A 52,577-nucleotide genomic window follows, 5' to 3' on the forward strand; every position below is an offset into this window, starting at 1 on the left:
ACTTCCACCTGCCAGCCACAGCCACCCACAACGAAGGCGCCATCGAAGTACACGTCTCCGGCCCCAGCCTCGTCGCCGCCCTCACCAGCCTGAACCGCGTAAGCCGCACCAACCCCGACCCCGGCACCCGCGCCATCGCCGGACACCTCCACCACCGGCTCACCGAAACCGTCGAAGACATCGTCACCCGACCGCACCGCGGCGACGGAGCCGAACCAGTCCGCATCGTCATCGACGACCGGGCAGCAGCCAGCGAGGAGCAGCAGGAGTAGCGCCAAAGCGCCCCCAGCCGACCTGCTGGGGGCGCTTCGTCATGCCGTGCTCAGCCGCGCGACACGGCGAACGGCTCCGGCAGCGGCGGAGCGTCCAGGCCCAAGCCCTCCGCGAGGAGCATGCGGGCCGCGGTGTCCCGCTCGAAGGGGGACCGGCCGGTCGGCATCGACAGGATCAGCGAGCCGTCACGACGCTCGACGAGGGCGCCGAAGAACGTGCGGTCGGTGATGCTGCTGTCGACCAGCTCCACGCGGTGCGCGGCCAGCAGCTGAGGGAGCGGGGCGTCGAGGAGATCGACGGGCGGCGACTGCTGGGGAATGGCGCAGCCCTGCGCTAAAGTCACGAGAGACTCCAATCATTCGTGGGTTGGGTTACTGATCAGCGAGGTGCGAACTCGCTGTTCGAACAGGCCGGACGGGTGCGAACCGTCCGGCCGTTCGCGTTCATGGGGCGATTCTTCCGGACTCAACTCGCGGTCATTGACCACTCCTCGGCTTGCCGTGGTTAAGGTCACAGGCTGAAGCAACGGGTGGCCGCCGAGGAACAGTTCGCGGCGTGAGCGAGGTCACACTTTCTGGCCGTTGTGTTGCAGGTTGTGGCGAGGCCGCTCGGTGCGGATGGCCTTGGACTCGGCTGTCAGGGCGAGGCCGCGAGTGGGAAGCCACTCAATGGAGCGCGCGGCCACTTGAGGCCACCACGGCTTGTCCTTCTCGTGGTCCTTCCAGCGACGTTCGGGGTTGTCGGTTATCCCGACGTAGAGCAGCCCGCCTGCCTTGTCGCGAAGCCGATAGAGGGCTGTCGGGACCGGCGTCTCAGGTGCGCCCCACTTGACGGCGCGCACGAGTGTGACGTCCTCGAAGTCCCACATGCCGTAGAAGAGTTCGGGCCCTCCCTCTGGGCAGCTGTTCGCCGTGCCCATGTAGTACAGGGACGGGAGGAATTCTGGGTACAGCTCGTCGAGGAAGGGGTGGAGGCCGCGGGCCTCTTCGGTGCTGTAGAGGTCAATGAGCGCGGTGCGCTCTGGGGAATCGGGCATGCCGCTCCTAACTGAGCGTGTGGCGTCGGCCACTCTCACGGCATCGACCGTAAGGCTTAATCTCTCTCGTATCAAGCTGTGCGTCAGTGCAAACGAAAGCCCCCGGCTAGTCCCGGGGGCTCAGCGTCGAAGTGTCAGGGGCAGTCAACGCTGTACGCCATCTTGAAGCGATGAGCTGGCTTGGTCAGCAGTGAGACCTCGATGGGGCGCTGATCGTCGCTGTAGACGATGCGGAAGATCTCGATCACAGGGACATCGCGCGGAATCTCCAGGTGTACGTACTCGTCCGTTGTCGCCGGACGTGCCCCAAGCACGTCATCCTGCGAGCGGGTTGGGTAGCCCATGTCTTCAAGCAGACGCGGGGAGCCACCCGGGATCAGGCGCCGGTCTGCAAGGCGGGTGCCGTGTGCCAACTCGATCGGATAGTAGGAGTGGACCAACTCCGCCGGCTTGCCGTCGAGGTATCCGATCCGTGAGCGCAGCATCGCCGTTCCACCCTCGTCGAGACCAAGAGCCAGACGCACCTGCGTGGGTGGCTCCACTTCGGCGACATCCAGCATCCGGTACTTGCTCTGCTGGTTGTTCTTCGTGGCCTCCAGGAGCCAGCGATAAGGCTGTCCCGGCCCGGAGGGAGGCAGGCTGTGGGCTGGATTGATGGCCTGCGCGCCCTCGTCGCGCACGAAGACGCCGATTCCGGTTCGACCTACGAGCAGGCCTTCATCCTTGAGGATCTTGGTTGCTCGTTGGACCGTGACGTTCGTCGTCGCGTACTTCTCGCACAGTTGCTCTGTTGTGGGCATGCGGGCGCCGGGCTCGAGGTCGCCGTTCATGATCAGCTTTCTGATCTCTGCGGCGATGCGCTCCCCGAAGGGGCGCTCATCCTTGTGCGGTTCAGGCATGTCAGTCGACCTCGATCTCGTAGTGGAGGCGGCGAGGCGCCTTCATGACCATCAGCTGCACTTCGTAGGGGCTCCCGTCTTCGGTGGATGTGGTGCGCAGGAGAGTAAGCACAGCGGCCCCCTCGGGGAGGGCTAGGGCTGTGCGCTCGGACTCGCTGGCTGAACGAAACTCCAGATCCTCAGCGACTCGCCGGGGTTGGTAGCCCAGCTCCGCCAAGAGGGTTGGGGCTCCGCCCTTGATCTTTCGTTTCTCGGTGAGCGCTGTGCCGCGAGCGATCTGTAGCGGGTAGTACGAGTCGGCCAGTTCTATGACGTCACCGTCGAGCAGGATGACGCGCCGCCGTACAGCTGCCTTCTCGTTGAGGGAGAGGTGCAGAGCGGTGGCCACCTCCTGCGGGGGGATGACCTCAGCGACCTCGGCGAGGCGCTGGCCTCCCCGCTGCCGTGCCTCTTCGCTCCAGGCGTCGGTTTCCCCTGCGCCGCGCGGCTTGATGTAGGCGAGCGAGTCGGGTGGTCGCTGCATATCGGCCATCTGTTGAGCCTCCTCTCCGGCTGGCGATCCCTCTTCTGACCTCACCAACCTTAATCCCTTGATGCTTACGCCCACGGGTGACTCCTTGGCCAAATCTGCGCCGTCAAGCTTGCCACCTTATGCATCAAGCCTTTAACGTTGTCGACAGATGCGAAGCACTCGATCGGAGGCGTAATGCTGCGAGTTCGAGACGTCGCGCGGCACTTTCGAGTGCACCCCGCGACCGTCTACCGCTGGATCCACCAGGGCTTTGTCCCGGCCTACAGGAACGGCCAGCCGTTCAAGCCCGGGGATGGAGCGACCGGGAGCCTGCGGATTCCTGAGTCCGTCCTGAATTCGACTGAGGCTCCCGAGTCTCCTGAGTCCGCCCGAGAGGTGGCTTGAGATGACCACCGCAACCCCCACTCCCACCCCCACCCCCACCCCCACTGCTCCGCTGCCGCAGCCGGCCGCTGAAGCTCTGGCCCGTCTGGGGCTGGCGTTCGCGCCGCTGGACGTGGTTCGCGCCGTGACCCGTTACGAGATCGCCTGCGAGCGGCGTGCCGAGCTGCTGGCGAAGCGCCCCCGTGACTGGTCGGGCGCCGAGTTTGACTCGTTCACCGGTGCTGAGCGGACCATCGAGGAGTCGAAGGCGCTGCTGGCCGCCAAGGAGCTGCTGCACCTGATCGGTGGTGAGCTGCGATGACCACCACCATGTCCCCGGCGGACATTGCCGCTCACGTTGTCGCGCAGGGGCCGGTCCGCACGAAGCAGCCCTCGAAGCTGGCCCGCACGGTCCTGGAGCGTTTCGACGCCGGCGCCCCGCGTGGCAGCTGGCCGGCGGAGGAGTTCGCCGCTGACCGCCGCCGCGAGGGTGTTCCGGCCCGGGTCGTCATGGACCTCGCCACGGACAGCTTCCTCGTGATCGTCGAGGCCGCGTCGTGAGCGCCGAACTGGAACGGCTGACTGCCGCGCAGACGGCGGCCGACCGGATCGTCCGCCGGGTTGCTGACCACGACGGCGGGCCGGCCCGCAGGCTGATGGTTGCGGTCATCGACCCGGAGACGAACACGCGCCTCGCTACCGGGTTCGCCACCTACGAGGCGCCCACCGTCCGGCACTTGCGGCCGGTCTCCTAGACCGCCGCGGCGCGGTCCGACAATCCCCCCGTCCCGCGCCGCGGTGTCCAACTTCGCACCACTCACCTGTTCCTGCTGACCCGGAAGGGCCTACCTGCCATGTCTCCGTTCATCTTCGACGCCGACCTCGCCTCCACCGATCTGGGCCGCCGGGTGCGTTCCACGACCACGATCGCCGACCTGTTCGGTGACGCCCTGGACCGGGCGCTGTACCGCGAGACCACCTACGCGGTGCCGCTGGCCCAGCGCGAGACCTGCCCGATCCACCTGGACTGGGTGACCGGCTGCATCGACCTCCACCTGAAGGACGTGGCCTGATGGCGATCGAGAAGACCTTCGAGGGCGGCCCGTTCCCGGGTGTGCCGCGGCCGGTGTACCGGGTTGTCGGCGACCCGAAGTGGCTGCGGACCTTCCCCACCCGGGAGGCCGCGGAGGCTCGGGAAGCCGAACTCGCCGAGCAGGCCGCCGAATCCGACGACTGACCCCTGATCCGCCGGGCGCGGTACCCCCTGCCGCGCCCGGCACCCCTCCTGGCCCTGCCGGAGGCCGCATCACTGGTGCGGCGCCCAGCACGACCAGCACCACCACCCATCCACAGATCACGAGGAGCCCGCCAGATGGCCAAGCGCCAGAAGAAGACCAACCCGAACGACGTCGACGAACTGCAGCTCACCGTCGACCCGTTCACCGGTCTGCCCGCCCTGACCGTCGTGCCCCGCACCACCCCCATCCCTGAGAAGAAGTCGCGTCGTGGACGGAGGAGCCGCTGATGGGCTGGAAGAAGGACCGCGCCGAGATCAAGCAGTTTATGGCCGCCCGCCCTGACCCGGACGGCAAGAAGAACTGCGACTCGCAGGAAGCCAAGGCCATCAACGACCAGCTGAACCGCAAGTTGCAGGAGCAGCCCGCCTGGCGGCGCGGCCGATTCCTGTACGAGAGCTGACCGGCTGCCCGATCCGCCCGTCTCGCACGGGCGGTGAGGGGAACCGCGCCAGCGCTTCCACCCCAACCGAGAGGAGCCCGACATGGGCCTGTTCAAGAAGTCCGACGAGGAGAAGGCCGCGGTTGCCGACATGAAGGCGGCCGACCGCCGGCTGAACCAGAACTCCGACCGCGAGCGCAAGTCCGGGATCCGCCACGAGACGCCGGAGTACCAGCGCCTCAACGGCGAGGCCAACGAGGCCGCCGCGAAGGTGTCGTTCTGGCACGGCGGCACCCGCCGAGGCCGCTGACCGGTAGCCCTCGGTCCGCGTCTCGCACGCGGGCCTTGGAGATCTGGCCAGCACCATCCCTCCATCCGTTCCGACCCTCGAAGAGGTCGTCATGTTCCGTGTCATCGCCTGGGCCGGCCTGGCCCTGTACCTGCTGATCGTCGGTGTCTGGCCGGAGGCCGCGGCCCCCGTGTCGCTCGCGTTCACCGGCCTCGGCTTCGTCATCGCCGCGATCCCCGCCTGGGTGCTGCTGCTCGCCGCGGTTGCGGTGTGGCTGAAGCAGCGGCCCGCCCCCGCCAAGACCGCCACCGCCTGAGCCCGAAAGGACACCGATCATCGTGAGCAGCTGGCGAGAAGAGCGCCGCCGCGACAATGCAGCGGAGGCCGAGGAGCGCCGCAAGACCCAGGCGTTCCAGGCCCAGCTGCGCCGCGACGAGCGCCGAGAGCTCGGCAAGGAGAAGCGCGACGAGAAGGCGCAGCGCCGCCGGGAACGGGCACAGCGCCGTCAGGCCCGCGCGGCACGTCGGGAGAAGAACCTCACGCCCGGCAACGTGTACCGCAAGGGGACGCTCGGCCTGGTCACCCTGTCTGCACTGGCTTCCCTGCCTGCGCAGGTCCTGCACTTCGTCGCGATCCACTGGATGCTGTTCCCGATCGGCCCGGCGGTTGAGGGTGCGGCATGGGTGATGGCCGCCGGTGTCGCCTACGCCGACGAGCGGAAGCTGCCCGCCTGGGTGCGGTGGCTGCTGCGGGGGCTGTCCCTGTCGGCAGCCGGGTTCGCCGCCAACATCAACTACCAGTACGGACTCAGCCTCACCGACCACGGCGTGAGCGCCGGCAACGCACAGGTGGCCGGCCTCGGCCTGGCTGCGGTCACGCTCGGCGGCCCCCTGTTCTTCGAAGTGCGGCAGTGGGTGCTCACCCTGACCGCATCGACGACCGACCCGAAGAAGCGGGCCGAGGAAAAGGCCCGCGCCAAGCACGAGAAGCAGCGGCGCAACACGTTCAAGGCGGTCGCCGATCGGCAGAAGCAGCTGCTGCTCGCCGCGCCCTTCGGCACCCTCACGCCTGAAGATGCTTGGACGCGCGCCTGGTGGGACATCGAGGGTGCACCCCTCGGCGTCACCGCCGACGTCATCGCCGACCGGCTCGACGCTGAGTCCGACGTTTCCGCCGTCCTCGCCCATGCGGAGCAGACCCCCGAACGGATAGCGGTAGAGCTTCTCCTCGCCGACCTGTTCGGGCCCAACGGTGGCGGCGATGGCGGCGGATCCGGAACCGCTGCCGGTAAGCCCAGCGGCGGGCCGCGTGGCGGCACCCCCAAGAGCCGTACAGCCCTTGGGGGTAAAGGGAAAGGCCCGGATCGGAGTACGACCGACACGGAGCCGCAGAAGCCCCTCGCCGAGGCCGATCTGAAAGCCGTCAGGAAGCTCGCCGAAGCGCTCGGCGGTACGGACCGTCTGTCCGCCCGCAACGTCCGTGAAGCCGTCGGCTGCCGCAACGAATACGCCCTCCGACTGCGCGACGCCGTCCGCACCGAGAAGAAGGACTGAGACCCCGCCATGGCTACCCCGCTGAGTGACGAGCGTCCGCCGCTGACGCTTGTCGAGGACAACCCCAAGACGGCCACCGTCTACGAGTTCGAGAAGCGGCCCCGTCCGGCGTGGATGATGTCCGGGGAGCAGCTGCGGCAGTGGGTCGTGTACGCCCGCGACAACACCGCCGATGCGATCCGCTTCCATGTCGCGCACACCCCCTACTACCTGGGCTGGTCGGTGCGGGGCTACCGGCGGCTGTGCCTGCGTTGGTGGGAGGCGCGGCAGGACGACTACCGGCAGCAGATCGCCACTGCCAAGCAGATGCTGCGCGCCTCCAAGGGCAAGCCGGCCGACGAGGCGAAGTACAAGGCGCTCGTCGATGTGCGCCGCGCCGAGTACAGGTCGCACAAGAAGAAGCACTGGATCAAGACCGGCATCAGCGGTCTCGTCATCGTCGCCGGGACAACCGCAGCCTTCGCGCTCGGCAGTTGGTGGGTGCAGCTCCTGCTGGCCCTCGCCTTCATCGTGGTCGGCGCCTGGTTCGGCCGGCCCGCTGAGCCTGCCCTGCAGCCCATCCAGGCCCCCACCCGCACCAGCCACCTCGGCGAGGAGACCATGCGGCGCGTCCTCGTCGAGGCCGGCGCCGTGCCGGAGAAGCGCGGCAACGAGATCCGCGGCGTCGGCATCCCGCACACCGAGGGACCTGGCATCGCCTACGCCGTTCACACCCCTTCCGGCATCCCCGCGTCGGTCGCCGTGGGCAAGAAGCAGCAGGTCGCTGCTGCGCTCGGTGTCCACTCCGACTGGATCGACCTGAGTGTCGGCAGTGTCGAGACGCTGCTGCTGATCTGGGTGGCCAGTGAGGACCCGTTCGGCGTGGTCCGACGGTCCCCGCTCGTCGGCCACAAGGGCGCTCTGGATCTGTGGAACGACGGCGCCCCCATTCTTTTCGGTAAGCGCGGCAACGTCATCCGGATGCGCCTGCGCGACCTGATGATGCTGATCGGAGGCCGGACACGCAGCGGCAAGGGCATGCTCCTCGCCAACCTGAACCTCGCCATGGCCAAGGAAGTGCGCATCAACCTCCGCCTGTTCGACGGCAAGGCCTCCGGCGAGCACAACGCGCTCGCGCCGCTGCTGGCCACGTTCGTGAAGAAGAACCCGGAGCGGCTGGTGATGTTCACGAGGGCCGTGCTGGAGGACTTGGACCGGCGGGCGGACTTCCTCGACGAGCGCGGCAAGTCCAAGCTCACCGAGGATCTGATCGAGGAGATCGGCGGCATCGAGGTCATCGAGATCGACGAGCTCGCGACCTACACGGCGAAGGGCACCAGCCCCTTCGTCGAGGAGATCGTCGAGAACCTCTGCCAGATCGCGGCCGTCGGTGCCGGGCTGGGCGTCCTTCTGGAACTTGCCACGCAGGTTCCGGAGGTGGATGTCGTGCGCGGCCGGCTGCGGCAGAACCTTGTCGCCCGGGCCGCGATGAACACCGAGTCCCCGCAGGCGTCCAACACCATCATGGGCGACGGCATGGCCGGGCAAGGCTTCGACGCCTCCATGATCCCGCTCGACCAGCGAGGCCGCTGCTGGTTCAGCACCCCCGACACCGGCACCATCCCGGCTCGCTCCGGCCTCGTCGAGGACGACGACCGGCCGCCGGTCATCGCCGAGGGCTACGAGCTGCGGAAGTCCGCCAAGCGTCTCCCCGGGCAGTGGCGCGACCCGATCGAGGAGAAGCTGATCGCCTGGACCGGCGTCTCGTCGGCAGCCGGCGGGGAGCGAGGTAACGGGCGCATCGTCCGCGTCACCCTCCTGGAACGGCTGGAGAAGATCGCCCGCTCCACCAACCGCGGGGGAGCGACGAACGCCGAGGTGTTCGCCGCGCTCGCCGCAACGAACACCGCCAAGTACGGACGCCAGGACGGCGAGACGGACCGCGGCTGGACCACCCGCGTCGGAAAGATCCTGAAGGACGAGATCGAGGGGCTCGGCGTCGACCTGGACGTCAAGCGGGTCACCGGACCCGACGGGGAGCGCACCCCCGGCTACCTCCTCACCGACATCATTGCCGCCCGGAATGTCCGCACTTGAGGTCTGCCACAGGTCTGCCTCCGCATGGGTAACCGCAGGTCGCAGGTCTGACACAGGTCTGCCAGGGCCAGCCAGCCGGCCAGCCCAAAGGCAAGACCTGTCAGACCTGCGGCAGACCTCCCACCTGCTGCTTTGCCACCCGCGACAGACCTCAGACAGACCGAAAGGAGGCCCACATGCTCACCCTGAAGATCCAGCAGATGACGATCAACGGTCACCCCTACCTGTGCCCCGAGTGCGCCTCCGAGGCCTTCACCCTCGACGGCAACGGCTTCATCGACGCCCTCCCCGTCCGCGGCAACTGCTGGCAGTCGCACAGCTGGGAAGAGCCCCTCATCACCATCGGTGGACTTCGCCGCATCCAGGAAAACTCGACCGGCCGCCAACGCGCCGAAGACGAAGACACCTTCGAGATCGAGATCGGTGGCGCGGTCCTCACCGGGATCCTCCACCCCGACGTCATCCTCGACGACCTGAAGCGGGCCACCCGCGACGTGTATTGGAAGCGGATCATCAAGCCCGCCATCCGGCGCCGCAAGAACAAGGCCGTCCGCGCCGTGAAGCGGCCCATCAAGAGGGCCGCGGGCGCAGTCACCGAACGCGTCGACGACACCGTCGCAGCCGCCAAAGCCGCCGCCATCGGAGCCGCCTGGGACTGGCAGGCCGGCGGCACACAGCCCGACCCCGACTACACACCCGAACCCGTCATCCCCTGCGGAGCCTGCAACGGCAAGGGCAGCTTCAACATCAAGTCCCGCATGCACGACACCACCAGCGTCCGCTGCTCCGTGTGCTCCGGCACCGGCGAAATCGACTAGGAGAACCCGTGCCCGAGCCCATCGCCCCGCTGAGTGAGGAGGCCGCCGAGAAGGAAGCCCACCGACTCATCCACGACGCCTACCGCCCCACCGCCTACCGCGACCTCGCCCCCGTCCCGCAGTACGGCACCGCCCCGCCCGTAGCCCAGCCCGGCCGGCCCCCGATGTCGCAGCGCGCCACCGACATCAGCGGCGTCATGCTCGCCGCGAGCGTCGCCTCTGTGCCTCTTGGCGGAATGACGTGCCTCGTCCTGTACACCCTCGACCAGGTCAACCCCATCAGCCTTACGATCGGCGCCAGCGCCCCCGTCGCCCTCGTCCTCGCGATTGCAGCACTGCTCCGACGCGCCAAGGGCGTACTGCCCGAGGAGCACCACCACAACTACTCCGGCCCCGTCTATCAGGACCAGCGCAACGTCCAGAACAAGAACGTCGGCGCCTGGGTCAAGAACACCAACCAGTAGCTCCGACCACCCCTGGCCCCGGCTCTCTGCCGGGGCCTTCGTGATGCTCTGTCACAACTCAGACACATCGCCTTCACGGGACCCCCGCAGCAGCGCATGATGCGCACCCGTACACCATGCAAGGGGGGGACGATGCTCTTCAATCGAGACCCGGAGAAGGCCGCTCAGAAGGCTGCGGTCAAAGCCGAGAAGAAGCAGCAGCGGCAAGAAGCGGCAGCCCAACGGCAAGCCGACAAAGAAGCACTCAAGGAATGGCGGAACGCCCATCCCGCCGAGAAGACCATGAACACCGCCGCCATGCTCAAGATGTGGCCGTCGTCCACAAGAGGCATGACCAACCTCGGGCCCGTCAAGGGTGGATCTGCAGAGTTCATCAACGCAGGAGCCCACAAAGCCTGGACCGCCACACGGCTCGTTGCCGGGGCCGCGACTCTCGGAGTGTCCGCGGCAGCCACTGGGCGCAAGAACAAGGGCGCCGCTGTCATCAACGTGACGTTCGGGAACGGGGCCGCGCAGACGTACACGGTGAAGCCGGAGCCGGCCTACCTGAAGGACGCCAACCAGTACGTGAACGCCTTCAACGCCCTCGCTGCGCAACTCGCCTCTGAGGAGGACGCCGCCTCCTGACGTCGTCACCCCCCCCACACCGGCCCGGTTCGCGCCCGTGCGCGGCCGGGCCTTTGTCGTGCCCCCGGTTGTCAACCCCATGCGGCAACATTGACTCAGCGTCACCAGCAGCCCCGCCGCACCGAGGAGCCGCCGTGCACGACCAGACCACCACCCTCGACGGATACTCGTGGCCGACCTGCGGCTGCGGCCGGCAACTCCGGCAGGACGAACTCGGGCGGGTGTCGTGCCGTCTCTGTCAGGAGCGCGCCGACACGGCCCTGCGGCAACTCCCTGGCCCCGACGGGCTCTACGCCCAGCTGGCCACCCGCCTAATGCCCGGCCGGGGTGGGGACGGGCCCGTCGTGTCCGTGTCCCGCACCGCACCGCTCCCGCTCCGGTTGGAGCCGTTGTCGCTCATGGCGCGCGGGGGAGTCGTCACCGTCCTGCAGACGTGGCAGGTCGACTGGCACGAGCATTTCGGCTGGGGCCACCCGCGCTGGAACGGCGACCTTCAGCAGCAACTCGACGAAGTCGTCCGTGCGTTGCGGGGCAACCTCGAAGGCGCCGCCAGCACCCACCCAGCCTTCTGGGACTTTAGCGTCGAGGTATCGGGCCTGGTCCGACAGTGCGAGCGGCAGATCACCGGCGAACGGCAGGAGCGGCCCATAGCCGTCGCCTGCCCCTGCGGCACCGTCCTCCGCGTCACCGTATCCACGCCTGGCGCCCGCTGTCGCGGCTGCGACACGCAGTACGACCGCAGCGCCGTACTCGACCTGCCGCTCGCGACTCAAAGCGCCAGTCAGACGGGAGCAGCAGCGTGACCACGGTCCTGCTCTGCATCATCAGCATCCCGGTCGGCTACGCGGCGGGCGTTGGGCTCGCTGAGCTTCTGTGGAGGATCACCCACTGACGGGTACGGGGCTCAGCGACCGCCCCAAAACCCTCAACCACAACTTGACAGTTCACCTGCACCGAAGCGATGATCTGCTCAACTAGCCTTCGTGCGCTTGAGGCCCACCCCAACCGGTGGGCCTCCGTCATACCCAGGGGGTGTACATGCCCCTCTCTCTCATCTCCGCCGCCGACGCCGCCTGGTACACCGGCCGGCCCGTCGGAACCATCTGGCGATGGGCATCCGAAGGCCGCATCACCAGCCACAACGGCCGCTACGACGTCCGCGAACTGCCTGGGAAGACCGTCGATGAGTTCGGCGACGTCCACCTCGGCGACCCGCCGCCGTTGCCCGAGCGCGCACACCGCGCCGCCTAGTTCGTCCCGCCGTCCGAACAATCCCCCCGTCACGGACGGCGGGGCTTCCAATATGGGGTGAGTCCCATCGCCGACAACATGACGAATACGGCCGAGAACCGGGCCATGGACTGGATCATGGGCCTCGCGGCGACAGCGCCCACCACTCCGCTGAAAGTCGCGCTCGTCACCGCGAACGGCAGCGACACATCCGCAGGCACCGAGGTCACCGGCGGCTCCTACGCCCGGAAGAACCTCACCGTCGCAGCCGCCACCAACGGCGCCACCTCCAACTCCGCCGACCTCGTATGGACCGGAATGCCCGCCGCAACCGTCGTCGGAGTCGAAGTGTGGGACAACGCGGGCACCCCCGTGAGGCTCTGGTACGGGGCGCTCGCCGCATCCCGCACCGTCGCAGCCGGCGATGAACTCCGTATCCCGGCAGCCTCCCTGACATTCGCGCTGTCGTAGGGAGGCGTCATGCCGTCCCTCTCAACTCTCGTTGACAATTTCAACGACAACGTGATCGGCCCGAACTGGGGCAACTCCTACGGCGGCGTCACCGAGACCGGCGGCAAAGCCCGCGTGCCCTGCACCACAGGCTTCGCCGGCTACCAGACCGCCTACTCCTGGACTCTGGCCGGCGCGAGTCTCTTCGTGAAGGTCACCACGGTGCCCACCGCGGGCGCGGCGACCGAGTGCTACTGCGGCATGCTCGTCAACAGCGGCACGGACGGCACTCGCATCGGCTTCACAATCAAGGCTGTCGGCAGCCTGCTGCGCATGCAGTCCGACACCGGCTACTTCGACGGTGCCGCAGTCGAGATCGCCTACAACCCGACGACGCACGCCTACCTGAGGCTGCGTGAAGACGGCACCAACGTGTACTGGGACACCAGCCCCGACGGGACGACGTGGACCAACCGCAGGACGCTCGCCACCCCGGCCTGGGTGACCGCGGGGATCGACACGTGCGCCCTCGACATGAGCTCCCACCGCGACGCCGGCGCCGACGACTTCGCCGAGTACGACAACTTCAACACCCTTGCTGACGGCGCCGTCTACACAGCCTCCGCCGCACTCACCGCCGACGGGGCACTCACGGCGGCCGCCACCCCCGCCTACTTCGCCGCCGCCGACCTCAGCGCAGACACCGACCTCAACGCCGCCGCGACCCTGTCCGCTCACGCGGCAGCCAGCCTGACGGCGAACAGCGAACTCGGCGCAGAGACCACCGGGCCGGACGACAGTGACGTCAACCTGAGCGTGCGGGCGCCGACGAGTCGCTGGGTGGTGAGCAAGCCGTGGAAATAGCAGCCACCAGCACCGAGTACCTGCACGTCAACGTTGTCGCCTCCATCGGAGGAGCACCCGTCACGCTGGCCGCCCCGCCCGAGCTCGCGTTCCTGCCGATCGGATCTGGATCCAACCCGGTGACCGAAGACTGGCTGACCGGCGAATGGTCCGGATCCTGGGCACGCCTGCTCCTCGGCCCCAACGGCGGCACGGTCACCCTTGACCCCGGCAAATACAGCGTGTGGATCACCTTTGCCGCAGGCCTCGAAACGCCCGTCTACCGAGCTGGAGAGCTCACCGTCTACTAGGAGACGACCATGCCCCGCACGAACATCGCCGCGACGCAGGCGTCCCGCTCCGGCACGGTCCTCCCGGCCGCCACCGCAGGCGACGTCACCAACGGCAACTCGACCGCCAACGACGGCCGCGTCGTCCTCATCGTCAAGAACACCGGGGCCTCATCGAGGACCATCACCTTCACGACCATCGTCTCCGTCGATGGCCTCACCGCGCCCGTGCGCTCCGAGTCCATCCCCGCAGGAGAGACGCAGGTCTTCGGGCCCTTCAGCCCCAACGACTACGGCAGCACGCTCGGCTACAACGTCGACAACGCCGAACTCACCATCAACGTCATCAGGGTCTAGTCCTGGAACGAGCCGTCCCTGCGCCTCTGGTGGCGGCCCATCATGTGCTTGCACTGAGGGCAGTTCTTCAAGAACACGGGCTTCACCAGCCAAGCCAGGCAGATGAAGTACAGCGTGTGACGCCCCATACGAGCGATCCACGACATCGTGCACGTCTGGCAATCACGGCAACCACTGGCCATGTCATCCCCCCCCATCCATCACGCGCGCGTGATGCGCGCGCGAGGAACGATCACACCACCAGGTATTGATCAACAGGGTGATGTGACATACCTGTGACCATGCGGGAGGTGCATCGTGCCAGTCGCACCACCCACCCGATGCTCACTCCCTGAGTGCTATGAGCTCGCTACCCATCGAGGCAGATGTGATGAGCATCAGCCTGAGCCATGGCGAGGTAGACCATCGCCTCAAGAGCGCTACGGCATGAGCAGCGGGACCATGCGCGCACTCAAGCGTCAAGTCATGGCCAGAGATCATGGCTGCTGCTACGTCTGCGGAGGCGAAGGGGCCGACGAGCTCGAACACAAGATCCCGATCAGTCAGGGCGGGGCAGCACGCGACCTCAGCAACCTCGGGGTGATCCACTCGGAGCCTTGCCATCGCGAGAAGACCGCGCGCGAGGCCGCACAAGGATCAAGAAAAGCGCGCGAAAAGAAGCTCGGAAATTCTTGATCACGCGCGCGCACGCGTAGGGGAGTAAAAATCACGGCGGAAAAAATTTTGGGGACCGCCGCGGCCAGAAAGCGAGACGCGCGCTCAATTCGCCGACAGGGGGTCTGACATGGGAAGAACTGCCGCCCCGGCCGGCCTCAAGCTGATCGCGGGCCGTTCACCGGGCCGGGACTCGGGCGGGCGCAAGGTCGAACCCGGCCCGGCGTTCAAGCGGGTGCCCCCGGCGGCTCCGGACTGGCTGTCGGACGAGGCTGCCGCCGAGTGGGATCGGGTGATCCCCGAGCTGTCGCGCCTGGACTTGGTCAAGGAGCAGGATCGGGCGGCGCTGGCGGCGTACTGCGAGGCGTGGGCGGTGTTCGTCGAGGCGACGCGCGTCGTGCAGGAGGAGGGTCTCGTCATCGAGGCGAGGCAGGGGAAGCTGGCGCATCCGTGTGTGGCGATCGCCCGGAACGCCGGCCGGGAGATGAGGAGCTGGGCCGCCCACTTCGGGCTGACTCCGTCCACGGAGCAGGCCCTGGCTCGGGGCGGGGGCGACGATGGGGACGAGGCGAACCCGTTCGCAGGTTCTGGCTGACCTCGGGATCAGCCCGGAGGTCGGCTGGTACCTGAAGGATCGCGGTATTCCGCTGCCGGACTGCCCTCCGAAGGTGCAGACGCCGTCGCCGCGGGAGGCGCCGGGGGCGGTGTTCGATCCGGACCGTGTGGACAGGGTGCTGCGGGCGTTTCATCTGCTCAGGCACACGCAGGGCAAGTGGGCGGGCAAGCCGCTGGATCCGGACCCGTGGCAGGTGGCGTACATCATCGCCCCGGTGTTCGGTTACGTCCGCTGGGACGACGAGGCTGAGGGCTACGTGCGGATCGTCCGCAAGCTGTACGTGGACGTGCCGCGCCGTAACGGCAAGACGACGCTGTCGGGCGGTATCGCCGTGTACCTGATGGCCGCGGACGACGAGCCGGGCGCTCAGGTGTATGCGGCGGCGACGTCGGAGAAGCAGGCCCGCTACACGTTCGACCCGATCAAGACGATCGCGGAGCGGGCGCCGGCGTTGAAGGGCAACGTGAAGGCGTTCACCAAGAAGATCACGCATCCGGCGTCGGGAAGCTACTTCACGGTCGTCTCTTCGGTCGCCGAGGCGCTGCACGGCGCGAACGTGCACGGCGGGATCATCGACGAGCTGCACGTCCACAAGTCGCCGGACCTTGTGGAGACGATCGAGACGGGTACGGGCTCTCGCAGGCAGCCGCTGGTCGTCATCATCACCACGGCGGATGAGGGCAAGCAGGAGTCGATCTACGACCGGCGCCGTCAGTACGTCGAGCAGCTGGCCCGCGGTGCTCTGCACGACCCGGACACCTTCGGAGTGGTGTGGGGCGCCGAGGAGGGCGACGATCCGTTCTCGGTAGAGACGCAGCGGAAGGCGAACCCCGGCTACGGGGTGAGTCCGAGCGCGGCATATCTGAAGGGTGCGGCTGCTGAGGCGCAGCAAAGCCCCGCCGACCTGGCGAAGTACCTGCGACTCCATCTGGGGATCCGCACAAAGCAGTCGACTCGCTTCCTGCGCCTGGAGGACTGGGATGTCAACGCCGGTCTGGTCGACGAGGAGGCCCTGTCGGGCCGGGAGACGTGGGGCGGCCTCGACCTTGCCAGTACGAGCGACTTGTGTGCGCTGTGCTGGCTGTTCCCGGACGACGAGACGGGCACACTGGACGCTCTGTGGCGGTTCTGGACCCCCGAGGCGAACCTGAAGGCGCTGGACAAGCGGACGGCGGGTGCGGCGTCTCGGTGGGTGCGTGAGGGCTGGCTGACGGCGACCCCGGGCAACGTCGCGGACTATGACTGGATCCGTGAGCAGATCCGCCGGGACCGGGACAAGTTCAAGGTGCGCAGCATCGGCTACGACCCGTGGAACGCGAGCCAGTTGACGAACGATCTGGTGTCGGAGCGGGCTCCGATGGTGAAGGTCCGTCAGGGCTTCGCGACGATGTCGCCGGTGCTGAAGGAGATTCAGCGGCTGGTGCTGCAGGGCACCCCGCAGCAGCCAGCGTTGCGGCATGGCGGGCATCCGGTGGTCCGCTGGTGTGTCGACAACCTGGCTGTGGCGATGGACCCGGCGGGCAACGTGAAGCCGGACAAGGCGAACTCTGGCGACAAGATCGACGGGGTGTCGGCGTTGGCTACGGCCATGTCGGAGATCGTGGCCAGGCCGCCGCGCCGGAAGTCCCGGTACGCGGAAGAGGACGAGATCATGGTCGTGTAGCGGCCGGGGGAGGTCGCTGATGTTCGCGTGGCGTCGTACAGCAGTACGCAAGCGAGTCGTCGTCAACCTGGCCGACAAGGCGTTCAGCGGGATCCTGTGGGCGAAGCGGGGCCCGCTGCTGGTGCTCCGGGATGTCGAACTCCTTGAGGCCGGCCGGGCCCCGCAGACGGTTGACGGCGAGGTCGTCATCGAGCGGGCCAAGGTGGAGTTCACCCAGGTGCTGTCTGGCGGGGGTGGCTGATGGCGTTCGTGGTCAGCTCCGGGCAGCTCGCGACCACGGGGGCCGGCGTCACCCCGATGTTCTCGGCGATGCCGATCCCGGCGGCCCCGTGGGAGTACGAGGCGATCTGGCGGACGCAGCCTCAGGTGCGCACGGTCATCGCGTTCCTGGCGAGGAACATCGCCCAGGTCGGCATCCATACGTTCCGGCGGGTCAGTGACACGGACCGGGAGCGCCTCACCCGGCATCCGCTCGCAGAGCTTCTTGCCGAGCCGCTGCCTGGGATGACGCAGTACCGGTTCATCGAGCGGATGGTGTCGGACTACGCCCTGTACGACGACTTCTATGCGATCAAGCTGCGGATGAGGGGCAGGCGGGCGCTGCTGCCGGTCCCGCCGACGCTGATCCGGCCGGCCGAGGGTAACTGGATCGCCCCGAAGTACTACGAGACCGCGGGAGGCCGGGAGTTCGGACCGGACGAGGTCGTGCACGTCCACGGCTACACGCCGGAGACCCTCACGCATGGAACCTCTCCGATCGAGTCGCTGCGGGATGTGCTCCTGGAGTCGACGGAGGCGGCGAAGCAGCGGGCGGCGATGTGGAAGGGCGGAGCCCGTCACACGGGTGTTCTGGTGCGCCCTCCGGATGCTCCCGAGTGGGGGCCGGGGGAGAAGGCGCGTTTCCGTGAGATGTGGCGCAGCTTCACCCAGGGCGGTGGCGGGGAGGGCGGAACGCCGATCCTCGAGGACGGCATGGACTACAAGCCGGTCGGCTTCAACCCGCAGCAGGCCCAGTACATCGAGGCCCGCAAGCTGACCCGCGAGGAAGTGTCGGCGGCGTACTTCATTCCGCCGCCGCTGATCGGGATCCTTGATCACGCCACCTACTCCAACATCAAGGAGCAGCACCGGCACCTGTACCAGGACACGCTGGGCCCGTACCTGGCGATGTTCGCGCAGGAGATCCAGGCGCAGATCCTGTCTGACCTTCCGGACAGCGAGGACGTGTACTGCGAGTTCAACATCGACGCGAAGATGCGCGGCAGCTTCGAGGAGCAGGCCGTTGCTGCGTCGACGGCGACAGGCCGGCCGTGGATGACCGTCAATGAGACGCGGGCCAGGAACAACCTGCCTGCGATCGACGGCGGCGACCAGCTGATCGTGCCGCTGAACGTGACGGAGGGCGGCCTGGCGTCGCCGCGAGATACGGCGCCGGAGCCTGACGCAGTCCCAAAAGCACGAGCCCGGCTGGTGTCCACCAAGGCCGGGCCGGAGACGGACCAGCAGCGCTCGCCGGATGAGTTGCGTGCGGACTTCGCGGACGCTCTGCGGGGGCTGACGGAGCAGGAGTTCGCCGCCCTGACGGAATCCGAGCCTTCGACTGTTGGCGCGGTGCGGTCGCGGTGGTCGTCTGGCCGGGCTGCCCGGCTGGCGAGGCTGTCCAAGCTGATCGCGGACTACATCCTCCGGTTCGGTCTCGCGGGTGCGCGCAGGGTCCTGGACGAGTTCAACCCGTCCGAGGACGGCTGGTCGGCAGAGGTCATGGAGCCTTGGCTGCTGGCCGCCGCCCTGCATCACGCCGAGCTGCACGATGCGGCCGGCGAGCAGGCCGCGGTTGAGGCGGTAGAGCAGCCGCCCGAGGAGGGCGGTGTGGCCGGGGCCCTCCTCGTCGCTGGCGGCCTGTGGGCTGTAGCAGCCCTGACGCGCAGCGAGACGGCGGCGACGGAAGCCCTCTCGTTCGGTGGCCACGACGCTGCAGAGGCGTCCGGACTGGGCTTCAAGGTGTGGCAGACCACAAGCAGCAATCCGCGAGCCCAGCATGCCGCCGTCGACGGGGAGAAGGTCCCGCTGGGCGGCGTGTTCAGCAACGGTCTGCGCTGGCCCGGCGACAGCACCGGTGACGCGGAGGAGACGGCGAACTGCCGTTGCCTGTTGACGTATTCGAATTCGGAGTGACCATGCGGACTAAGAGCTGCCCGGTGCGGATCAAGGCCGCGGGCACCCACGAAGGAACCGACGAGGGCGTGTTCGAGGCCATCGTCGCCGCCTACAACCTCGACAGTGTCGGCGACAGGATTACGCCCGGCGCTTTCGCTGAAACCCTGGCCGAGTGGAAGGGCCGCGGGGACCCGATCCCGGTGCTGTGGTCGCACATGTCCCACGACCCCGAGTACCACATCGGTGAGGTGCTGGAGGCTGAGGAGCGGCCCGAGGGGCTGTGGGTGAAGGCCCGCATCGACCTCGACGCCACGAAGTCAGCCCAGGTCTACAAGCTCCTCAAGGGCCGCCGGGTCACCCAGTTCTCCTTCGCCTACGACGTCGAAGAGGGCTCGTGGGTGGAGCAGAAGGACGGACCCGGCTTCTACGAGCTGCGCAAGCTCAAGCTGTACGAGGTCGGCCCGACACTGATCGGCGCCAACCAGGCCACCGAGCTCCTCGACGTGAAGAGCGCTACGGCCGCCGACATGCTTCCTGGCCTGATCAAGGTTCAGGAGACGCTCGAGAATCTGAAGGCCGGCAGGACGCTGTCGGCTCAGAACGAGCAGAGGGTGCGTGACATCGCGCGCCTCGCTTCGGAGCTGCTGGACTCCCTCCCTTCCAGCGACGACACATCGCAGGACGCCGAGAAGGCCACGCCTGCCCCGCCCGCTGACGCCTCGCCTCAGGAATCCACTGAGGCCAAGGCGGATCAGCCCGCCGGGCCGAGCCCCGCCTCGCTCCGTCTGCGCAACAGCTTCGACGTGCTGTTCGTCGAGGCGCTCCCGCTCACGGAATGAGGAGAGATGGACAAGATCCAGGAGCTGAAGGACCAGCTCAAGCACCACCTTCTGCAGGCGCAGGCCATCGCCGCGAAGGCCGACGACGAGGGCCGCGACTTCACCGATGACGAGCGCGGCCAGGTCAAGCAGCACATGGACCAGGCGCAGGACGCCAAGGCCGGCCTCGAGAAGGCCAAGGCGTCGGCAACGATGCGGCAGGCTCTCTCGGACCTCGGTGACGAGATCCAGGTCGAGGAGAAGTCCGGCGAGCGCCGCACCCCTTCAGGACTCGTCATCCCGGACGCCAAGGCGTCGCTGGGCGAGACCTTCGTCAAGTCGGGTGAGTACCAGGGCCTGATGCAGTCGGCGCCGAACGGCGTGTTCGGCAAGGATCACCGCGTTCAGTCCCGGCCGGTCGGCTACAAGACGCTCGTCACCGGCTCCTCGGACACGTCCGGCGGCGCGTTCGTCAACAACGACCTGATGGGCCTGCAGGTCGGGATGCTGGCGTTCCAGCGCCCGCTGCGGCTGCGGGACGTGGTCACGAACCTGACGACCACGTCGGACACCATCGAGTACGTGCGGCAGACGTCGCAGACCAACAATGCGGCCCCGGTCGCGGAGTCCACCGCCACGGCGGACCCGGGCAGCATGAACGCCGCCAACGGCGTCAAGCCCGAGTCGGCGCTGGCGTGGGCGAAGGTCACCACCCCGGTCCGCACGATCGCCCACTGGATCCCGCTGACCAAGCGGGCCCTGAGCGACGCTGCGCAGGTCCGTTCCATCATCGACGCGTTCCTCCGCTACGGCCTGGAGGAGGAGCTCGAAGACCAGATGATCGCCGGTGACGGAACCGGCGAGAACCTGGAGGGCCTGGCCACCGTGTCCGGTGTGCAGGCGCAGGCCTGGGACACCGACCCGCTCACCACCACCCGCAAGGCCAAGACGAAGGTTCGGCTCGTCGGACGTTCGGTCGCCAACGCCTACCTGCTCAACCCGGCGGACCTGGAGACGATCGACCTCCTGCAGGACAACGAAGCCCGTTTCTACTTCGGCGGCCCGTCCGGGGCCGGTACTGCGGGCACCCTGTGGGGGCTTCCGGTCGTCGAGACCGAGGCCGTCCCGGCGGGCACCGGCTACGTCGGTGACTTCCGCAAGGCAGTCCTGTGGGACCGCGAGCAGGCATCCATCACCATCAGCGACTCGCACGCCAACTTCTTCATCCGCAACATGGTTGCGATCCTCGCCGAGATGAGGGCCGCGTTCGGGGTCATCCAGCCGAACGCGTTCGTCGAGATCGACCTGACCGCCTGAGGAGGCTGACATGGCGTATCTCAACCCAGGTGCGGGTGCGGCCCGCGAGGGCAAGCAGGCGGCTGCGGTCGCTGACGCGGCTGCGGCCACGTCGGTCGTCGCTGCGGGCGCCACCCCGACGAAGGCCGAGTACGACGCGCTGCGCGCGGACTACCTGGCGCTGCGCACCAAGGTGAACGGCCTGCTCGCGGCGCTTCGGACCGCTGGTCTGCTCGCGCCGTGACACTGGTCAATTCACGGACGGTCCGAGGCTGCTGTCCGACGTGCGGCGCCGCTCACGCCGCATGTGGCACAGCCTCGGACTCCACTCCCGTCGACGCGAACATGGAGGTGGCGGCCGTGGGCGGACCGCTGAAGAGGTATGAGGTGACCACGCCGCACGGCGTGAAGACGACAATGAAGCTCAACGAGACCGACGCCCGCAGGCTGGGCGTCCTCGACGAGCCCGAGCAGGACGGCACCGAAGAGGCCGCCCCGGCTCCGGCGAAGAAGCGCACGGTCAGCAACAAGAGCCGCACCGCGGCCAGCAAGGGCGGTGCGGGCGGTGGCGACGACTGACTACCTCGCCGACCCGGCAGACCTGGCGATCTGGCTGGGTGTCCCCGCCGACGATCTCAAGCTCCTGCAGGCATTGGGGGCGGCGTCCAGTCGCTTCCGCGGCGCTGTCCGGCACTACGTGTCGTTTGTGGCCGGTGAAACGACCGTCCTGGACGGCAACGGCAAGGAGTCGCTGCTCCTGCCCGCCGCCCCGGTCACGGCTGTGGCGTCCGTCGAGCTGGACGGGGAGGCCCTGACCTACCGCACCGACTACGACTGGTCGGCGGACGGGTTCCTGCGACGGGTCGGCTGCTGTTGGCCGAACAAGCTGCGTTGCATCGAGGTCGTGTGGAGCCACGGATACGAGCTGATCCCGGAGGACATCGCCGAGGTCATCGTCGACCAGGCCCGCGCCCAGTACGCGGTGCGGCCTGGCCTGACGTCGATGACGGTGGGCGGCCAGTCGGTCGGCTTCGGCGCTCAGGCATCCATCGGCGTCACGTCGCAGTGGACCACTGCGGTCGAGAAGTACCGCATCAACCACGGAGACGCGCCGTGAGCCTGATGTTCTACCAGTCCTTCACCCGCGTCCGGGCGCCACTCGTTGAGGACCGGTACAAGAACAAGAAGCGGGACTGGGAGAACGCGCAGCACACCGAGGTAGCCGGCGTGAACATCCAGCCCGCGGGCGTGCCGGTTCGGTCCGAAGAGGAGACCACGGACCGACAGACCACGGTCACCGCCTGGAACCTCCAAACCCCTGAAGGCGTCGACCTGGACCTGCTGGAGACGGACCGGATCGAGTTCGACGGGATGACGCTGGAGGTCGACGGCAAGGTCGGCCGATGGCCCGACCCGTTCGGACCGGGCGTCCACCATGTCGAGGCTCGCTTGAAGGAGGTCGACTAGTGGCCCGCGCCAGGATCACCATCGACCGGAGGGTGTGGCGGCAGATCGCCTCCGGCCCCGAGATGGCCGCGTACATGCTGTCGCTCGCCAACCAGGGCAAGGCCATCGCGGAGGCGCTCGCGCCGACTTATAGCGGCCCCACCTGGGGAACCGCGATCCGCTCTCAAGACTACAAGCGGTCCCTGGAAGCCAAGCTGGTCCGTAACAGCTTCGGCTGGCGGGGCGAGATCGCGGCGAACGTCCCCTACGCCGTGCAGGTCGAGTTCGGTACCGGCCGGCCCTACACGTCGCAGGAGCGCCCCCAGGAGGGCCATTCACCGAAGTGGCGGGTCCTGGGCCGCACGCTGGAAGCGATGAGGAGCGTCTGATGCCTCGAATCAAGCTCGCCCACTGGGTGGGCGATCATAAGCCGGGCGACGAGATCGAGGTGAGCGACGTCGAGTTGACCGCCCTTAAGCGTGACGGGCGAGTTGCCGAAGTGGTCGAGGCGCCCGCCAGGAAGCCGGTGGTCGTAGCGGAGGCGACGGCGGAGGCAGAACCTGCTCAGCCCGAGCCGGCGGGCGAGACGGGCCGCAAGCGGCGATGACGCTCCCTGTCGCTCCGATGCCGGACGTCGAGCAGGTCGCCATCGACCTCCTCGCGGAGGTACTCGACGACGCAGTAACGGTCGGCAGTGAGTGGCCGGAGAACCTGGCGCAGAACCTGCCCGTCGTGGCCGTCGCACTCGGGCCCGGCGGGGGATCGGCCATCAAGGCGGTCACGGCGAACCGCGGCCTCGATATCGACATCCTGGCCGAGACGAAGCCTGAGGCGCGCGACCTGGCCGCTCTGGTCTCCGCCCACCTGCTGGCCGCACAGAGCACGACCCGGGCCGGCGCCCGCATCTACGGCGTCGAGGAGACCAGCCTCATCTGGCTGCCCGACGCGGTCACGAACATCCCCCGCTACGTGCTCGTGATGAGCATGGTGGTCCGCCCCGCGTAACAGCACCCAACCCGCACCCCATCACCCATTCACCCGTCGGCGTCTGGCCGTGCGGGTCCTCGCTATGCCTGGAGGCATCCCGTGGCGAACGACGCCGACAACGTGAGGGTCGGTCTCAACGGCTCGATCTACATCGCCCCGAAGGGGACGACCGCCCCGACCGATCTGACCACTGCCTGGGCTGCCGGGTGGGTGGATCTCGGCTACCTGTCCGACGACGGCGTGGAGATGTCGTACTCGACGGAGACCGAGGACATCAACGCCTGGCAGTCCCTCAGCCCGGTGCGCAAGGTGCTGACCGGCGTCGACATGACGCTGGCGTTCACTGCGATCGAGCTGAAGACGTCGACGATGACGCTGTACTTCCCCAGCGCCACGATGACGGACGTGTCCGGCACCGTGCACAAGCTGTCCATTCCGGCGGCGCCGGAGCCGGACGAGCGGGCGATCGGCCTGGAGTGGGTCGACGGCGACATCACCAACCGCCTGGTGATCGCCCGCGGCGAGGTCACCGACCGGGAGGCCATCACCTTCGCCCGCTCGGGCGCGGTCGGCCTCGGCATGACCGTCTCCGCCTACGCCGACACCGCCCCGGAGATCGCGGTGTGGCTGTCCAACGACCCGTCCTGGTCCGCGGCGTAACCCCTTCTCCCGGCAGGCGTGCCATGCGGGTCGCGCCTGCCGGGCCTCAACCCGCTACCACCCGCAAGGAGAACCACATGCCCAGCAAGCCTGTCGGCACCGAGGTCGTCGACCTCAACTCGCTCGCCAAGCAGCGCCGTGACGCGCTGCCCGAGCCGACCACCTACAACCTGTTCGACGTCACCTTCACCCTGCCGCCTATCAAGGCCCTGCCGTTCGAGCTGCAGGAGCGCGTCGGCGACCTCGACAACACCGTCGGCGTCCTCAAGGACATCCTCGGCGCGGACAAGGTCAAGGAGATGTACGCGGCCGGGTTCACGTTCGGCGACCTGGAGCTCATCGCGCAGGAGTGGCAGAAGCGCTCTGGTGTCGAGCCGGGGGAATCTCAGGCCTCCGCCGCTTCCTAGAGGAGTACGGGGAGGCCGTCGAGTGGGATATGGCCCGCTACTGGCCTGGCCGCAGCCTGTTGGAGCTGTACCGCGGGGAGATGTCGTGGCGGGAACTGAAGGTGTTCCTGAAGTTCCTGCCACCGGACAGCGCCACCGCGCGGGCGGTGCGCGGGTCCTCGCCGGAGGAAGAGGCCTGGACGCTCGACCGGCAGCTGCTGGCGACTATCGCTGACGCCGTCCGCGAGAACACGTTCGCCACGGTCAAGGTCGGCGGCGACCCGAAGAAGACGGGCCGGCTGAAGCCGCCGAGGCCCATTCCACGGCCTGGTGTCGAGGAGCCGCAGAAGAACAACGTCATCAAGTTCGGTGGCCGTCACGGCTCTGGAGCAAAGCAGTTGGCGCAGGTCTTCGGGAGGCCCGCCGCGAACCAGTAACGGGGGTGCGCGGTGGCCGGTGCTGGTGGCGTTCTCGTCGGACGCGGATACGTCTCCATCCGGCCAGAGTTCGAAGGGGACTGGTCCAACGCCGTCAACGCCCGCGCCTCCCGGGCGGGCAAGTCCGGCGCGGGCGCCTTCGGTAAGGCGTTCGGCGCCGGCATCAAGGGCATTGGCGCGCTGGCCGGTGTGGCGATCGCGGCGAACCTGTCGTCGGCCGCCGCCGGCGCCGCGGTGCTGGCGCCCGCCCTCACGACCGCCGCCGCCGCAGCCGGCGCTCTGAAGCTCGGCCTGTCCGGTGTCGGGGACGCCTTCAAGGCGGCGTTCGCGGACACGTCCGCGCAGGCCTCCTCGGCGGCCTCGGCGACGCGTGCTGTCGAATCGGCACAGCGCGGTCTGGCGAACGCGCAGCGCGGGCTCGCGGACGCGCGCGTGCAGGCGGCCGAGCGCGTGCAGGAGGCGCAGCGGGCGGTCGCCGACGCGGAGCGGGATCTGGCGCGAACGGTCGAGGAGTCCGCTCAGCGGCAGCGTGACGCCGCTCAGGACGTCCGCGATGCGGAGCGGGACCTGCGGGATGCGCAGCTCGACGCTCGTGAGGCGCAGGAGTCCCTCACGGATGCGCGCGAGGACGCCACACGCGCCCTGCAGGACATGAACACCCGGCTGTCCGAGTCGAGGCTCGACGAGCGGGAGGCCGTCCTCCGGCTGAAGGAAGCCGAGACTGAGCTCCGCGCCGCGCAGGCCAACCCGGGTGTGACCCCGGACCAGCTCGCCAAGATTCAGCTCGCCTACGACCGGGCCAAGCTCAACCTGCAGGAGCAGCGCACCGAAACGCAGCGCCTCGCCTCCGACACCGCCAAGGCGAACAAGGCAGGCGTCGAAGGCTCTGAGCTGATGCAGCAGGCCCGCGAGCGGGCCGCTGCCGCCGGCGAGACGGTGGCTGACAGAGAGCGCGCACTCGCGCGGGCCCAGGAGGAAGCACGCCGCACCGGCATCGAGGCCGCACAGGACATCGCCGACGCTCAGCGCGCACTCGGCGAGGCACAGCAAGGTGTCGACAAGGCACGCGCCGACGGGCAGCGGCAAATCGAGGACGCCCAGCGGGCCGTCGCCGACGCTGCTGCCGCGGTCGCGGACGCGCAGGCCGCCGCGGCGGCGCAGACATCACAGCTCGACCAGGCCATGGCGAAGCTGTCCCCGAACGCGCAGAGCTTCGTGCGCGCCGTACAGGGGCTGGCGCCCGCCTGGAAGGCGATGCGGCTCAGCGTTCAGGACTCCCTGTTCCAGGGCCTGGACTCCACCGTCACCACGCTCGGCCGCACCACCATCCCGATCCTGCAGCGGCAGCTCACCGCGACAGCGGGCGTGTGGAACGAGATGGCCAAGTCGGCGGCCGGTGCGGTCACGGAGATGGCCAAGTCGGGGATGCTCGACAAGATCCTCCAGGGCGCCACCGACAACTTGGCGGTCTTCAAAGACACCCCAAAGCAGCTCGTCACCGCATGGGGACAGCTGGCGGTGGCGGCGCAGCCGGCATTCAACAAGCTGCTCACCCAGTTTGCCGGGGCGATCAAGTCGTTCACGGACGGCATCGCCGCCTCGTTCGAGTCGGGTGGCCTCGAGGAGGCCATCAACACGGCGTTCGGCATCCTCAGCCAGTTCGGGACGCTGATCGGCAACATTTTCGGCGTCGTATCGCAGATCTTCAAAGCGGCGAGCGACGCGGGCGCCGAGATTGTCGGCACCCTCGGCGCCGTCTTCGGCGAGCTGGAGAAGATCCTCGCCACACCCGAGATGCAGGCCCAACTGCGGTCGCTGTTCGCTTCGGTGGCGCAGATCGTCTCAGCGATCGTCCCGGTCATCGGGGCGGTCGTGCAGGCCGTCGTGCCCCTGCTGGCGGCCATCGCGGCACCCATCGCTGAGCTGGCCACCGCTCTCGGCCCGGTGCTGGGAGTGCTCGCGACCACACTCGGGGCCGCGCTCACGCCGATCATTCAGGCGCTGATGCCGGTCCTGGTGCAGGTTGGCGCGGCGATCATTCAGATCGTCCAGGCGGTTATGCCGCTGCTGCAGCCGATCGCTGCTCTGATCTCCGCGATCGTCACCGCGCTGGCGCCAGCCCTCCAGCCTGTGATCGCGCTGGTGACGAATCTGGTGCGGGCGCTCGTCGGGCCGCTGACGTCGGTGGTGAAGGCGATCTCGCCGATCCTGACGCAGGTCGCGGAGATGATCACTCAGGTCTTCCTGGATCTGATGACGGCGATCGAGCCGCTGATTCCCATCGCCCTGCAGTTGGTAGAGCAGGTATTCGCCGCGCTGCAGCCGATGCTGCCCGCGGTGGCGACCGCGTTCGGTGCGATCGCACAGGCAGCGGTGGCGCTGCTGCCGCCGATCGCGCAGATCGCCACCCAGTTGGCGCAGGCCCTCCTCCCGATCATCGCCGACCTGGCACCCCTGGTTGCCCAGCTCGGTGACCTGTTCGCGGGACTGCTGCTGCAGGCCATGCCACCGCTGACGGAGGCAGTGCTGACGCTGTTCACTGCGCTGGAACCGCTGTGGCCGCTGCTCGGTGAGCTTGTCGGGCAGGTCGTGGGCCTGGCCACTGGCCTACTGGCGCAACTGCTGCCGTCGTTCGTGCAATTGGCTCTGGCCTTCGTTCCGATCATCCCGTCGCTGGCGGAGATCCTGGCGCTGGTCATCGAGCTGGCAGTGAACGTCCTGTCGCATCTGCTGCCTCCGCTGGTGCAGCTCGCCGGATTCCTCGCCGGCATACTCGCCGGTGCGCTGAAGGTGGCCATCGGATGGCTGGTGAAGATCGTGGGCTGGATCTCAACGATCGTCGCGTGGATTGCCGACAAGCTGGGGCCGATCTTCAAGTGGGTAGGCATCCTGATCACGGGTGTCATCGACGGGATCGTTTGGGTCTTTCGCCGGCTGTACGACATCCTGATCGGGCACAGCATCCTGCCTGACATCATCAGGTTCCTCCGCGGACCGTTCGCCGCCGTCTTCCGGTGGATCCGCGACAACGTGATCCGGCCGGTCATGAACGGCATCTCCGCGACGATCAAGGTGGCGTGGGAGAAGGGCATCCGGCCTGTCTTCAACACGTTGAAGAGCGCGATCGGGTCCGTGGCCGATGCTTTCGATACGGCCCGCAAGGCGATCAAGGTCGCGTGGGACAGGCTGAAGAAGATCGCCAGGGATCCGATCCAGTACGTCGTCGACATCGTCTACAACAAGGGCATTGTCGGTGTCTGGAACAAGATCGCAGGGGCGTTCGGTGCCGACAAGCTCAAGCCGTTCAAGTTCGCCCGAGGCGGCATCCTGCCCGGCTACACACCCGGCAGGGACCCGCACAAGTTCTACAGTCCCACCGGCGGCGCCCTGGAGATGTCCGGCGGCGAAGCCATCATGCGGCCCGAGTTCACCCGCGCCGTCGGACCCGGGTTCGTGTCGTACTTCAACCGGCTGGCGAAGTCCTCCGGCGCGTCCGGAGTGCGACGGCAGCTGGCGCCCCTACTGGGCGGCAACCCGCGCACCGGCACCGACCACAGCCTGCGGTTCGCGGACGGCGGCATCTTCAGCTGGGTCAGCAGCGCAGCGTCCGCCGTCAAGGGCGCAGGGTCCGCGGCGTGGAACGGCATCAAGAAGGGCGCCAAGTGGCTGGCCGACACGCTCGAGGCGTCCGCGCGTGCGGGCGTGAAGAACGTCGTCAACCCGCTGCTGCGGAACTTCCCCGGCGCCGATACCGGCATCGGCAAGATGATCCGACGCATCCCCGACAAGATCATCGACACCCTGTTCGGCTACAGCAAGAAAGCCGACGAGAAGGGTGGCGGTGGCCTGGGCGGTCCGCGGATCCAGGCGGCGCTGCGTTGGGCGAAGACGCAGGACGGCCTGCCGTATCAGTGGGGCGGCAACGGCCGCCCGTCGTGGGACTGCTCCGGTTTCATGTCCGCGATCGAGTCCGTGATCCGCGGGCAGAGGCCGCACCGTCGCTGGTCGACGCACGCCTTCCACGGCAAGACGGCCCCGCCCGGCTGGGTCTACCACGGCAACTCGCCATTCAGGGTCGGCATCACCGCGGCCGGAGTCGGCCACACCGCAGGCACCCTCGGCAAGACCAACGTCGAGAGCCGCGGCGGCGACGGCGTAGTCGTGGGCCGCAGGGCCCGCGGCTACAAGGACAGGCTGTTCACCAGCTGGTACGGCTTCCAACCCGGCAAGTACGACGCCGGCGGATTCCTGCAGCCCGGCTTCAACCTGGCCTACAACGGGACCGGGAAGCCCGAACCGGTCCTGACCGGGGCGCAGTTCAACGCGCTCGCAGCCCGCGGCGGCGACGAGCCGATCACGGTGGAGATCCACACGCAAGACCGGGCGCTCGCCGACTTCATCGACGTGCGCGTCCACCGCAATCAGCAGGAACTGATGGCCGTCATCAACGCGAGCTGAGGGGGCGACTGTGGCTATCCCCGGGAACCTCCTCTCCGCGACGACGTCGGAGATCGACCCGAATACGTCGGGCTGGGTGCAGAAGCTCAACGCGACGCTCAGCAAGGGCACGGGCGGCCGGGTTGGCGACGGCTGCCTGGTCGTCAGGTCGGTGGCGGCGGGCGAGACTCAGGCCCGCACCGTCTCCTCCTACGCCGTCACCCCCGGCACGGTCTACTACGCGTTCTCGGACGCGGCAGGGGCGTCGTCGACAGCGGAGCGGATCGGCATCCGCTGGATGTCGAACGTCGCCACCGAGATCAGCATCACCTGGTCGGTGTCCACTGCCGCGGCGTCGGCGTCCTGGCATCGGGTGAGCGTGGCCGGGCAGGCGCCTGTCGGGGCTACTCAGGCGCAGGTGGTCCTGTCGGCGACTGAGCCTGGCGCGGCCGTCAACCATTTCTGGGAGAACGTCTACTTCGGGCTTCCGATCCGCACGACCGGCAACCTCCTCGACTTCAACACCGAGTCCACGGAGGTCGACGCCAGCGGCTGGGCGGCGGTCGTCAACGCGACGATCTCCCGGCAGGTTCCGGTCGTGAACTGGGCGTCCACCCAGTACCTGGCGGGCGGGCACACGTTGGCGATGACCGCGATCGCCGCCGGCAACGCGTCCGTGCTGGCCACCGCTCGGCCGACGGTGACGCCGGGCGTCGAGTACCTGGCCTACTGCTATCTGCAGCCGCCGACGCTCGCGTCGACGGCGTGGATCGAGCTGCGCTTCTACGACATCAACGACAACCAAGTCGCCGTCCAGCGCAGCACGTTGGCGCCGCCGGGGACGGGCATGTACCGGCAGCGAGCATCGCTGGTGGCGCCGGCCAACGCCGCAACCTGCAGCGTGGCCGCCGGTCTGGACAGTGCATCCGCAGGGCAGGTGCTGCGACTGGAGACCGTCGTCGTCACGGTCGCGCCCAAGTTCGCGGCCGGGTCGATCCTCACCTACTCGGCAGCCTCCTTCGAGCAGGCCGGGGCGTCCGGCTGGACGACGACCTCCGGGGTGGCGACCCTGGCCCGCACCACACCGTGGGGCCTGTCCTTCTTCGAGGGCGCCTACTCGCTGGCAGTCTCGTCGGCCACGGCGACCGCGAGCACCATCCGATCGGGCCGCTTCTCCGGCGTCGTAGCGGGCGAGAACTTCCGGGCGCAAATCCTCGCCCACCCGGCGGCCGGCTCGTGGTCGAGTGTGACGATCCGAATCCGCTGGTTCGACGCCTCCAACAACGACCTCGGCGCATCCACGGGGAACGCCTTCACGTTGCCGGGCTCGTCCTGGTACCTGCTCCCGTCGGACGCCGTGGCCCCGGCGAACGCAACCCAGGCCGCTGTCGAGCTGGTCGCGACAGCGGCCGCGACCAGCAGCGTCCTGCACATCGACCAGGCGGCGCTGTGGCAGGTACTGCCGCAGACCGCCGTCGAGGCCGTCGACTCAGGCGGCTACATCCAACTGACGCTGCGGGAGCTGACGCTCGACTACGAGCTGACCGTGTGGCGGCTCCAGGCGGACGGCTCCCGCGCACTGGTCCGCGGCCCGTCGGGGCTGATCGACCGGCAGGTCATCACCTCCGACATCATGGTGATCGAGGACCATGAGGCACCGCTCAACACCCAGGTCCGCTACTACATCGAGCAGTACGCGCCCGGCTCTCTGACGGTCGCGTCCACGCGCTCCAGCGAACGGGTCACGTTGACGCTCGACGACTTCAACCTGTGCTGGCTGAAGGACCCGGGGAATCCGCAGCGCAACATGCGGGTGATGGTGCGGCAGGCCCCGGACTGGAGTCGGCCCATCGAGCAGGCGTCGTTCGTGGTGCGCGGCCGACGCAACAAGGTCACTCTGTCGGGGCGACGGCAGGGACTCGAGGGCGACCTCGTCCTCCTGACCCAGTCGGACGAGGAACGGGCGGCCTTGCACCTGCTGCTCGACTCCGGGAACACGCTGCTCTGGCAGGCAGTCCCAGGCATGGGCGTCGCCGACATGTACGTCGCCGTCGGCCAAGTCCCCGAAGCCCGGGTGAGTCCACTTGCCCAGGAGCAGTGGCGGGAGTGGACGCTGCCCCTGACAGAGCAGGACCTGCCCGTAACCGTCGGTGTCAACGGGGCGGCCGGCCGCACCTGGCAGGACGTCGTCACCGAGTTCGCCACCTGCCAGGACGTCCTCGACACCTACGCCACCTGCGAGGCGCTGCTACTCGACCGCCGGGGGTGATCGTGTACCCCGTAACGGATCGGTTCCTGGCCCGGCTCGCCGAGTCCCACACGCCGGTTACTCAGGTGCAGTTGTTCCTGACGACCGGGCAGGTCATCGACCTGGAACACACGGGCGGATCCGTGACGGTGGACCGCTCGAACGCGATCCGCCGCACCTGCTCCGTCACCGTCGCAGACCCGGCCCTCATCCCGCGCACACCATCCGATCAGCTCGCGACCTACGGGGCCCGGCTACGGATCGCCCGCGGCGTCGAGTATGGCGACGGCTCGCAGGAGTTGGTGCCGCTCGGCGTGTTCCGTCTCGACTCCGTCGAAGGTGACGTCTCCGAAGGGCCGGCCACCCTCCAGGGGAAAGGTCTGGAGGCAGTCGTCGCCGACGACAAACTGACCGAGCCCTACAGCGCCACAGGCACCGTCGTCGGCGCCGTCACCGCCCTCATCCAGCGCTCCATCCCAACCGCCGACGTCGTCAGCCTCATCGTCGACACCCCCATCGGCAGCAGGGTCTTCGACATCGAAGCCGACCCGTGGGCCGGGGCTCAGGAGATCGCAGCAGCAGCCGGCGCCGAGGTCTACGCGAACGCTGACGGCACCTTCATCATCGCCACGCTGCCCGACCTGACGACGGCCACCCCGGTCTGGGCGATCGAAGCAGCCGAGGGTGGCGTCTACATCTCCGGCAACCGGGCCATGAGCAGCGACAACGTCTTCAACGGAGTCCTCGCCAGGGGTGAGAACACCTCCGACAGCGTCGCCCCCGTCTCGTATCTCGCCACGGACGACGACCCCAACTCGCCGACGTACTGGGACGGCCCGTATGGCAGGCGACCCATGTTCTACAGCTCGTCGACGCTGATCACGGTCAACGCGTGCACGCAGGCCGCCAACCTCAAGCTGGCCGCAGCGAAGGCGCCGAACGCTTCCGGTGACATCTCCAGCCTGCCGAACCCAGCGTTGGAGCCAGGCGACGTGCTCAGGGTGATGCACGAGGACGGCACCCGCGAACTCCACCAAGTCGCCTCGTTCTCAGTGCCGCTGGAGCCGGGCGGCAACTTCCCGATCTCGACCATCAGCGCCAAGGAGGATGCGTGAAGTCCTCCCACGGCGTGCACCGCGACCTTGCGTGGGCGCTCAAGGAGCAGGCGAAGCGCACGGGGGAGCGGTCGCCGGGCGTGCGCGGCGCCGACTGGCGGCTCGCCACCGTCACTGCTGTCAACGCGGACGGGACCATCGTCGCTGACGACATCACCGCCCGCCGCCTCGAGAGCTACCTGTCGCCTGCCATCGGCGACATCGTCGTCCTCGACCAGAACTCGATGGGCAACTGGCTGTGCCGCGGCCGGCTGGCCACGGGCAGCGACCCCATCGGCGGGTTCCGCGTTGCCCGCAAGACCGCCGACACCGCACGCACGTCGACAATCACGCAGGTCGCCGACCCGCACCTGTCGTTCGCGGTGCAAGCCAACGCCGTGTACCTCATGGACGGCTGGATCAAATACGACGCTGACGCTGCTGGCGACATCAGCCTCGACTGGACCGTGCCCGCCGGGTCCCTAGGCGAATGGACCGGGTCCGGGGCGAGCATCGACACCGCAGGCGCCGCCAACGGCTACAGCGTCCAGCTCGCCGCCACCGATATCGACGCACTCCGCTCCTACGGCGGGGCAGGCGCGGGCGCGAACCTCACGATCGACATCAAGGGCACCCTCCGCGTAGCCGCCACCGCCGGCACCTACGCGCTGACCTGGGCGCAACGCGTGTCCAACGGCACGGCGACCACCGTCTACACCGATTCCTGGCTGCGGCTCCACCGCGTCGCCTGACACGAAGGGGGCCGCATGCCCACCACGGACGACTACGGGCAGGGCATCAGCCTCATCTCCCTGACCGACGTTCCCGACATCCCGAAGGCCATCGCCGACCTCGCCGCCGGCGTGATCCCGCGCGGCGTGCTGCGGTTCGCGTCCTCGTCGACGCGCGGCGCCACGCTGGTCGGAGACTCCGCCCCGGTCGAAGGGATGCTGTCGTGGCTGCAGGACGTCAACCGGCTCGACCTGTACGACGGTTCGGCCTGGGTGGCCGTGTCGACGGGCGCCTCCGCCTGGACAGCGATCAGCCTGGAAACCGGCTTCACCCAGAACGGCAACAGCAACGGGACGCTGCAGTACCGGCTACTGAACGTCTCCGGTGAGGAGAGCCTGCAGTTCCGGGGCGCGGTGAACCGCACGTCGTATCCGTCATCCCCGCCCGGCTCCTACGTCATCAACTCCACGGCCCTGCCGACCGCGGTACGCCCGGCGACGCTGCGCACGGTGCTGATCCCCTGCTCCGACGTGTCCTCGGACCGCATCGCCCTGAAGCTGGACGTCCGCACCGACGGCTACCTCGAGGTCTTCGGGTTCTCCAGCACTACGAAGCCGCCGTGGATCGGCTTCAACGGAACCCTCGTCAGCCTCTAACCCGCCCGCGCCCCGCCCCACCTGGGCGCCTTCGTCATGCCCAGAAAGGGGGACGTCTTGAAGCTCGTCTCCAGATCCCAGTGGGGCGCTCGCGACTACCGCCTGCCCAACGGGGCCACCCCGTACAGCCGGGCCCGCCGCGGCGTGAAGCTCCACTACCTCGGCACCGCCTACTCGGATCGCAGCCACGACCGGTGTGACGACTACGTTCGCCAGATCCAGGCCCAGCACATGGACAGCAATGGCTGGTCGGACATCGGCTATTCGTTCGTCGTCTGCACTCACGGCTACGTGTACGAGGGCCGCGGCCTGCGCCGCCGCAACAGCGCGAACGGCTCGACTGCGCTGAACGAGCAGGACTACGCGATCGTCCTGCTCGTCGGCTCGTCCGGCCTCACCAAGCCGACCGACGCCCAACTCAACGGCGCCCGCGATGCCATCGAGTACTGCCGCAAGGAAGGCCCGGCCGGCGCATGGCTCGGAGGGCACCGCGACGGCTACGCCACCAACTGCCCCGGCGACCCCATCTACGCGTGGGTCAAGGCCGGCGCACCACGACCCACCGCCCAGCAGGAGGACGACGACATGCCCACCGCCGCAGAGATCGCCGAGGCGGTCGTAGCCAAGCTCATCGCCGGGGGAGGCGTCCTCGAGAACAGCGACTTCGATCGCCTCTTCGCTCGGGACGCCATCCCCGCCGCCCGGCCCCCGTACAACAACCCGGACTACTACGCGGCCGACGGGAAGACCGTCGCCAACGACACGTGGACGTTCAAGTACGCGGTACAGACGGCCGTCGAGAACGCCCGCGAGGCCGTCGCCCGCATCAAGAACCTCGAAGGCAGCGTCGGCGCCGTCGACCTGGCGGACGCCGACATCGCCGCCCTCGCCTCCGCCGTCGCCTCCAACCCGGCACTCGCCGAGCAGATCGCGGAGAAGGTCGCCGTCAAGCTCGCCGAACGCCTCGCCGACTAGCCCAACCAGCAGAAACGAGAACTCACATGGACGCATCCCTCGACAAGGCCTACTGGCTCGGTCTTGCCATTTCCGTCGTGCTGCCGGTCCTCGTCGGACTGGTCACCAAGCACGTCACCCACGCTGGCGTGAAGGCCGTCCTCCTGCTCGCGCTGTCCACCCTGAACGGGTTCCTCGTCGAGCTCGCCAACCCGGGTCCGGACTACGACTTCGGCACGGCGGTCATCCTGTCGCTGGTCTCCTTCGCCACCGGTGTCCTCATGCACTTCGGCCTGTGGAAGCCGGCCGGCATCAGCGACAAGGCGCAGTCCGCCCTCGGCGGCGGGGCCCCGGTCCGGAGCGTCTGAGTGCCGCGCCGTGTCGCCCGGCGGCTGGGCCGGGCACTCGGCCGCCGCGGCACGATCCTCCTCTGCTACGGCGCCGTATGGACCCTGTACGGGTACGCGCAAGTAGCGTCACCGCCGCCGGACCAGCGCGGCCTGCAACCGCTGCTGGAACTGGCGCCACTCGCCGCCTGGGGCTGGCTGTGGATGGTGGCCGGCATGCTCGCCATGGCGTCGGCATGGCTGCCGCAGGGCATCGACTGGGTGGCCTATCCGGCACTGCAGCTGGTCGTCCTGCCGTGGATGGGTTGCTACCTCATGACGTGGATCATGGGCGACTATCCGCGGGGGTGGATCGCCGCGGCCGTGTGGGGGCTGATCTCCATCCCGGTTTGGGTCACTGCGGGATGGCCCGAGCCGCCCCGCGTCAAGAGAGTGAGCGTTGACGTATGACGGTGGACACTTGGATCCAGGCCGGGCTGGCGCTGATCGGCACCACGGGCGGCGTCGTCGCCGCCCGATCCGCCCGCCGCACCAAACGGCAGGAGAAGAGGGACGACTTCCTCGCCATCTCCACCCAGCAAGGCGCGGCCATCGAACGCCTCGAAGCGCGCGTCCAACGGCAGGAGACCGAGGCGGAGAAGCAGCGCGAACGCATCGGCGACCAAGACGAGGCGATCGGCTGGCTCCTGCACCGTGTCCGCTCGCTGGTGTCGCACATCAAAAAGGCTGGCCTCGAAGCGCCACCTGCCGAGCCAATGTCGGAGCGGGCCCGCCGCTACATCCACCACATGGACGTGTGAGAACTGGAGTGCGATATGCCCGAGGCCATCGAACGCCCGCCGCGCCGTGACGACACCGCCGCCGACGTGGGCAGCCTCGTCGCCCTCGGCCGCGAAGAACCGCCACCGATCCCCGCGCCGGCGACGAACCCGTTCCTCGAACCGGACCTGCCGCCACCCGACGATGAGCCCGCGTGACAGACGCCCCTCCTGCCTTCGGGCGGGAGGGGCGTTTCGTCGTGCCGGAACGGTGGGCTGCGGCCGCCCAGTTGGACGCTACTGCTCTCGATAACATGCCATACGCGGGCCCCGCTCCGATCAGGGAGCGGGGCCCTTCGTCGTGTCCGGGGCCGGTCTGCGCTGTGTCCGCAAACGAACGTCTGTGAGTCAATGGCGCCGAACGCGCCCGTCCTGCACCCTTGTTGTTACACAACCCGTGTCCGCATCTATGTAACGATCTCCCCCGTTCTCGATACACTGGGGTATGCGAATCGGCTACGGACGCGTGTCCACCTCCGACCAACACCCGGAAGCTCAGCGCGACGCACTCGACGCCGCGAACTGCGACCAGATCTTCGTCGACAAACTCAGCGGCAAGCTCGCCTCGCGACCCGAACTCGACAAGGCCCTCATCGCCGTCCGCGAAGGCGACCACCTCGTCATCACCAAGTTGGACCGGCTCGGCCGCTCACTCCGTAACCTCATGGACATCGGCGACGACCTCCGTGCACGCGGCGTTCAGCTCGTCGTCCTGGACCAGGGCATCGACACCTCGACCCCCGTCGGGCAGATGTTCTTCCACATCCTCGGCGCCGTAGCCGAGTTCGAGCACTCACTAATGGTCGAGCGCACCAAGCAGGGGCTCGAAGCTGCCCGGGCGCGCGGCCGAACCGGTGGACAGAAGCCCAAGCTCCGCCCTCGCCAGATCAAGTTGGCTCAGCAGATGTACGACGAGACCGGTGGCGACGGGAAGCGCAAATACACCGTGCAACAGATCGCCGAGGAGTTCGGCGTCAGTCGCCCCACTATCTACCGCTACCTGGAGCGCCCATGACGATCTACGACGGAGTAATGGCTGACATGGCGCTGTGCCAGACCGAGTTGTGGCGGATGCGTGTTGCGGCGCATATTGAAGCCAACCCATCGTGTACAGCGCAGGACATCCTTGACTTGCTGGAAGAGGGAGTCCGTGAAGCGACGACCACGCGGGTCGCGGCGTATGCGGCAAACGGCAAGCCGGCCGACGAGGCCGAGCGGGAAGCGCGCCTGTATCTGAGCTGGATACGGGGGGAGTAACCCGGCCCCGTGCCACACTGGCCGTAGCCCCGCCGGGCTCCCCCGTCTCGGCGGGGCTTCTGCATGTAGCGGGACCGGTGGGGCGGTCGTAGGCTGATGCTGCTCGGGGCTACTGCGGAGGTCTCCCATGCCCCGAACCATCTGGAACGGCGCCATCTCGTTCGGTCTCGTGACCGTGCCTATCCACGTGGTCGGCGCGACCGAGAACCACTCGATCCAGTTCCACCAGTACCACCTGGAGGACATGGGCCGGGTGCGGGTGCGGAAGGTGTGCGAGCTGGAGGACCGCGAGGTCTCCCAGTCGGAGATCGGCAAAGGCTACGAGTACGCCCGCGAACAGGTCGTCGCGGTCACCGACGAGGACCTGGCGAACCTGCCGCTGCCGACGGCGAAGGCGATTGAGATCGCCGGGTTCGTGCCGCTGGAGTCGATCGACCCGATCCGTATCGGCGACGGCTACTACCTGGCCCCGGACGGCCAGGTCGCGGCGAAGCCGTACAAGCTGCTCGTGAAGGCGTTGGGCCGGTCGTCGAAGGTGGCCGTGGCACGGTATGCCTGGTCGGGCCGGGAGCGGCTGGGTCTGGTGCGGGTACGGGATGACGTGCTGGTGCTGCATGCGATGCGCTGGCCGGACGAGATCCGTGACCCCTCCGAGTTGCTGCCGGAGCCGGTGGAGCTGACGGACGAGGAGATCGACGGGGCGCTGTCGCTTTTGGACTCGATGACCCGCGACACCCTGGAGGGGCCGGAGTTCCGCGACACCTATACAGACGCCCTCGCTGAGATCATCGAGGCGAAGCGGGAAGACCGGCCGCTGCCCGAGGCGCCGGAGCCGGAGAAGCCGGGCCAGCTGGTCGATCTGATGTCGGCGCTGCAGGAGTCCGTGCAGAAGGCCAAGGCATCCCGCGGTGAGGACGCCGAGGTGCACGAGATGCCGAAGAAGAAGGCCGCGAAGAAGCAGCCGGCCAAGAAGGCCGCGGCGAAGAAGACGGCCCGGAAGCCGCGGAGCGCCTAGTCGAGGATCCCGAGCTCTGAGTCCGGCCTGCAGAATCCGCACGCCTCGATGTTCGGATCCATGAGCGCCACGCGCGCGTCGTGCTCGGTGATCCGGTGCGGTGTGCCCTCGATCATCGAGCAATCGCCAGCATGGACGATCGCGGGTTCGGGCCCTTGGGGTGTGCGCTTCTGCTGGACGACGAACTGCGGCCGCACGCTGATCTGCGTGACGGGGCCGAGGTTCGCGCCCCCTTTGGGGAGCCGCGGCTTCCGTGGCGGTGGGGCCTCGGCCTGAGCGAGCGCGGCCTGGACGGCGTCACGCTGAAGCCGGAGGTAGATGCCCACGGTCTCGTTCTCGGCGAGCTGCTGTTCCAAGTGCGCCAGGATCGCGCGCAGGCGTGGCGGGTCAGGAGGCAGCTCGTTCACGCGTTCGATTCTAGGGGTGTCGGTGCCGTCTGCCATCCTGAGGGCATGGCCGACCGTACAGAGATGCCCATGGAGTGGCTCCGCTACCTGAAGCAGGAGACGGCTCGACGAGAGCAGGAGATCACTCAACATCTCCTGCAGGTGCCGGACTATCCGCCGCTGCCCGAATGCCCGACATGCAGCGTTGCTCCAGAGCAAATCACCACCCGCACCGCTGAGCCCAGCTTCAAGCAAGATGGCACGCCGCTCCTGGTGGACTTCAAGCCCTGCGGGCACGGGTTCATGGTCTCCGAGTCCGAGCTCCTGAGTGGCTGACTCGCCTGGCAGATACCACCTCACCCTCACCGCAGCCGGCCGTCCGACGATGCAGGGCTGGTGGGGGAGCGAGGCCGTAGCCCGCGGAAAGTTCACGAGCTGGGTCGGCGATCGGGGAGTCCCCGGCGTCCGCGTCACCCTCGTCGACGAAGAGACCGGCACCGTGTTGACGACGTGGCCCGAGCAGGCGTGAACCCTGGCATGCTGCCCGCATGATCCATGAGGAAGAGCCCGCCACAGTCGAAGAAGAGGACGGCTTCGAGGACGTCGAGGTGGACTTCGCCGAACCCGGACCCGCCGGCACCTACGTACTGTCCACGCGACGCCCCGGCGTTGTCAGTGGCCCCTCGTAGCATTGGCCTCATCGTTGTCCGTGCATGCTCAGCATTGGACAGCTACTCGAATGACGCCCCGCTGGTGTGATGCCCGGCGGGGCGTCGCGTTGTCAGGCGTCGGCAGGCTCCGGGTGGCGGACGGCCTTCTTCACGGCCATCTCGACGTCAACGCGCGGCTTGCCCTCGGCGTCGGCGTGCTCGGTGACGGCGGCCTGGAAGGCGGCTGCGGCAGCGAGCCACGCCTGCCGGGCCGAGTCGTAGTCGTCGGCGGTCTGGAGCTGGGCGTGTGCGTCAACGGCTGCGCGTTCGAGCTTCACGAGATCTTCGAAGGTATGTGCCACGAACGGCGATCCTATGCCGCCGTCGTCACGTCCCCGCGGGTGACCCGGTCCAGCTCCGCCAGCAGCTGCTGGTACTCGGCCCGCTGCTCGTCCGTGAGCCGCGCATCCCGGTGCGAGAACAGTGCCCGGATCGCCGCGTTCAGCTCCTCAGCGGAGCGCGCGACGCCATCCGGCGGGGGCGTGGGGGGCATAGATCAAAGCCTAGCCGCGGGGTCTGACACCGGGCTATGACTTCGGCGGCTGCGGCAGTTCCGTGACGAACGTGCCGATCCCCGGCTGCATGTACGCCAGGCCCGCCTGCCGCAGCTCGGTCAACACCCGCTTCGCAGTCACCTGGCTGATCCCGAACTCATCACAGATAGCCATCCCGGAGGGGAGCCGGCCGCCGGGCTCATAGGTGCCGTCGAGGATCCGCTCCGACATCACGGCGTAGACCTGCTTCCAGCGCGGCACCTCCGGCTCCCACTTCATGATCAGGAAGCTAGGCGGACCTACCCAGACACGCGAGATCAGTGGACCTATACGGCCTATACCACCTATCCCGCCGGTGTACCGTGAAATTGCAAGAGCCCCCAGGCCGCGGCCCACGCGACCCAGGGGCGAGCCGACGAACGGAGCGTCGACGTGGAAGAGCGTAGAGGCGAGCAACCAACCCCCGGAACAAGGCCGCCGATATCTCCCGTCAGCGGGCCGAGCGCCACGCAGCAGGCCCGGAGCGACTATGTCTGGCACACCACCGAAGAGTGCCCGCGCTGCCGAGACATCGACCGAGACCGGTGCGAGAAGGGTCAGGCGCTGTGGCGTGCCTGGGAAGACGCCTGCGACGCCGCCTTCCGTCGGCTGGCCGAAGAGGCGCGGTGACGCCGGTCGTGCGGTACCGGGGTGACTGACCCGCACAGCCGTGGCCACAGCGTGCGCGGGTGGTAACAAATTCGCACGGGGTGTACAGAATCCGCGCGGATATATGCAGTGGGCACGCTGTCGCCCTAAGGTCACCTCTTGTTGACTCAGAGTTGATGAGCACCGCGCAGGTTGGTGCGCACCACAGCTGTCAGTGAAGGAGGTCGGTGACGTGAACGCGCAGACCCTGCGCCACATGCAGCAGGTGGCTGAGTTTCATCTCGGCGCCGGCTTCCATGCGCTGGACCGTGGACCGGTCGACCGCGCTGGCGGCGGCGAGCATTTCCTGGGTCATGTTCAGGTGCAGGCGCCGTACCCGGATGCGGTCGCCGACGGACTTGCGGGCGTCGAGGATCCACTGCGGTTGTTCGGCTGGCACGCGACCAACCGTTTACGGATCATGATCATAAGTCAGCAGCAGATCTGAGGCATTTTCCGATCATGGAATCGGAGCGACGGACCGCCAGCCCCTCCGCGTAGAACACATAGAAGCATCACCAGGCCTCGACCGTTCCGCCACTGCCACCCCCCACGGCAGCCCTGCGGCGTGCTGGCATATGCCGCAGGGCTAGAGGTAGTGTGCGAGATTCGAAAGTTTGTTCACCCGATCGTGTGAACCACGCCTGACCTGTGCATTCCGTTGAACACGCAGGGAACTAGGGGCACGCCCCCTACGCCAACAGCCGGCCGAGACACCGGGAGAAACGATGGACCGTCAGCAGATCCTCGACCTATACCAATGGGCGCTCGGCATCTGCTTCCGGCATCCCGACAAGGGCGAGGTCCCCACCGCTGTCGTCGGCGTCATCCACCCCCGCGAAGACGGCGAGCGAGAAGTCCGCGCCTGCGCCGACTGTGTCGTGGTCATGGAGGACATAAGGCGCGAGGAGGCCGCGCGGTCGGGGAGCGAGTATGAGCCGGGTCATCTCGGCGAGGTACTGAAGTAGTGGAGACGCCCTGGTGACGAGTCGTCTCCGAGGCTTATTCCTGGGGAGGATCTGGGGAGGGGTGCATGCTGGGGAGCAGCCGGGGAGGCCTAGAGACCTCCCCCCGTCTCACCTCATCTCGGTTCGCCTCACTTCGTCGCTACAGGTCAGCGCTGTATCCATTGCTCAACAGGCGGCACCCCCAGACCGCACGGGTCTGGCCTGGCAGAACACGGCCTACAACCAGCCTCCGCACCCGAGCTTCTTCATCGGCGACGGCATGGCTGCGGCGCCCAGGCCGATGGTCTACACGCCCTGAGCTTGGGCGATTTGGCCTGGCAGAGACATGAAACGGCGGCCGTCGCGTCTCCCGACGGCCGCCGGCATCATGATCGAGACGTACGCCTACGGGCAGGGTTCGTCGAACTTGACTGCGGTGAAGGAAACCGGCCGTCCGTTCAGTGCCACGCCGGCGTCCGGAGACTGCGTGCACACCTGCCAGTTCGATTCGACCAGTACCCAACGGTCGTCGCCGCTCGCGTCATCGACGGTGATCGAGGTGCCGGACTCCAGAGCCGCCCGAGCGGCCTTCACCGACTTGCCCTTGAAGTCCGGCATGCTGCCGCCCGCCGCCGACGGCGCCTTCTCCTCCTTCGCCGGGCACTTCTCCTCCAACTTCACCGCCCCGAAGTCCAGTTCCGTGTCCGTCGACACCGACGTGCCGGCCTTGACGTTCTGGCTGCAGACCTGCCAGTTCCTGTCGAAGGCCTGCATGCGGTCCCGACCGAGTGCGTCGTGCGAGGTGAGAGCGTAGAAGCCGAGCTCCTGTGCCCTGTCCTGCGCGGACTGCAGGCCCATGGCCACGAAGTTCGGGACGGTCGCCTTCTCGGCTTCGGCCGGCTTGCCGTCGCTCGAAGGCGGGCGGCTCGTCGGGGCACCCGACGTTGTCGAGGCGCCACCCGCACCGGCGCCGGACGATTCGCTGTCATCGGACGGTTGGCAGGCCACGACGCCGGCCACGGCGGCACAGAGCAGAGTCGCGGTAATGATGCGGGTTCGCATTGATTCCCCCGGAGTGATGCCAGTACAGGCGGAATACCGTAGAGCACATGTGAGGGAAGTGTGAACTCTCGTCGTCGTGTCGCGCCGACGGGGCTGCGGCGGACGGCGATCAGATCGGGGCGAAAGTGGTGCCCGGCCTCGGGGTTGCTGGTGGTTCGGATTTTGGTCGATGGGTCGTACAACCATTCACGTTCTTTACGGGTCCTTCACATGCGTACTACCGAAACCTGGGGAGAACATGGTCCACCACACCCGCATCCGTCTTGCCGTCACCGCGGCGGCCGCCGTCGCCGCGCTCGGTCTGACCGCTTGTGGCAGCGGCTCCGGCGACGAGGTCGTCGACAAGCCGAAGGCGAACGCCTCTGCCAAGGCCGGCAGCGGCGACGAGAAGGAGCCCGCCGCTGAGAAGAGCAGTGCCGCGCCCGAGGTCGCCAAGGTCGGCGACACGATTGCCCTCAAGGGCATGGACAGTGGCAGCGGACTCGACGCCACCGTCGTCAAGGTCGTCGACAACGCCAAGTCCGGTGACGAGTTCTTCGCCCCCGAGTCCGGCAACCGGTGGATCGGCGTGCAGTTCCAACTCGTCAACACCGGGTCCAAGGTCTACTCCGACGCTCCGGTGAACGGGGCGAAGATCGTGGACGATCAGGGTCAGCAGTTCGGGCCCGTCCTCGCCGACATCACGGCCGGCCCCTCGATGTCGTCGGACGTCCGGTTGAAGCCCGGCGCGAAGGCTCTGGGCTGGGTCGTGTTCGAGGTGCCGAAGGCGTCGAAGGCGGCCACCGTCACCTTCGGGATGGACTCGGGCTTCGCTGAGCAGATCGGGGAGTGGAAGCTGTAGGAGTGCACGGAGGGCGCGCGCCTGCGACGGCACGCGCCCTCGGGCTGACTCAATTCACCGCGCAGTTCTGGTCCCCGAACCCGAAAGCCGTCGGCTCCAAGGGCCGAGCCGAGGAATCGGAGGTGGCGAGCGCGGGTGGGGTGCCCGCGAGCAGTCCGGCTGCGAGTGTGAGTACGGCCGTGAGGATGCGGGTTCTGCGCACGGGGGTCCCTTCTTCGAAGAGGGTGGCGCCAACGTCCCAAGGGGCGCGGGGAACCGCGCGACCAGCCACAACCAGCCGGCCGTCGCAGTACGCCCGCGCCCCCAGCCGCTCTGCGAACCGCTACTCGAGCAGCTCCGCATACGAGCCCATGGCCAACGCAATGTCCGCCTGAGCCCAGAACCGGTGATACGTGAACGACGGCGCCGCCCCGCCCGCGAGATACGCCTCGATCTTCGACCAGGCGGGATCGTCCTCGTAGAACGACCGGATCGAGTCGAAGGTCGACGACGAGTTGATCGCGTCACCGTTCGGCATGGTGCCGCTCCACCCGCTCGGGACGTAGATCGCGTCGTCGAAGCGGTTGTAGTCGGCGCGGGTCTCCTGGACGGCGATGCCGAGGTCGTCCTGGTGGTTGTCCCACATGCCGTCGAGCAGCGCCTTCGCCGTCGTCGCGGCCGCCGTGTCACCCGAGCGGTCGGCGTAGTACGTCAGGGTCTTGGCGTACGCGGCCGCCACGCCGACGTCGTTGGTGTAGTCGGCGACGGTGACGTGAAGTCCGCGGTTCCCACCCGGACTTGACGGGTTCCAGGTGTCGGGCTGCCCCGACCACTGGAGCGTGGACGGGATCCGGTACGTACCGTCCGGATTGACGGTCGTCTCGGACAAAGCCCAGTCGACCCACTTGTCGAGGACGCCCTTCGCCGCCGCGTTCCCCGTCTGCTGGTAGTACTCGGCCACCCGCTCCATCGACCACGCCTGGAAGCCGAACCACTGGTTGGACGGCGGGTCGTGGTAGACGGGCTGCTGGTCGTAGTACATGCCGTGGAAGGTCGGCTTCCCGGCCGGCGGGGTCGCGTACCGGCCCGCCCAGCTGTTGGTCGCACCGCCCGCGATCGCGCCCTCGCTGGACTGCAGCCATCGGTAGAACTCGACCTGCCGCTCCAGCGACTTGGCCCAGTCCGCCTGCCCTGTCGCCGACTTGGGCTTCAGATCGGCATACGCGCTGAGCGCATACGCGGCCATCGGGTTCTGGTAGCCGCCGTGCGCATGGCTGGAGCCGATGCGCCAGGCCCAGCCCGCCGAGGTGTCGGTGGCGCCGCCCCAGGCGTAGTACCAGGAGAGCAGGTAGTGCGAGGCGTCCTTGCCGGTGCCGGCGGGGCAGCCCGCGGGACCCACGCAGTTGCCGATCTTCTTGAAGTACTTGTCGTACATCGCGTAGCGCAGGTAGTCGCCCATCTTCGCGGCCTTCGCCACCGTCGCGGAGACGGCACCGCCCTTGCCCTGCGCATCGGCCCACTTGTCGGCCCAGTACGCGGCCTGCACCGCACGGGCGTCGGCGTCCGGGGCGTTGGTGAACTTCCACTGCCCGGCATACGAGGCGTCACCGGTGAAGAGGTCCAAGTACCCGTTCTTGCCGCCGTACTTGAACTGATCACACGTCGGCTGAGGCACCGTCTCCCACACCGACTCCTGCGCACCGCGCTGGAAGGTGTTGATGTACGAAGGCCCCGTGTCGCCCGGCCCCGCCTCGCACTTGCCCGGCGAGTTGCCGTAGCCGTAGGTGTTGTCGACGTCCTGCAGCCAGTGCATGGCGTAGACGTCGTCCGTGCCGTACGCGCTCTTCAGTTCACCGGCGATCGGGTCCGAGCCGACCGAGACCGACGCGTCGAGCTTCGCCGGGTACTCGTTCGGGGTGTCGAGCTCGGGCGCGTACGTCGCCGGCTTCGAGGCGTTGTAGAAGGAGTTGGCCGGCTGGTCGGCGTGGGTCGGGATCATGTACTTCTCCATGATCTCCCAGGCCCCGTTGAACTTGGACCAGTCACCCGTGACCTTGCCGTACATCGCCTGCAGCCAGAGAAGGTAGCTGTAGGCCTCGGACGTGGTCTCGTGGCCGTGGTCCGGTGCCTCGACGATCAGCGTCTCGACCGAGTGGTACGGGATGCCCTCGGGCGAGAAGTAGCCGTTCGCCGGGTTGGTGATCTTGCCGTACAGCTCCAGGAAGCGGGCGTCGTACGCCTTCGCCGCCGCGATCTGGGTCACCGTGACCGAGGCCTTCGCATGCCCGTTGGCTGTCGACTCGAAAGTCGCCGCACCGGTACCGGAGTTGTCGGCGGTGATCGTGACCCGCTGTGCGGTGTTCCAGTTCGAGGGCGTGAAGGTGAGCGCGGCGCCGGCGGTCACCGACAGACCTGAATTGCCGCCGGTGCGGGCGGTGGTGACCGTCACGTCGGTCGACGGCCGGGTCGACAGCTTGACGTCGTAGGAGGCCGACTTGCCCTGTTGGACGGGGAGTTGGGTCGGTGCGGCCACGACGGCGGGAGCCGAGGCGACCGTGATGCCGACCGGCGTGGACTCCGCGGACGCGCCCAGGCTGTCGTACCCCTTCGCGAGGAGCGAATGACTGCCCACGGTCAAGCTTGAGACCGAGAGCGAGTACGGCGCCGTGGTGTCCGTGCCCAGCAGTGTCGTGTTGTCGTAGAACTCGACCTTGCTGATCGTCGCGCCGTCCGCGGCAGCGGCGGTGGCCGCGAGCGGGACGGCGTCGCCCTGCGAGTAGACGGCGCCCGCCGCCGGGCTGGTCAGCACGGTGATGGGGGGCTGGTGGGCGCCGTCGCAGCTCGTGCCGTTGATCGCGAAGTTCGTGGGGGCGGCGTTGGCGCCGCTGTAGCTGAACTGCGCGCCGGTCGTGACCGCGGCTCCGGCGGCGATCCGCCCGTTGTGGCCGGCGTTCTTCACCGTGACCGACTGGCCCGACTGGGACCAGGTGCCGTTCCAGCCGTTGCTGAGCCTCTGGTTGCCCGCGTAGCCGTACGTCAGGGTCCAGCCGTCGATGACGTCGGTGCCGCGGTTGGTGATCGTCAGGTCCGCGGTGAAGCCGGAGCCCCAGTCATTGGTCCGGTAGTCGACACTGCACTGAAGCGCAGCTGCCTGCGCGGGAGTTGATCCCGTGCTCAGCATGGTCAGGGGGAGCGCAAGGGCCGCTGTGACGGCCGTCCAGAACCGTCGTATGGCTCTGCGTCTGCGTGGGGGATGCACGTGCTGGTTCCTCCTTGCGGCTCGGAGAAGTCAAGGCTTGAACCAGTGGGAGCGCTCCCATAGTGGAGATGGGGGTGCAAGGGGTCAAGGTGCTTGAAGAGTCGAAAAGATTCGACGCGTTCAGTTGAGCAAAAGTCAGCAACTCCCCTGTCCTCCACCGCCACTTGGCGCTAGCTTCATGGACACCAGTGGGAGCGATTCCATCACTCGACGCGTCCGTCACGACGTGCCTGAGCTGTGAGGAGTCGCTCATGCGACACCCCCCGCGTTCAGTACTTTCAGCCGTCGTCGGCACCTCCTCCTTGCCTCTTGCGCGCCCTGCACGGATGGACCGTCAGCACCCGCAACCAAGAAGGAACCCGCACTCATGACTCGTACCATACTGCGATGCTCGCCGCCCTGGCACTGGTCGCCGGGGCCTCGGGGACCGCGCTCGCCGCGGACTCCGGCGGAATCGGCACGGCCGCCGTCCCCTGCACCGTCGACTACAAGGTGCAGAACCAGTGGGACACCGGCTTCACCGCCGCCGTGACGGTAACCAACCAGGGCGCCGCCAGGTCCAACTGGTCGGTGAGGTGGTCGTACGCCGGAAACCAGAAGGTCACCAGCGGCTGGAACGCCAGGATCAGCCAGAGCGGTGCCGCTGTGACCGCCACCAACGAGACCTACAACGGGACCCTGTCGACGGGCGGTTCGGTCAGCTTCGGCTTCCAGGGCTCCTACAGCGGCACCAACGCCGTCCCGGCCACCTTCACTCTCGACGGTGTGACCTGCAACGTCGACGACGGCTCGGGCCCCACGGATCCCACTGACCCGACCGATCCCGGCCCGACCGGCCCGAAGGCCGACAACCCGTACGCCGGCGCCAAGGTGTACGTGAACCCGGAGTGGTCCGCGAAGGCCGCCGACGAGCCGGGCGGCAGCCGGATCGCGAACCAGCCGACCGGCGTCTGGCTCGACCGCATCGCCGCCATCAACGGCGTCAACGGCGGCATGGGTCTGCGCGACCACCTCGACGAGGCCCTGACCCAGAAGGGCTCCGGCGAACTCGTCGTCCAGCTGGTGATCTACAACCTCCCCGGACGCGACTGCGCGGCCCTCGCCTCCAACGGTGAGCTCGGCCCGACGGAGCTCGGCCGGTACAAGACCGAGTACATCGACCCGATCGCCGCGATCCTCGCCGACCCGAAGTACGCCTCGCTGCGGATCGTGACGACCATCGAGATCGACTCACTGCCCAACCTGGTCACCAACACCGGAAGCCGGCCCACGGCCACCCCGCAGTGCGACGTGATGAAGGCCAACGGCAACTACCAGAAGGGCGTCGGCTACGCCCTCAACAAGCTCGGCGACGCGCCCAACGTCTACAACTACATCGACGCCGGTCACCACGGCTGGATCGGCTGGGACGACAACTTCGCCGCCAGCGCGGCCGTGATGAAGGAGGCGGCCACCTCCGAGGGCGCCACCGTCAACGACGTGCACGGCTTCATCGCCAACACGGCCAACTACAGCGCCCTGAAGGAGAACAACTTCACCATCAACGACTCCGCCGGCGGCAAGTCCGTCCGCGAGTCGAAGTGGGTCGACTGGAACCGCTACGTCGACGAGCTGTCCTTCGCGCAGGGCTTCCGCAACCAGCTCGTCACGACCGGCTTCAACTCCGGCATCGGCATGCTGATCGACACGTCCAGGAACGGCTGGGGCGGCAGCGCACGGCCCGCCGGTCCGGGCGCGACCACCGACGTCGACACGTACGTCAACGGCGGCCGCTACGACCGCCGCATCCACGTCGGCAACTGGTGCAACCAGTCCGGCGCCGGACTCGGCGAGCGCCCGCAGGCCAATCCTGCGGCCGGGATCGACGCGTACGTCTGGATCAAGCCGCCGGGGGAGTCCGACGGTGCCAGCCGGGAGATCCCGAACGACGAGGGCAAGGGGTTCGACCGGATGTGCGACCCGACGTACACGGGTAATCCGCGCAACGGCAACAACCTGTCCGGCGCCCTGCCTGACGCTCCGCTGTCGGGGCACTGGTTCTCGGCGCAGTTCCAGCAGTTGATGCAGAACGCCTACCCGCCGTTGTCGTAGCGCGATGACTGCGACTGCGCGTCCGCTGTGGCTGATCGCGCAGTTCCCCGCGCCCCTGGAGGGGCGCGGTCGCCTGCCGGGGCCGGTCAGCTCTCTTGGGCCAGGCCCCGGCGGATTGCGAACTCCACCGCCGAATAGCTGCCGTCGGGGCGCTCCAGCTCGTAGGGCACCGTCGGATGCAGGGGTGGCTGCGCCATGAAGCGGGGGCGCGTGCCGTGGTTCGGCTGGGCGGCATGGACCAGGAAGGGGTGGCAGAGGTAGACGTCGCCGGGGCGGCCGGTGGCGTGGGCGAGCGGCCGGTGCGCGGAGGCTTCGGCGACCTTCGGGCCGAGCTCCAGGAACGACGCGCCGGCCTCGCCGTACGGCGCCAGGACCGGCGGTACGTCGAGATGCGAGCCGACCCGGATGCGGGTCGGGGCGTTGTCCTCGGTGACCTCGCTGAACAGGAACAGCATGAGCAGCGCACGGTCCTTCGAGCGCACGTTCGTGTGCGGGTGCTCGGCGCCCTCGGGCACGTAGCTGCCCTCGATGTGCCAGCCCGCGTCGTCCGGTTCCTCCTCGTGCGGGAACCGCAGCGGGAAGCTGCCCAGCGAGTAGCGCGACTGCCAGCGATCCTCACCCACCAGCACGTCGAAGGCCGCATGCAGGGCGGGGGTGTTGACGGCGGCCGCGAACGGGCCCTGCGCCATGTCGTAGACCCAGTGCACGGGGTCCTTCCAGGTGGTCGGGTCCTGAGGGTCGTACCCCGTCTCCCGCCACAGCAGCCGCTCGCAGTGTTCGGCGACGCGCGGCGGGAAGGCGCCTGCGATCCTCACGAACCCGTCCTCGAGGAAGCGCTCCACCATCTCGTTGTCCATCGGGCCATCGTGGGCGACCGGCGATGCGAGCCGCATCCGTTTTTTGCGCCCCATTGTTGCCGTTCCGGCAACGACAGTGGCCCCGCGGCGGTGCGTCGGCGCACGCTGGCCTCATCCGAAGGAGAGGCTGACGAGCATGGCGCACAACCACCACGGAGACCGGCACGCCGATCACCACCACCACGACCACACCGACGTCGACTGGGCCGAGATGGGCCCGGAGCTGGAGGCGCAGGCGGAGCTGTTCACGCCCCTCTATGAGCACACCATGGCCTGGCTGGCCAAGCGGCAGACAGAACCGGGGCTGATCGTCGACGCGGGCAGCGGCCCCGGCGTCATCGCCTGTCTGCTCGCCGAAGAGTTCCCCGGTGCCCGGGTCGTCGCCGTGGACGCTTCCGAGCCGCTCCTGGAGCGTGCCGGTGCGCGGGCCAGGAGGCTCGGTGTCGCCGACCGCTTCGGCACCCTGACCGGTGATCTCCCGGACGTGCTCGACGACTTGGACTATCCGGCCGATCTGCTGTGGGTCGGCCGCACCCTGCATCACCTCGGCGACCAGCGTGCCGCCCTCTCCGCGTTCGCCGCCCGTCTCACCCTCGGCGGCACGCTGGCGCTGCAGGAGGGTGGCCTGTCGGCCCGGTTCCTGCCACGCGACGTCGGCTTCGGGCGGCCCGGGCTGCAGGCGCGCCTCGACGCGCTGGAGGAGGAGTGGTTCGCCGCGATGCGCGCGGATCTGCCCGGCACGGTCGTCGAGACCGAGGACTGGCCCGCCCTGCTCGCAGCGGCCGGCCTCCGGCCCAGCGGCACCCGCACGTTCCTCCTCGACCTGCCCGCCCCGACCACGGACCGCGCCCGCGCCTACGTCGTCGCCACCCTGACCCGCACCCGCGACGGCATCGGCGACCACCTCGACGCCGACGACCGCGCGACCCTCGACCGGCTCCTCGACCCGGACGACAAGGCGAGCGTGTATCACCGGCCGGATCTGTTCGTGCTGGCGGCGCAGACGGTCTACACGGCCGTACGGACGAAGTGACGACGGCCGGCGCCTGCCGCCCGTCCCCTCCTCGGCGCCTTGACTTCGAGAGCTCTCCAAGTGATGGACTCCCCTTCGTCCGAACGGCACGGCACACGGAACGACACACAGGGGGACCACCATGACCGACTCACCCGTCGCGCTCATCACCGGCGGTGGCAGCGGTATCGGCGCCGCGGTCGCACGGCAGCTGCTGGAGGCCGGGTACCGGGTCACCGTCACCGGCCGCGGCGAGGCACGGCTTCGTGGCTTCGCGGAGGCGCTCGGGGATCCGGAGGGTTTGCTGACGGTCGTCGGGAACGCGGCCGACTACGGCGACGTCCAGGCGGCCGTCGAGACCACGCTCAAGGCGTTCGGCCGACTGGACACCGTCGTCGCCAACGCGGGGTTCGCGACCCACGACTCGGTCGCCGAGGGGGACCCGGCCGGCTGGACCGAGATGGTGCTGACCAACGTCCTCGGCCCGGCCCTGCTGATCCGCGCCTCCGTCGACGCCCTCAAGGAGACCCGCGGCCGGATCGTCCTCGTCGGCAGCGTCGCCGGGTTCGTGCCCGGCCCGGGGAACATCTACGGGGCGACGAAGTGGGCGGTGACCGGGCTCGCCGAGAACACCCGGCGGCAGGTCACCGACTGGGGCATCGGCGTGACCCACATCGCCCCGGGCCGGGTGGAGACACCCTTCTGGGACGCCCACGGCAGTCTGCCGCCCGGGCATCTGCTGACCGCCGACCAGATCGCCGACTCGGTGGTGTGGGCCGTCCGGCAGCCCGACGGTGTGGACGTCAACACCGTCGTCGTACGGCCGCTCGGACAGCCCAACTGACCCGATCCCCGGATCGGTCACCCGGAATCAGCTGCCCCCGACGAACTCCTTCGCCAGCTTCTCGCCCAGCTCGGCCGCCGCGCTGTGGTTCTCGATGGGCGAGGCCTGAGAGTTCCTGAAGAGGATGTACGTGACGCCGGAGGCGGCCCCGCCGACGGCCGGGTCGGGGTCGATGCCGAGGGCCTCGGCGGCGGCGTAGGAGGCCTCGCCGATGATCTGCTGCGGGCCGGTGTCGCCGACCACGGCGTACAGGACCTGGTCGTCGTAAATGACCGCTGCCACGCCGCCGCCCTTGACGCCGGCGGCGCGGTAGTCCCAGGTGCCGCTGGGGCTGGGGACGACGACGTACGGCAGCGTGTCGGACCGCAGGGGCTTGCCGTCGGACTGGTGGAACGCCGTGGCCGGGAGGAACCAGGGGTCGGTGGTCTCGTTGCAGCTGTCGGTGCGCCAACCGTCGCAGTCGATGTCCATGTCGGCCGTCCAGAACACGGCATCCTTCGTGCCGCAGACGGGGACGGTGGCCGGGGTCGCCTGGTCGGTGCGGTACTTGCCGTGCGAGATCTGCGAGCAGGACGTCACCTTCGCGAGCAGGTCGGCCGCGCTCACGGCGGCTTCCTCGGGGTCCGCCTGCCCGGCGTTCGCGGGGAGCGTCGCGGTGGCGAGCAGCGCGGCTCCGGCGGCCGCTGCGAGAGTCAGTCTTCGGGTGCGCACTGCGGGGGTGGCCCTTCCGTCGGGAAAGCTTCCTTACTGACGGCTGATTGCGACGCCATGCCCCCAGTAGAAGACTGGATGCAGAGAAAATTCGTATATGCCCGGATTTCCGGGAGGTGTCATGTTCGTACGCGCTGTCTACACGACCGGTGATCCCGCGAAGATCGACATGGCCATCAGGGCGATGAACACAGAGGGGCGCGACCTGCTGGAGGACCGTCCGGGATACCGGGGAGCGAGTG

Annotated in this window: 76 protein-coding genes (2 of these 76 running past the window's edge); 62 read left to right on the forward strand and 14 right to left on the reverse strand. The window is 68.3% G+C overall.

Going from position 1 to position 52,577, the window contains the following annotated elements; translation table 11 throughout:
* Positions 1-272, forward strand: partial view of a hypothetical protein gene (locus tag AB5J55_RS35205; RefSeq protein WP_369274486.1) — the final stretch only. Its footprint begins 517 nt before the window's first position; 272 of the gene's 789 nt are visible here — the last part of the coding sequence; the start codon falls outside the window, past its left edge; it ends in the stop codon at positions 270-272.
* Between the two features lie 50 nt (positions 273-322).
* Here the strand turns inward: AB5J55_RS35205 and AB5J55_RS35210 are convergent, their stop codons facing one another.
* The 4 genes from AB5J55_RS35210 to AB5J55_RS35225 form a co-directional block, all read right to left on the reverse strand.
* Positions 323-616: a hypothetical protein gene (locus AB5J55_RS35210; RefSeq protein WP_369274487.1), complete on the reverse strand. Its 294-nt coding sequence runs from the start codon at positions 614-616 to the stop codon at positions 323-325.
* 222 nt (positions 617-838) lie between these two features.
* The gene (locus tag AB5J55_RS35215; RefSeq protein WP_369274488.1) at positions 839-1,309 is read right to left on the reverse strand and encodes a GIY-YIG nuclease family protein; all 471 of its coding nucleotides are present in this window, start codon (positions 1,307-1,309) and stop codon (positions 839-841) included.
* Between the two features lie 134 nt (positions 1,310-1,443).
* Positions 1,444-2,208, reverse strand: coding sequence for a GntR family transcriptional regulator (locus AB5J55_RS35220; RefSeq protein ID WP_369274489.1), 765 nt, complete (start codon positions 2,206-2,208; stop codon positions 1,444-1,446).
* Between the two features lies 1 nt (position 2,209).
* Entirely contained in the window at positions 2,210-2,815 is a 606-nt protein-coding gene (locus AB5J55_RS35225) for a UTRA domain-containing protein (RefSeq protein ID WP_369274490.1), read from the reverse strand.
* Between the two features lie 99 nt (positions 2,816-2,914).
* On the opposite strand from AB5J55_RS35225, the gene AB5J55_RS35230 reads away from it, so the two are divergent.
* From AB5J55_RS35230 to AB5J55_RS35480, 51 genes are all read left to right on the forward strand, one after another.
* Positions 2,915-3,124, forward strand: a complete 210-nt coding sequence (locus AB5J55_RS35230; protein ID WP_369276373.1) for a helix-turn-helix domain-containing protein — start codon at positions 2,915-2,917, stop codon at positions 3,122-3,124.
* A gap of 1 nt (position 3,125) precedes the next feature.
* Complete coding sequence (locus tag AB5J55_RS35235; protein ID WP_369274491.1) at positions 3,126-3,425, forward strand: hypothetical protein; 300 nt, start codon at positions 3,126-3,128, stop codon at positions 3,423-3,425.
* Positions 3,422-3,664: a hypothetical protein gene (locus AB5J55_RS35240; protein ID WP_369276497.1), complete on the forward strand. Its 243-nt coding sequence runs from the start codon at positions 3,422-3,424 to the stop codon at positions 3,662-3,664. Before AB5J55_RS35235 ends, AB5J55_RS35240 begins: the two co-directional genes overlap by 4 nt.
* Positions 3,661-3,858, forward strand: a complete 198-nt coding sequence (locus tag AB5J55_RS35245) for a hypothetical protein (protein ID WP_369274492.1) — start codon at positions 3,661-3,663, stop codon at positions 3,856-3,858. Before AB5J55_RS35240 ends, AB5J55_RS35245 begins: the two co-directional genes overlap by 4 nt.
* 99 nt (positions 3,859-3,957) lie before the next feature.
* Positions 3,958-4,176 carry a hypothetical protein gene (locus tag AB5J55_RS35250; RefSeq protein ID WP_369274493.1) on the forward strand — a complete coding sequence of 73 codons (219 nt, stop codon included), beginning with the start codon at positions 3,958-3,960 and terminating at the stop codon, positions 4,174-4,176.
* Complete coding sequence (locus tag AB5J55_RS35255) at positions 4,176-4,340, forward strand: hypothetical protein (protein WP_369274494.1); 165 nt, start codon at positions 4,176-4,178, stop codon at positions 4,338-4,340. Before AB5J55_RS35250 ends, AB5J55_RS35255 begins: the two co-directional genes overlap by 1 nt.
* Positions 4,341-4,475: 135 nt before the next feature.
* A complete protein-coding gene (locus AB5J55_RS35260) occupies positions 4,476-4,628 on the forward strand; it encodes a hypothetical protein (RefSeq protein ID WP_369274495.1) in 153 nt (50 codons plus the stop codon).
* The gene (locus tag AB5J55_RS35265; RefSeq protein WP_369274496.1) at positions 4,628-4,801 is read left to right on the forward strand and encodes a hypothetical protein; all 174 of its coding nucleotides are present in this window, start codon (positions 4,628-4,630) and stop codon (positions 4,799-4,801) included. Before AB5J55_RS35260 ends, AB5J55_RS35265 begins: the two co-directional genes overlap by 1 nt.
* Before the next feature lie 82 nt (positions 4,802-4,883).
* Complete coding sequence (locus AB5J55_RS35270) at positions 4,884-5,090, forward strand: hypothetical protein (RefSeq protein ID WP_369274497.1); 207 nt, start codon at positions 4,884-4,886, stop codon at positions 5,088-5,090.
* Between the two features lie 91 nt (positions 5,091-5,181).
* The gene (locus AB5J55_RS35275; protein WP_369274498.1) at positions 5,182-5,385 is read left to right on the forward strand and encodes a hypothetical protein; all 204 of its coding nucleotides are present in this window, start codon (positions 5,182-5,184) and stop codon (positions 5,383-5,385) included.
* A gap of 22 nt (positions 5,386-5,407) precedes the next feature.
* On the forward strand, positions 5,408-6,622 hold the full coding sequence (locus AB5J55_RS35280; RefSeq protein ID WP_369274499.1) for a hypothetical protein: 1,215 nt from the start codon (positions 5,408-5,410) through the stop codon (positions 6,620-6,622).
* A 9-nt stretch (positions 6,623-6,631) separates the two neighbouring features.
* Positions 6,632-8,698, forward strand: a complete 2,067-nt coding sequence (locus AB5J55_RS35285; protein ID WP_369274500.1) for a hypothetical protein — start codon at positions 6,632-6,634, stop codon at positions 8,696-8,698.
* 176 nt (positions 8,699-8,874) lie between these two features.
* Positions 8,875-9,516, forward strand: a complete 642-nt coding sequence (locus AB5J55_RS35290) for a hypothetical protein (RefSeq protein ID WP_369274501.1) — start codon at positions 8,875-8,877, stop codon at positions 9,514-9,516.
* Positions 9,517-9,524: 8 nt separating this feature from the next.
* Entirely contained in the window at positions 9,525-9,980 is a 456-nt protein-coding gene (locus AB5J55_RS35295) for a hypothetical protein (RefSeq protein ID WP_369274502.1), read from the forward strand.
* Positions 9,981-10,076: 96 nt separating this feature from the next.
* Positions 10,077-10,607, forward strand: coding sequence for a hypothetical protein (locus tag AB5J55_RS35300; RefSeq protein WP_369274503.1), 531 nt, complete (start codon positions 10,077-10,079; stop codon positions 10,605-10,607).
* 134 nt (positions 10,608-10,741) lie between these two features.
* On the forward strand, positions 10,742-11,410 hold the full coding sequence (locus AB5J55_RS35305; protein ID WP_369274504.1) for a hypothetical protein: 669 nt from the start codon (positions 10,742-10,744) through the stop codon (positions 11,408-11,410).
* Between the two features lie 235 nt (positions 11,411-11,645).
* Positions 11,646-11,858, forward strand: coding sequence for a DNA-binding protein (locus tag AB5J55_RS35310; RefSeq protein WP_369274505.1), 213 nt, complete (start codon positions 11,646-11,648; stop codon positions 11,856-11,858).
* Between the two features lie 78 nt (positions 11,859-11,936).
* Positions 11,937-12,308 carry a hypothetical protein gene (locus tag AB5J55_RS35315; RefSeq protein ID WP_369274506.1) on the forward strand — a complete coding sequence of 124 codons (372 nt, stop codon included), beginning with the start codon at positions 11,937-11,939 and terminating at the stop codon, positions 12,306-12,308.
* 9 nt (positions 12,309-12,317) lie between these two features.
* A complete protein-coding gene (locus AB5J55_RS35320; protein WP_369274507.1) occupies positions 12,318-13,151 on the forward strand; it encodes a hypothetical protein in 834 nt (277 codons plus the stop codon).
* A complete protein-coding gene (locus tag AB5J55_RS35325; protein WP_369274508.1) occupies positions 13,142-13,441 on the forward strand; it encodes a hypothetical protein in 300 nt (99 codons plus the stop codon). The genes AB5J55_RS35320 and AB5J55_RS35325 overlap by 10 nt, the downstream gene beginning before the upstream one ends.
* A 9-nt stretch (positions 13,442-13,450) precedes the next feature.
* The gene (locus AB5J55_RS35330; RefSeq protein ID WP_369274509.1) at positions 13,451-13,777 is read left to right on the forward strand and encodes a hypothetical protein; all 327 of its coding nucleotides are present in this window, start codon (positions 13,451-13,453) and stop codon (positions 13,775-13,777) included.
* A gap of 441 nt (positions 13,778-14,218) precedes the next feature.
* Positions 14,219-14,452: an HNH endonuclease gene (locus tag AB5J55_RS35335; protein ID WP_369274510.1), complete on the forward strand. Its 234-nt coding sequence runs from the start codon at positions 14,219-14,221 to the stop codon at positions 14,450-14,452.
* A gap of 109 nt (positions 14,453-14,561) precedes the next feature.
* Positions 14,562-15,026, forward strand: a complete 465-nt coding sequence (locus tag AB5J55_RS35340) for a phage terminase small subunit P27 family (RefSeq protein WP_369274511.1) — start codon at positions 14,562-14,564, stop codon at positions 15,024-15,026.
* A gap of 73 nt (positions 15,027-15,099) precedes the next feature.
* Entirely contained in the window at positions 15,100-16,710 is a 1,611-nt protein-coding gene (locus AB5J55_RS35345; RefSeq protein ID WP_369274512.1) for a terminase large subunit, read from the forward strand.
* A gap of 19 nt (positions 16,711-16,729) precedes the next feature.
* Positions 16,730-16,951 carry a hypothetical protein gene (locus AB5J55_RS35350; RefSeq protein ID WP_369274513.1) on the forward strand — a complete coding sequence of 74 codons (222 nt, stop codon included), beginning with the start codon at positions 16,730-16,732 and terminating at the stop codon, positions 16,949-16,951.
* Positions 16,951-18,885 carry a phage portal protein gene (locus AB5J55_RS35355; protein WP_369274514.1) on the forward strand — a complete coding sequence of 645 codons (1,935 nt, stop codon included), beginning with the start codon at positions 16,951-16,953 and terminating at the stop codon, positions 18,883-18,885. The genes AB5J55_RS35350 and AB5J55_RS35355 overlap by 1 nt, the downstream gene beginning before the upstream one ends.
* A 2-nt stretch (positions 18,886-18,887) precedes the next feature.
* The gene (locus AB5J55_RS35360; protein ID WP_369274515.1) at positions 18,888-19,706 is read left to right on the forward strand and encodes an HK97 family phage prohead protease; all 819 of its coding nucleotides are present in this window, start codon (positions 18,888-18,890) and stop codon (positions 19,704-19,706) included.
* Between the two features lie 6 nt (positions 19,707-19,712).
* Positions 19,713-21,002 (forward strand): phage major capsid protein, encoded by a 1,290-nt coding sequence (locus AB5J55_RS35365; RefSeq protein ID WP_369274516.1) that lies wholly within the window; start codon positions 19,713-19,715, stop codon positions 21,000-21,002.
* A gap of 10 nt (positions 21,003-21,012) precedes the next feature.
* Positions 21,013-21,225: a hypothetical protein gene (locus AB5J55_RS35370; RefSeq protein ID WP_369274517.1), complete on the forward strand. Its 213-nt coding sequence runs from the start codon at positions 21,013-21,015 to the stop codon at positions 21,223-21,225.
* A 116-nt stretch (positions 21,226-21,341) separates the two neighbouring features.
* A complete protein-coding gene (locus tag AB5J55_RS35375; protein WP_369274518.1) occupies positions 21,342-21,560 on the forward strand; it encodes a hypothetical protein in 219 nt (72 codons plus the stop codon).
* Positions 21,547-22,098, forward strand: a complete 552-nt coding sequence (locus AB5J55_RS35380; RefSeq protein ID WP_369274519.1) for a mobile element protein — start codon at positions 21,547-21,549, stop codon at positions 22,096-22,098. Before AB5J55_RS35375 ends, AB5J55_RS35380 begins: the two co-directional genes overlap by 14 nt.
* Positions 22,095-22,448: a hypothetical protein gene (locus AB5J55_RS35385; RefSeq protein ID WP_369274520.1), complete on the forward strand. Its 354-nt coding sequence runs from the start codon at positions 22,095-22,097 to the stop codon at positions 22,446-22,448. The genes AB5J55_RS35380 and AB5J55_RS35385 overlap by 4 nt, the downstream gene beginning before the upstream one ends.
* Complete coding sequence (locus tag AB5J55_RS35390; RefSeq protein WP_369274521.1) at positions 22,448-22,816, forward strand: hypothetical protein; 369 nt, start codon at positions 22,448-22,450, stop codon at positions 22,814-22,816. The genes AB5J55_RS35385 and AB5J55_RS35390 overlap by 1 nt, the downstream gene beginning before the upstream one ends.
* Positions 22,816-23,034 (forward strand): hypothetical protein, encoded by a 219-nt coding sequence (locus AB5J55_RS35395; protein WP_369274522.1) that lies wholly within the window; start codon positions 22,816-22,818, stop codon positions 23,032-23,034. Before AB5J55_RS35390 ends, AB5J55_RS35395 begins: the two co-directional genes overlap by 1 nt.
* A 17-nt stretch (positions 23,035-23,051) precedes the next feature.
* Entirely contained in the window at positions 23,052-23,432 is a 381-nt protein-coding gene (locus tag AB5J55_RS35400) for a hypothetical protein (RefSeq protein ID WP_369274523.1), read from the forward strand.
* Between the two features lie 81 nt (positions 23,433-23,513).
* Positions 23,514-24,074, forward strand: a complete 561-nt coding sequence (locus AB5J55_RS35405) for a hypothetical protein (protein ID WP_369274524.1) — start codon at positions 23,514-23,516, stop codon at positions 24,072-24,074.
* 77 nt (positions 24,075-24,151) lie between these two features.
* Positions 24,152-24,481: a hypothetical protein gene (locus AB5J55_RS35410; protein WP_369274525.1), complete on the forward strand. Its 330-nt coding sequence runs from the start codon at positions 24,152-24,154 to the stop codon at positions 24,479-24,481.
* A gap of 29 nt (positions 24,482-24,510) precedes the next feature.
* Positions 24,511-24,897 (forward strand): hypothetical protein, encoded by a 387-nt coding sequence (locus tag AB5J55_RS35415; protein ID WP_369274526.1) that lies wholly within the window; start codon positions 24,511-24,513, stop codon positions 24,895-24,897.
* A 12-nt stretch (positions 24,898-24,909) separates the two neighbouring features.
* Complete coding sequence (locus AB5J55_RS35420; protein ID WP_369274527.1) at positions 24,910-29,355, forward strand: hypothetical protein; 4,446 nt, start codon at positions 24,910-24,912, stop codon at positions 29,353-29,355.
* Positions 29,356-29,365: 10 nt separating this feature from the next.
* Positions 29,366-31,603, forward strand: a complete 2,238-nt coding sequence (locus AB5J55_RS35425; RefSeq protein ID WP_369274528.1) for a hypothetical protein — start codon at positions 29,366-29,368, stop codon at positions 31,601-31,603.
* A gap of 2 nt (positions 31,604-31,605) precedes the next feature.
* Positions 31,606-32,697, forward strand: a complete 1,092-nt coding sequence (locus AB5J55_RS35430) for a DUF5047 domain-containing protein (protein ID WP_369274529.1) — start codon at positions 31,606-31,608, stop codon at positions 32,695-32,697.
* Positions 32,694-33,428: a hypothetical protein gene (locus AB5J55_RS35435; protein ID WP_369274530.1), complete on the forward strand. Its 735-nt coding sequence runs from the start codon at positions 32,694-32,696 to the stop codon at positions 33,426-33,428. Before AB5J55_RS35430 ends, AB5J55_RS35435 begins: the two co-directional genes overlap by 4 nt.
* Before the next feature lie 15 nt (positions 33,429-33,443).
* Positions 33,444-34,064: a hypothetical protein gene (locus AB5J55_RS35440; protein WP_369274531.1), complete on the forward strand. Its 621-nt coding sequence runs from the start codon at positions 33,444-33,446 to the stop codon at positions 34,062-34,064.
* Between the two features lie 57 nt (positions 34,065-34,121).
* Complete coding sequence (locus AB5J55_RS35445; RefSeq protein WP_369274532.1) at positions 34,122-35,039, forward strand: N-acetylmuramoyl-L-alanine amidase; 918 nt, start codon at positions 34,122-34,124, stop codon at positions 35,037-35,039.
* 26 nt (positions 35,040-35,065) lie between these two features.
* The gene (locus tag AB5J55_RS35450) at positions 35,066-35,386 is read left to right on the forward strand and encodes a hypothetical protein (RefSeq protein ID WP_369274533.1); all 321 of its coding nucleotides are present in this window, start codon (positions 35,066-35,068) and stop codon (positions 35,384-35,386) included.
* On the forward strand, positions 35,387-35,815 hold the full coding sequence (locus AB5J55_RS35455; RefSeq protein WP_369274534.1) for a hypothetical protein: 429 nt from the start codon (positions 35,387-35,389) through the stop codon (positions 35,813-35,815).
* Positions 35,812-36,165, forward strand: coding sequence for a hypothetical protein (locus AB5J55_RS35460; protein WP_369274535.1), 354 nt, complete (start codon positions 35,812-35,814; stop codon positions 36,163-36,165). Before AB5J55_RS35455 ends, AB5J55_RS35460 begins: the two co-directional genes overlap by 4 nt.
* A gap of 15 nt (positions 36,166-36,180) precedes the next feature.
* The gene (locus AB5J55_RS35465) at positions 36,181-36,342 is read left to right on the forward strand and encodes a hypothetical protein (protein ID WP_369274536.1); all 162 of its coding nucleotides are present in this window, start codon (positions 36,181-36,183) and stop codon (positions 36,340-36,342) included.
* Between the two features lie 286 nt (positions 36,343-36,628).
* On the forward strand, positions 36,629-37,198 hold the full coding sequence (locus tag AB5J55_RS35470) for a recombinase family protein (protein WP_369274537.1): 570 nt from the start codon (positions 36,629-36,631) through the stop codon (positions 37,196-37,198).
* Entirely contained in the window at positions 37,195-37,440 is a 246-nt protein-coding gene (locus tag AB5J55_RS35475; protein ID WP_369274538.1) for a hypothetical protein, read from the forward strand. Before AB5J55_RS35470 ends, AB5J55_RS35475 begins: the two co-directional genes overlap by 4 nt.
* Before the next feature lie 127 nt (positions 37,441-37,567).
* On the forward strand, positions 37,568-38,455 hold the full coding sequence (locus AB5J55_RS35480) for a Ku protein (protein ID WP_369274539.1): 888 nt from the start codon (positions 37,568-37,570) through the stop codon (positions 38,453-38,455).
* On the opposite strand, the gene AB5J55_RS35485 is transcribed toward AB5J55_RS35480, so the two are convergent.
* Positions 38,452-38,862: a DUF6233 domain-containing protein gene (locus AB5J55_RS35485; RefSeq protein ID WP_369274540.1), complete on the reverse strand. Its 411-nt coding sequence runs from the start codon at positions 38,860-38,862 to the stop codon at positions 38,452-38,454. The two genes, AB5J55_RS35480 and AB5J55_RS35485, sit on opposite strands and share 4 nt — an antisense overlap.
* Positions 38,863-38,907: 45 nt before the next feature.
* Between AB5J55_RS35485 and AB5J55_RS35490 the strand changes: the two genes are divergently transcribed.
* The 3 genes from AB5J55_RS35490 to AB5J55_RS35500 are packed head-to-tail and all read left to right on the forward strand — an operon-like array spanning position 38,908 to position 39,530.
* The gene (locus AB5J55_RS35490; RefSeq protein ID WP_369274541.1) at positions 38,908-39,177 is read left to right on the forward strand and encodes a hypothetical protein; all 270 of its coding nucleotides are present in this window, start codon (positions 38,908-38,910) and stop codon (positions 39,175-39,177) included.
* A complete protein-coding gene (locus AB5J55_RS35495; RefSeq protein WP_369274542.1) occupies positions 39,170-39,370 on the forward strand; it encodes a hypothetical protein in 201 nt (66 codons plus the stop codon). Before AB5J55_RS35490 ends, AB5J55_RS35495 begins: the two co-directional genes overlap by 8 nt.
* A 19-nt stretch (positions 39,371-39,389) precedes the next feature.
* Positions 39,390-39,530: a hypothetical protein gene (locus AB5J55_RS35500; RefSeq protein ID WP_369274543.1), complete on the forward strand. Its 141-nt coding sequence runs from the start codon at positions 39,390-39,392 to the stop codon at positions 39,528-39,530.
* Positions 39,531-39,622: 92 nt separating this feature from the next.
* On the opposite strand, the gene AB5J55_RS35505 is transcribed toward AB5J55_RS35500, so the two are convergent.
* The 4 genes from AB5J55_RS35505 to AB5J55_RS35520 all read right to left on the reverse strand — a co-directional run bounded on the left by AB5J55_RS35505 (position 39,623) and on the right by AB5J55_RS35520 (position 41,048).
* Entirely contained in the window at positions 39,623-39,853 is a 231-nt protein-coding gene (locus tag AB5J55_RS35505; RefSeq protein ID WP_369274544.1) for a hypothetical protein, read from the reverse strand.
* A gap of 11 nt (positions 39,854-39,864) precedes the next feature.
* Entirely contained in the window at positions 39,865-40,044 is a 180-nt protein-coding gene (locus AB5J55_RS35510; RefSeq protein ID WP_369274545.1) for a hypothetical protein, read from the reverse strand.
* A 34-nt stretch (positions 40,045-40,078) separates the two neighbouring features.
* Positions 40,079-40,324, reverse strand: coding sequence for a GntR family transcriptional regulator (locus AB5J55_RS35515; protein WP_369274546.1), 246 nt, complete (start codon positions 40,322-40,324; stop codon positions 40,079-40,081).
* Positions 40,325-40,904: 580 nt separating this feature from the next.
* On the reverse strand, positions 40,905-41,048 hold the full coding sequence (locus AB5J55_RS35520; protein WP_369276374.1) for a helix-turn-helix domain-containing protein: 144 nt from the start codon (positions 41,046-41,048) through the stop codon (positions 40,905-40,907).
* 412 nt (positions 41,049-41,460) lie between these two features.
* Between AB5J55_RS35520 and AB5J55_RS35525 the strand changes: the two genes are divergently transcribed.
* Together AB5J55_RS35525 and AB5J55_RS35530 are read left to right on the forward strand one after the other, a co-directional pair.
* Positions 41,461-41,700, forward strand: coding sequence for a hypothetical protein (locus AB5J55_RS35525; protein WP_369274547.1), 240 nt, complete (start codon positions 41,461-41,463; stop codon positions 41,698-41,700).
* A 61-nt stretch (positions 41,701-41,761) separates the two neighbouring features.
* On the forward strand, positions 41,762-41,998 hold the full coding sequence (locus tag AB5J55_RS35530) for a hypothetical protein (RefSeq protein ID WP_369276375.1): 237 nt from the start codon (positions 41,762-41,764) through the stop codon (positions 41,996-41,998).
* An 86-nt stretch (positions 41,999-42,084) separates the two neighbouring features.
* Here the strand turns inward: AB5J55_RS35530 and AB5J55_RS35535 are convergent, their stop codons facing one another.
* The gene (locus tag AB5J55_RS35535; RefSeq protein WP_369274548.1) at positions 42,085-42,741 is read right to left on the reverse strand and encodes a hypothetical protein; all 657 of its coding nucleotides are present in this window, start codon (positions 42,739-42,741) and stop codon (positions 42,085-42,087) included.
* A 238-nt stretch (positions 42,742-42,979) separates the two neighbouring features.
* Between AB5J55_RS35535 and AB5J55_RS35540 the strand changes: the two genes are divergently transcribed.
* Positions 42,980-43,582: a DUF4352 domain-containing protein gene (locus AB5J55_RS35540; RefSeq protein ID WP_369274549.1), complete on the forward strand. Its 603-nt coding sequence runs from the start codon at positions 42,980-42,982 to the stop codon at positions 43,580-43,582.
* A 49-nt stretch (positions 43,583-43,631) separates the two neighbouring features.
* On the opposite strand, the gene AB5J55_RS35545 is transcribed toward AB5J55_RS35540, so the two are convergent.
* Together AB5J55_RS35545 and AB5J55_RS35550 are read right to left on the reverse strand one after the other, a co-directional pair.
* Positions 43,632-43,784, reverse strand: coding sequence for a hypothetical protein (locus AB5J55_RS35545; protein ID WP_369274550.1), 153 nt, complete (start codon positions 43,782-43,784; stop codon positions 43,632-43,634).
* 120 nt (positions 43,785-43,904) lie between these two features.
* A complete protein-coding gene (locus tag AB5J55_RS35550) occupies positions 43,905-46,820 on the reverse strand; it encodes a glycoside hydrolase family 48 protein (protein WP_369274551.1) in 2,916 nt (971 codons plus the stop codon).
* Between the two features lie 387 nt (positions 46,821-47,207).
* Between AB5J55_RS35550 and AB5J55_RS35555 the strand changes: the two genes are divergently transcribed.
* Positions 47,208-48,911, forward strand: coding sequence for a glycoside hydrolase family 6 protein (locus AB5J55_RS35555; RefSeq protein WP_369274552.1), 1,704 nt, complete (start codon positions 47,208-47,210; stop codon positions 48,909-48,911).
* An 86-nt stretch (positions 48,912-48,997) separates the two neighbouring features.
* On the opposite strand, the gene AB5J55_RS35560 is transcribed toward AB5J55_RS35555, so the two are convergent.
* Complete coding sequence (locus tag AB5J55_RS35560; RefSeq protein WP_369274553.1) at positions 48,998-49,768, reverse strand: phytanoyl-CoA dioxygenase family protein; 771 nt, start codon at positions 49,766-49,768, stop codon at positions 48,998-49,000.
* 136 nt (positions 49,769-49,904) lie between these two features.
* On the opposite strand from AB5J55_RS35560, the gene AB5J55_RS35565 reads away from it, so the two are divergent.
* Together AB5J55_RS35565 and AB5J55_RS35570 are read left to right on the forward strand one after the other, a co-directional pair.
* Entirely contained in the window at positions 49,905-50,801 is an 897-nt protein-coding gene (locus AB5J55_RS35565) for a trans-aconitate 2-methyltransferase (RefSeq protein ID WP_369274554.1), read from the forward strand.
* Between the two features lie 121 nt (positions 50,802-50,922).
* Entirely contained in the window at positions 50,923-51,624 is a 702-nt protein-coding gene (locus AB5J55_RS35570; protein ID WP_369274555.1) for an SDR family oxidoreductase, read from the forward strand.
* A gap of 27 nt (positions 51,625-51,651) precedes the next feature.
* Here the strand turns inward: AB5J55_RS35570 and AB5J55_RS35575 are convergent, their stop codons facing one another.
* On the reverse strand, positions 51,652-52,335 hold the full coding sequence (locus AB5J55_RS35575; protein WP_369274556.1) for a glycoside hydrolase family 75 protein: 684 nt from the start codon (positions 52,333-52,335) through the stop codon (positions 51,652-51,654).
* Positions 52,336-52,456: 121 nt separating this feature from the next.
* Between AB5J55_RS35575 and AB5J55_RS35580 the strand changes: the two genes are divergently transcribed.
* Positions 52,457-52,577: the 5' portion of a hypothetical protein gene (locus AB5J55_RS35580; RefSeq protein ID WP_369274557.1), read on the forward strand. Its footprint extends 491 nt past the window's final position; 121 of the gene's 612 nt are visible here — the first part of the coding sequence; it begins with the start codon at positions 52,457-52,459; its stop codon lies beyond the right edge, outside the window.

Source organism: Streptomyces sp. R11, from assembly GCF_041051905.1.
Classification (GTDB): domain Bacteria; phylum Actinomycetota; class Actinomycetes; order Streptomycetales; family Streptomycetaceae; genus Streptomyces.

Excerpts from the sequence above, each read along its gene's own strand:
- AB5J55_RS35215 (WP_369274488.1), bottom strand. The coding sequence starts at position 1,309 with ATGCCCGATTCCCCAGAGCGCACCGCGCTCATTGACCTCTACAGCACC.
- AB5J55_RS35220 (WP_369274489.1), bottom strand. The coding sequence starts at position 2,208 with ATGCCTGAACCGCACAAGGATGAGCGCCCCTTCGGGGAGCGCATCGCC.
- AB5J55_RS35230 (WP_369276373.1), top strand. The coding sequence starts at position 2,915 with ATGCTGCGAGTTCGAGACGTCGCGCGGCACTTTCGAGTGCACCCCGCG.
- AB5J55_RS35235 (WP_369274491.1), top strand. The coding sequence starts at position 3,126 with ATGACCACCGCAACCCCCACTCCCACCCCCACCCCCACCCCCACTGCT.
- AB5J55_RS35240 (WP_369276497.1), top strand. The coding sequence starts at position 3,422 with ATGACCACCACCATGTCCCCGGCGGACATTGCCGCTCACGTTGTCGCG.
- AB5J55_RS35250 (WP_369274493.1), top strand. The coding sequence starts at position 3,958 with ATGTCTCCGTTCATCTTCGACGCCGACCTCGCCTCCACCGATCTGGGC.
- AB5J55_RS35255 (WP_369274494.1), top strand. The coding sequence starts at position 4,176 with ATGGCGATCGAGAAGACCTTCGAGGGCGGCCCGTTCCCGGGTGTGCCG.
- AB5J55_RS35260 (WP_369274495.1), top strand. The coding sequence starts at position 4,476 with ATGGCCAAGCGCCAGAAGAAGACCAACCCGAACGACGTCGACGAACTG.
- AB5J55_RS35265 (WP_369274496.1), top strand. The coding sequence starts at position 4,628 with ATGGGCTGGAAGAAGGACCGCGCCGAGATCAAGCAGTTTATGGCCGCC.
- AB5J55_RS35270 (WP_369274497.1), top strand. The coding sequence starts at position 4,884 with ATGGGCCTGTTCAAGAAGTCCGACGAGGAGAAGGCCGCGGTTGCCGAC.
- AB5J55_RS35275 (WP_369274498.1), top strand. The coding sequence starts at position 5,182 with ATGTTCCGTGTCATCGCCTGGGCCGGCCTGGCCCTGTACCTGCTGATC.
- AB5J55_RS35285 (WP_369274500.1), top strand. The coding sequence starts at position 6,632 with ATGGCTACCCCGCTGAGTGACGAGCGTCCGCCGCTGACGCTTGTCGAG.
- AB5J55_RS35290 (WP_369274501.1), top strand. The coding sequence starts at position 8,875 with ATGCTCACCCTGAAGATCCAGCAGATGACGATCAACGGTCACCCCTAC.
- AB5J55_RS35300 (WP_369274503.1), top strand. The coding sequence starts at position 10,077 with ATGATGCGCACCCGTACACCATGCAAGGGGGGGACGATGCTCTTCAAT.
- AB5J55_RS35310 (WP_369274505.1), top strand. The coding sequence starts at position 11,646 with ATGCCCCTCTCTCTCATCTCCGCCGCCGACGCCGCCTGGTACACCGGC.
- AB5J55_RS35315 (WP_369274506.1), top strand. The coding sequence starts at position 11,937 with ATGACGAATACGGCCGAGAACCGGGCCATGGACTGGATCATGGGCCTC.
- AB5J55_RS35320 (WP_369274507.1), top strand. The coding sequence starts at position 12,318 with ATGCCGTCCCTCTCAACTCTCGTTGACAATTTCAACGACAACGTGATC.
- AB5J55_RS35330 (WP_369274509.1), top strand. The coding sequence starts at position 13,451 with ATGCCCCGCACGAACATCGCCGCGACGCAGGCGTCCCGCTCCGGCACG.
- AB5J55_RS35335 (WP_369274510.1), top strand. The coding sequence starts at position 14,219 with ATGCGCGCACTCAAGCGTCAAGTCATGGCCAGAGATCATGGCTGCTGC.
- AB5J55_RS35340 (WP_369274511.1), top strand. The coding sequence starts at position 14,562 with ATGGGAAGAACTGCCGCCCCGGCCGGCCTCAAGCTGATCGCGGGCCGT.
- AB5J55_RS35350 (WP_369274513.1), top strand. The coding sequence starts at position 16,730 with ATGTTCGCGTGGCGTCGTACAGCAGTACGCAAGCGAGTCGTCGTCAAC.
- AB5J55_RS35355 (WP_369274514.1), top strand. The coding sequence starts at position 16,951 with ATGGCGTTCGTGGTCAGCTCCGGGCAGCTCGCGACCACGGGGGCCGGC.
- AB5J55_RS35360 (WP_369274515.1), top strand. The coding sequence starts at position 18,888 with ATGCGGACTAAGAGCTGCCCGGTGCGGATCAAGGCCGCGGGCACCCAC.
- AB5J55_RS35365 (WP_369274516.1), top strand. The coding sequence starts at position 19,713 with ATGGACAAGATCCAGGAGCTGAAGGACCAGCTCAAGCACCACCTTCTG.
- AB5J55_RS35370 (WP_369274517.1), top strand. The coding sequence starts at position 21,013 with ATGGCGTATCTCAACCCAGGTGCGGGTGCGGCCCGCGAGGGCAAGCAG.
- AB5J55_RS35395 (WP_369274522.1), top strand. The coding sequence starts at position 22,816 with ATGCCTCGAATCAAGCTCGCCCACTGGGTGGGCGATCATAAGCCGGGC.
- AB5J55_RS35400 (WP_369274523.1), top strand. The coding sequence starts at position 23,052 with ATGCCGGACGTCGAGCAGGTCGCCATCGACCTCCTCGCGGAGGTACTC.
- AB5J55_RS35410 (WP_369274525.1), top strand. The coding sequence starts at position 24,152 with ATGCCCAGCAAGCCTGTCGGCACCGAGGTCGTCGACCTCAACTCGCTC.
- AB5J55_RS35415 (WP_369274526.1), top strand. The coding sequence starts at position 24,511 with ATGGCCCGCTACTGGCCTGGCCGCAGCCTGTTGGAGCTGTACCGCGGG.
- AB5J55_RS35440 (WP_369274531.1), top strand. The coding sequence starts at position 33,444 with ATGCCCACCACGGACGACTACGGGCAGGGCATCAGCCTCATCTCCCTG.
- AB5J55_RS35450 (WP_369274533.1), top strand. The coding sequence starts at position 35,066 with ATGGACGCATCCCTCGACAAGGCCTACTGGCTCGGTCTTGCCATTTCC.
- AB5J55_RS35460 (WP_369274535.1), top strand. The coding sequence starts at position 35,812 with ATGACGGTGGACACTTGGATCCAGGCCGGGCTGGCGCTGATCGGCACC.
- AB5J55_RS35465 (WP_369274536.1), top strand. The coding sequence starts at position 36,181 with ATGCCCGAGGCCATCGAACGCCCGCCGCGCCGTGACGACACCGCCGCC.
- AB5J55_RS35470 (WP_369274537.1), top strand. The coding sequence starts at position 36,629 with ATGCGAATCGGCTACGGACGCGTGTCCACCTCCGACCAACACCCGGAA.
- AB5J55_RS35475 (WP_369274538.1), top strand. The coding sequence starts at position 37,195 with ATGACGATCTACGACGGAGTAATGGCTGACATGGCGCTGTGCCAGACC.
- AB5J55_RS35480 (WP_369274539.1), top strand. The coding sequence starts at position 37,568 with ATGCCCCGAACCATCTGGAACGGCGCCATCTCGTTCGGTCTCGTGACC.
- AB5J55_RS35490 (WP_369274541.1), top strand. The coding sequence starts at position 38,908 with ATGGCCGACCGTACAGAGATGCCCATGGAGTGGCTCCGCTACCTGAAG.
- AB5J55_RS35500 (WP_369274543.1), top strand. The coding sequence starts at position 39,390 with ATGATCCATGAGGAAGAGCCCGCCACAGTCGAAGAAGAGGACGGCTTC.
- AB5J55_RS35510 (WP_369274545.1), bottom strand. The coding sequence starts at position 40,044 with ATGCCCCCCACGCCCCCGCCGGATGGCGTCGCGCGCTCCGCTGAGGAG.
- AB5J55_RS35515 (WP_369274546.1), bottom strand. The coding sequence starts at position 40,324 with ATGAAGTGGGAGCCGGAGGTGCCGCGCTGGAAGCAGGTCTACGCCGTG.
- AB5J55_RS35520 (WP_369276374.1), bottom strand. The coding sequence starts at position 41,048 with ATGACCCAGGAAATGCTCGCCGCCGCCAGCGCGGTCGACCGGTCCACG.
- AB5J55_RS35525 (WP_369274547.1), top strand. The coding sequence starts at position 41,461 with ATGGACCGTCAGCAGATCCTCGACCTATACCAATGGGCGCTCGGCATC.
- AB5J55_RS35535 (WP_369274548.1), bottom strand. The coding sequence starts at position 42,741 with ATGCGAACCCGCATCATTACCGCGACTCTGCTCTGTGCCGCCGTGGCC.
- AB5J55_RS35540 (WP_369274549.1), top strand. The coding sequence starts at position 42,980 with ATGGTCCACCACACCCGCATCCGTCTTGCCGTCACCGCGGCGGCCGCC.
- AB5J55_RS35555 (WP_369274552.1), top strand. The coding sequence starts at position 47,208 with ATGCTCGCCGCCCTGGCACTGGTCGCCGGGGCCTCGGGGACCGCGCTC.
- AB5J55_RS35560 (WP_369274553.1), bottom strand. The coding sequence starts at position 49,768 with ATGGACAACGAGATGGTGGAGCGCTTCCTCGAGGACGGGTTCGTGAGG.
- AB5J55_RS35565 (WP_369274554.1), top strand. The coding sequence starts at position 49,905 with ATGGCGCACAACCACCACGGAGACCGGCACGCCGATCACCACCACCAC.
- AB5J55_RS35570 (WP_369274555.1), top strand. The coding sequence starts at position 50,923 with ATGACCGACTCACCCGTCGCGCTCATCACCGGCGGTGGCAGCGGTATC.